Origin of the sequence: Actinomadura chokoriensis, assembly GCF_041463665.1 — a bacterium.
Lineage (GTDB): Bacteria > Actinomycetota > Actinomycetes > Streptosporangiales > Streptosporangiaceae > Spirillospora > Spirillospora chokoriensis_A.
On sequence record NZ_JAXCEJ010000026.1, the window covers coordinates 57,672 to 106,628 of the forward strand.

The following is a 48,957-nucleotide window of genomic DNA, read 5'->3' on the forward strand; positions in this document are numbered from 1 at the left end:
TGGGCAACGGTGTTGGCGTCCTGGCGGGCTTCGAGTTTCTGCTCGAAGTCGACGACAGCGCCGAAGAACACCACCACGACGAGGGTGAGGATGACGGCGAAGACGCTCACGCTGCCGGCATCGGTGAGAGGCTGTCGGCGGCGGACGATCCATGAGGCCAAGGCGGTCACCGAGTCCTTCCCCGGTAGGGATCGATAGGAGACCGGTGAGTCTTGGTGACGGTGCGTGTTCCGGGCATGCCCGGTAGCGCCACGTCGGCAAGCCGGATGACGCAGGTGACTCGCGCGGCCACCGTCCCGGTCCGGCCCACCGGACGGTGGAAGCCGGACAAGTCCAGTCGGACGCTCGGGCGGCAACGCAGCCCTCGGTCACTCAGCGTCGCCATCGCGCTGGATGTTGCGTCCGCGCGGGCTCGTGTGGCGGTTCGGGCGATGGAGGCGTGCCGGGCTGCGTCGGCGGCTGCCTGGGCGACGACGGCGCTGCCGTGCTGGACCCGCATCACCATCAGCAGCCCGGCCAGGAACGTGATGAACAGGGGCGCAAGGATCGCCACTTCCACGGCCGCGTTCCCGGCATCCCTTGTGCTTAACGGTGCGCTCTGCCTGAAACGGGCTTTCATGGCTGCTCGGTGGTGAAGCGTTCTCTTGCGCCCCGTGCCGTGCGGCTGATGGCGATGTCGACGCCGGGCAGGATCGAAGGAGCACTCCCGGACACTTGGACGCTGATGGTCGTGCCTCCGGACACGGTCACCTTCGGTGAACGCAGAACGGGTTCGGCGCGAGCGAAGGAGATGGCGGCGGAGCGACCGTCAGCGGCGGTGCCGTGACGGGCGCGAGCCGCGCGTAGTCCTTCTTCTGCGGACGACAGGGCCACGTCACGGGCGACCGAGACCATGACCGCCTGCAGCAGCGCCAAGAACAGCACACCGACGGCGGGGAAGACGATCGCGGCCGTGACGGTCGCCGATCCCGTCTCCCATCCGAGCCCCTTGATCGGGTTGCGCAGGGTCATGGGCCGCTGGAGCCGGGGATCTTGCTGATCCAGCTGTTCACCTTGCCGGCGACGGCGAGGTAGACGGTGAAGGCCAGGCCGGCGAACCCGGCAACGATGATGATCGTCTCCACCACGCCCGACCCCCGGTCGCGCCGGACGGCGAGTTCAGCGAGGCGGTCGAGAACGGCGATCGTCATGCGTGTCGCAGCAGTGTTGAGCGTGTTCATGGTCCCCCGAGTGGATGCGATGCGATGTCGGCGTTAGCCGGATGCCAGGAGCTTGGAGAAGAACGGGAAGCCGATCAGGATCACGAAACCGAGCATCAGCAGCGAGGTCGGCACCCACATCGCGGTGGTGCGGGCGTTGGCTTCGGCGCGTGCGGCAGCGGACGCCTCATGCCGCATCGACGTGATCTTGGCGATCAGGACGTCCTGCATCTTGGCGCCCTCGCTCCCGGCGATCTCCGCCGTGTGGGCCAGGTCGGTCAGATCCCGGATGTCGGTCTCGGCGCCGAGATCGGAGAGTGCGCGCCAGGGCTGTTGCTGGGCGTGCCGAGCCCGGGACAGCGCCTGATGGATGCGCCGGAACGGCCATCCATCGGTGATCTTCGCGGGATTCTCCAATGCGGCGTTCAGGGCGGCACCGGCTTGACGTTCCAGGACGACCAGTTGCAGGTAGGAGGTGAAGGCGTAGCGGAAATCCCTGCGGCGCTGCCGAGCCTGGGAACGCACGTTCCAGTCCGGGACCAGCGACAACACCGCGGCCAGTACCGACCCGGCCAGCACCGGAAAGGTCCACGGCAGCGACCCCCCGGTCAAGCTGACGAGGCCGGCCAACACCGACGGCACGGCGAGGCCGGTGAGGAACAGGGCCAGCTTGTCCAGCATGAACCGCTCGACCGGACGCCCCAGCAGCGCCAGGTCGGCGCGGGGGACGGCGAGCAGCCCTTGTGGACGGGTGGCCCGTTCGGCCAGCCATCGGCCGACCCTCTCCGGCATCGTCGCCCTGTCGTCCTGGACCGGGGTGGCCTTGAAGGGTCCCGCCTGGATACGGGCCAGAGCGGCGTCCAGGCGCGGCGGGGCAGGCCGCAGCTCACGGAGGAGCAGGATGAGGCCGGCGGCGGCCAGGCACCCGGCGAGGGCGGCGATCGTGGTCACTGGCCCGTCCCCTGTTCGGCGGTGGCCATCGGGCGGGCGGTGTGAAGGAACCGGGTGCCGGTCGACAGGACCGCAAGGCGGCGCATCCACCACAGCCCGGCCGCGTAGATGGCGGCCACGACGGCGAGCACGGTCTGTCCGAGCGGGGTGTCGTAAGGGTCGGCGAGGGTTTGTGAGGACGCGAACAACACGCTCAGCGCTCCGACGGAGGCGACGATCACGATCAGGGTCGTCCGTAGTCCGGCTCGTTCGGCTTCGACGTCGCGGCGGACGATCACCTCGTGCTCGACGGCGTCGGCCAGCAACCTCAGGGCGTCTCGGGTGCCTGGGCCGCGGCGGCGTGTGGCCAGAAGCAGAGCGCAGGCGATCAGGTCGGCGATGGGGTCGTCCAGTTGATCGGCGAACGCCCGTAGCGCCTGGTCGGTGTTGGCGTGGTTGTTCAGCCGTCCTGCCAGCAGTCCGACAGGCTCGCGGATCACGTCGGGAGCGACACGCGCGCTGTCGGCCAGTGCCTGCTCCAGACCACGGCTTGCCCCGATCATCTCCGCCAGCCGACGTGACCACTGCGCCAGGGCTTCCAGCCGCGCGATCCGGCGCCGCGGCGCGCGGCCCGACAGCATCGGCGGTAGCGCGTACGCCCCGGCTCCGACCGCCAGCGCCGCCACTGGCCATCTCGATAGCAGCAGGACCGCCAACCCGCCGCCGGTAGCGCCGAGAAGCCGGTTGCGAGGCCCTGGCCATGCCGACGACCGCAACATGATCTGGATCCGAGACGGTGGACGGTCGTCCCTCCCGCCGAACTCGACGCCCCGGACTGCACCCACGAGCACGAAGACGCCTCCAGCGGCGCACAGGCCCGCGAAAGCGGCCAGCAGCCCCGTCATGCCCAACTCCCATGTGCTGGCTGGGGTGTCAGGAGCTCGGGGTTGAAGCCGTTCTGGCAAAGCTCGTCCAGCAAGCTGGGACTGATGTGTCCGTCCGCTGGGGTGGCGCGTCCATCCAGGCCAGAGGTGAAAACGAAGTTGCGGGTGGGTTCGGCGGAGTCCGCAGGCGGCCCGATCTCCATCACCTGGGACACGTACCGGTCGTTGGTGGCTTGGTCGCGTTCCAGGTAGACGATGAGGGGTTCGGCCAGTCCGAACATCAGATGCACATCGGCGGCGCCCAAGCCGAGGTCGGCGCGGCGGCCAAGCTGGACGACGCGGCTGAAGACGTGCTCGGGGCGGTGGACGTGCAGCGTGCACATCGAGCCCCGCGCGCCCGAGTACATCACCTCCAGCATCGGAGCGAGTTCTCCGTGCCGGGCTTCACCGACGATGACACGGTCAGGGTTGAGGCGAAGGCACGCCGGCACGAGGTCCTGCAATCGCACCTCGCCCGCGCCTTCGGAGTTGGCTTGGCGCGCTTCGAGGGCTACTACGTCGTGATGCCGGTGCGCCAAGCGCGGGTCGTCCAGGAACAGCTCGAAGTCGCTTTCGAGGGTGATGATCCGCTCCTGCGGAGGGACCTCGCTGGCCAGAGCCCGCACCAGGGTGGTCTTGCCGGTGTTGACCTCTCCGCACACGATGATGTTGCGGCGCGCGGCGATCGCGGCTCGCAGGAACTGCTCCAGCGGCTCTGTGAGGGTGCCGAGTCCGGTGAGCTGTCGCAAGGAAATGTCGACGAGGCGGTGCACTCGGATCGCCAGGTGCGGCTGTCGGGAGACCCAGCCGACCACGGCGAGCCGGACCCCGTCGTTCAGCGCGACGTCCAACAGCGGTGATGCATGGGAGAACTCGCGGCCCGTGTTGCCGCGCCGCGCCAGCAGCTGCACCCACTCGATCAGGTCGTCGTCGGTTTCGGCGACCGGAGGACCCGGTTCCTTCGTGCCGTTGGTGTAGCTGATCCAGGTCTGGCGGCAGCCGTTGACCACGATGTTCTCTACGTCGGAACGTTCCAGGAACGGTTGCAGAGCCCCAAGCCCGAAGCGGCGGTCGAACACCAGCTGCGCAACGTGCCGCTGCTCGGACGCGGAGGTGACCCGCCCGGCGGCCATCTGCTCGTGCGCCCACGCCTGGACTTGCACATCGATCAACTGGCGCGCTCGAACCCGGTCGACCCCGTCGCCCAAGACGTCGACGAGCTGCGCCGACACCTCACGGACCGCTGCCCATACGTTCGCTTCGCCGCTTCGCTGCACAGGAACCGCGAACGGTGCTGGGGTGTGCATTCCGGTGGACTTCCAGCCTGGCGCGGTCACGTGCCGACCCCAGCTTCCGTTAGAAGCTCCGGCCGCGTTGCTGCTCCACGTGGAGAGGTGCCCGACGAGCCCGAGCCGATGATGGTGTGGAGTCGTCGTCCTAGTTTGTTCAGCGAACGCACGAGCAGCGAGGTCCTGAACGTCAGCCGAGGACGTGCACCATCCGACAGCACCCCTGCGTCGATCGGTGAGGACGGCAGCTCGGCCATTACCGCGACGTCCAGGGCGCGTTCGACTTCGGCCGCGCTGTAGGGCCCATCGACGACCAGACCCAACCCGAGCGTCACGTGCTCACCCACCAGCTCTTTGAGCGTGTCCCACCGTGGCCTGGCAGCATCGACCTGCGCCAGGGTCGGCTTGAGGATCATGACGACCGCGTCAGCCGCCTTCAGCAGTTCGGTGGGGGTGTCGGTGCCACCGACCCGGCCCAGGTCGGCGATCACATCGCCGTCCCAGGCCGCCAGCGCCTCGGCCAGCCGGGGCCATACCGGCGTCAGCCGTGTCCCGTGCCGAGGATCACGGACGCCGTGCAGCAGATCCACGTGCCCGTCGTCCGCGATCGGCACTACGTACTCCTTCAGCGGTACCGGCGCTTCTTGGTCGGCTTCGACCGCCATCGCCAGCCCGAGCAGCCCTGGGCCAGCCGATTCGCGCATCCGGTCCGTCATGAATCCCGGCAGGACCCGGCGCCCCATCGGGTCGCACTCGGCCAACAGCACCCGCCCTGGCCACAGCAACGACAAACCGAGAGCCGTGGTGGATACCCCGGGGGCTCCGCCAGGAGAGATCAGGCAGCACAAGCCCATCGCTTCAACCTCGCCTTTCGGTCACCACGAGAACGACTGATCCGGCCGCTGCCTGCCGCGCCACCGTGCTGCTGTCCGAATCGGCCACCAGTAGCGACACCGTCACCGCTCCTTCGGTGTCCGGGCTCTCCACCTGCTCGATCACGCCCGTGACGTCCCGCAGCACACCCGTCCCAGGGTGACTCTGCACAGAGCCGGCATCAGCACCCTGCTCGCCAGGGGTGAAGACCACACGGACGAGCCATCCAGGTGCCAGGCCCGGCGGCACCGCGCCGGCCTTCAACGGCACCGTCACCAATGCCTGCCCGCGCTGCGGACTTTGCTGGGCCGTCAACTGCGAGGCCGCCAGCAACGTCCCCTTCCGCAACCCCACCGCGGCCCGCTGCCCGATCACCTCCGGCAGCTGCCGCTGCGGAATCGTCGCCACGGCCGAATCGGTTGCCACCCGCACCACGTCCAGATCGGCCTGGACGAGCTCTTGTCCGACAGGGACATCGCGCGCCAGCCGCACCACCGGCATCCGCTCTCCAGCTGAACGGAACAGGTACACGTTCGCCACCATGGCGAACACCAGCAGCACCATCCCGGCCACGATCCACCTGGGCCGCCGCTGCCGCGCCAGCCGCCTCGACGACGCCGGCACCGGCCCGCCGGTCAGCTTTGGAACCGTCGGCTTGGGCAGCGTGCCGCCGCTGGATTTCATCGTGCTCCTCACCCGTACAGACCCTGCGCCTCGGCCACCCGCAACCGGAAACTCGTCGAACGTGTCAACGGCGGCAACGCTCCGCCGGACCCGTCCGACCCCCGCCACGTGCCGCCCCACGTCACGGTCACCCGCACCCGGTAGGCGCCACCCGGCTCATTCGCCGACGACCGCTGGAACGTGTACGAGCAATCGGTGCGCTGCGCCGATGCCGGGCGCGACTTGTCGTACGCCGTGCCTACTCCGGCGCATCGAACGGCGGGATGTCCATAGCCCGGATCGATCGTCAGGCTCTGCGGCCTGGCCGTGACCTCAACCCACACGTCCCGCGCCGTCACCCGGCCACTGATCGGCCGGGAGTTCGTCACCCAGAACCACTCCGGGAGACCCACCAGCCCGGCAGATCGGCGAGGTGGCGCCGTCCGCACCACTGGCGCGGGGATAGGCATCCGCGTCCATCTGCTCAATGCCAACTCCGCCGGGGACACCTGCGCAGCCTTGCGAACCGGTGTGCAGACCTCCACGTCATCGCTCAATCTCCGACAATCGTGCGGTCCGATGTCATGCGACTCGTCGACAGGAGCACTCGCCCCAGTCGGATGCGGGCCGGGTTGCCCTCCAGCCCTCCCAGGGCGCCCATCGTCCTGCGCTCCGAAGCCGTACCCGTTCAGATTGGCGTCGGGAGGCATCGGATCTCGTGGAGGAGGAGCCGAAATGGGCTGCAGCAGGAGGGCGCCACTGGTCAGCACGACAGAGGCAGCGGGAGCCATTTCAGCAGCCCTCACCCAGTACAACGTACTTGCTGACGCGCCATTCCCCGTCCGCAGCTTTGATCACGTACGCCTTGGTGTTGCCCTTCTGGACCCCGCGGTTGATCTTTTCGTGCGAGCCTATCTTCATGAGTCCAGCCTTGCTGGAGTCTTGGCAGTCGCGCAGAGTCGCATCGTTGCCGGTGACTTCCACACTCGTGATGTGAACGATCACCTTCCCGTACGAGGTGAGTTCCTTACTTCTGAGTTCCTCGGTTCGCTTGAGCACACGCGAAAGTTGAGGCTCGACCATCAACGTGGACAATTGCTGCTTCCGGGAACTCTCTGGAAGAGAGTCGGCGTGGTCGAGCATGGCGATGAAGGATGTGTAGGCGCGCTTGACCGCATCGTCATCCGGAACAGGAGAATGAAGCGGGATGGACGAGTCGCTCGGCGACGGCAGGGCAACGGCCTCGTTGTCACTCTTGCAACCAGATAGCGTCAGTACGACGCATGTGACGCCGAGCCAGCAGAGCCGACTCACCGCCTGGTGATCGATTCCGGTCAAGTCCACACCCCCATAACTTGATCGCCCACCGGTGCTGTCGCGATCTCCGTCGAGACAGCACCGGCAAGGCGACGTCGAGCGATCGTAGGCGCAAGCGAAGTGCTTTGACCTCCCGTCACGCCGCGATGAGGGAAAATCCCCTCACATGCGAGACCAAGAGACGTTGGCCGGCATGACCACCTGTCCCATATGGACGAAATGCGAACCGTGCTTCGATGAGCCGGCACCGGCGCGATTCCTCTTTGGGCTCACATTCCCATGGCATGAGCAGCGGACATCACCGAGATTCGGCCGTCCCGAATTGCGTCCACAAGGCGGACCTCGGCGACCTGCCGCTGCTTGTACAGCCGGCTCGCGGGCTCGCCCTTGTCCTTGGCCAGGCGCTGGACGGACAGGCCGTCCAGCCGCGTCGCGTTGATCAGCTCAGCGGCGGCCGAGGTGATGATCCCCTGTCGCGCGGCTTCCAACAGCAGGACGACCGGGTCGACGTCGGAGACGGGTGGGTGGTCGGGGAGCTCGCTCGGGTCGCACGGGACATGACGCGCGTCCCGTCCGCGAGCCCGCAGTGCTCCCTTCCGTGCCCACAGCATCAGCCGCGCGGCGATGTGCGGGCGCTCGATGTCGATGCGCGCCAGCTGCGCGACGAACTCCGTCAGCAGCTCCGAGACGATGTCGTCGACGAGCCGGCTCGGGCTGTAACGAATCACACGGGCGGCCGTGCTCTTCAGCCCAGGCATCGCCACACCGACGCAGCCCACCACCCAGGCGGGATCGCCGGACCGCGATCTGCGGACGAGCTCCCGCCACGCAGCGTCCTTGAGTTCGTCCGATGCGGACGTCTCGAGCAGCAGCGTGCGCAGTTCGCTCAGGTCGATGGCACGAGCGGGCAGGCCATGCCCCACCGTCCTTCCATCGAGCGCCAGTGGGTTCGGGCCGGTGGTCAGCAGCCGAAAGGAGCGCTCGGCGACGCTCAGTGCATTGTCGCCGTACTCGCCGCCTGTCGCGCGGTGCGGACGCTGGTCGTTGATCTGGTGGTTGCTCATGACGCCCCCGGAAGGTCGTGACGGATCGATGGCGTCAGGTATCCGTCACGCCATGAGCACTTCATGGGCACTTCGTAGGCACCCGAGCGTGCTTACGAAGTGCTCATGAAGTGCTCATAATCGCTCTGACCTGCGAAGACTCCGGATCGAGCGTCAGTCGCTGCCTCGGAGGTAAAGCCACCCTCCGTGCTCAAAAACCGCCTGACCTGGCCCTTCTCTCGACATCAGGTGCTCGTTATGGGCTTGGCAAAGCCGATTCGATAGGCTGGGGGAGGAGTGGACCGGCAAGCCGGTCGCGCAGGTTGCGCGGGATCTGGGGATCAGTCCCTACACGCTGCATAACTGGGTGAAGAACGACCGCGAGCAGGCCGGGCCCAGGACGGCGAGCTGGGTGAGTCCGAGCGTGCGGAACTGGTTCGGTTGCGGGCCGAGCGGGTGCAATGGGAGAAGGATCGCGCTGAGCTTGAGATGACGCGTGAACTGCTCAAGCGATCTGTGGTCCTGTGGGTGAAGGACTCGATGAGCCGTTGATCGTCGCGGAGTTCATCGCGTCCTGCAGGGCCAGGTTCGGTATCCCGCATGCGATCGCCTGCCGGGCCCTTGGGGTTTGGCAGGCCTGGTTCTACAAGTGGATCAACCGCGGGCCGACCCCTCGCGAGCAGCGGCGGGTGCGGTTGGATGAGAGATCAAGCGCCTGTTCACCGCCTCGGGCGGCACCTACGGGCTCGCCGCGGATTACTGATGATCTGCGGGAGGCGGGCTGGAAGGTCTCGGTCAACACGGTCGCAGCGCGGATGACCGAGTCGGGGGCAGGCCGGGTGTCCGGTGAAGACCCAGCGGTCGCTGACTCGGCCGGTAGGCGGCCGGCCGCGCCGGATCTGGTGCGCCGCAACTTCGCCGCCGTCGCCCCGAGGTGTTGTGGTGCGGGGAGGTGACGCATCGCGGTGGCGGGCGCTGCTGCCGGGCCGCCAAGCCCTGCTAGAGAGCTTCAATGGTTGGGGTTACTGATTGGCAGGTGGGTGTGGGTGAGGAGGCTGTTGAGCAGGGCGGGCCGGTGCTGGATGCGTTTCAGGCGGGTTTGATCAGGCGTATGAGCTGGTCGATGGTGTGTTTGGTGAGGTTGGCCAGGGAGCGTTTCAGGTGTGACCAGAGGCCCTCGACGGGGTTGAGTTCGGGGGCGTGGGGCGGCAGGTGGAAGACGGTGAGCCAGTCCCGGGTGGCCAGGTAGCGGCGCATCCGGGCTGAGCGGTGGGTGTTGAGGTTGTCCCACACGACGACGATGGGTGCGCCGAGTTGCTGGTGGGCGGCATCCAGCAGGCGGATGTAGTCGCCTTCGTCGAACCCCTTCTTCTCGTGCTTGCGGCCGCGGTAGGCGTGTGCACGGCAGAACATGCGGGGGCGCTCACCGGGCTTGACGGCCACGAGCGCGGCCAGCGAGACCCGGTGGGTGCCGCGGGAAGTGACGCGCACCACCGGTGTGCGTCCGCGTCGTCCCCAGGTGGTGGCTTTGGGCGGCCTCAGCCCCTGGCCGGCCTCGTCTTCGAAGCAGATCCAGGCGCTCAGGTCGCCCGCGGTGTTTCCACCGTCGGCCACACCTGCTCCCGCCACCGGTCGATCTTGTCCTCGTCGCGCTCGGCGGCGCGGCGGGACGGCATCTGCACGCTCCACCCGATCCGGTGCAGCAGCACATCCACACCGGCCGGGGTGTAGGAGGCCGCGAACAACTCCCAGATCACCTCGGCGATCCGCGTGAGCGTCCACCGCTGGTCTTGGGTCCAGCCGTGCGCGGCCGGGCCGAGCTCCAATGCCTGCTCCAGGAGGATCACCTGGTCATCGGCCAGTTTGCATTGTGCGCCGCCAGCTCCCTTGGACGCCAGAGCCGCCGTCCCGCCAGGCGCGCCGCCACCGGTTCACCGACATCCGCGTCACCCGGAACCGGCACCCGATCTGCGCATCCGACAGCAAGCCCTGCTCGAACAGCCGGGCCGCTTCCAGCCGCAGCGCCTCCCGCCGCGCCCGCTCCACAGCGGTCAACCCGCCACCCTCGCCATACCGCATCCACCAGAGGTAACCCACCCACACCCAGCAGACCAGTAACCAGCAAGACACAACCGGTAACTCTAACTATTGAAGCTCTCTAGCTTGATCAGCGAGTATTACCACGCAGCATAGCCACGGGTCAGACCAGGTTGACCCAACATTTGAGCGTCACAAGGCTGGAGCCACGTGACGTACGCAGCGGCCCCCGTCTCCGCGTGAACAGAGACGGGGGCTGGGGTACCACCGAGTGGACAGTCACCCCTTCTGTTCAGGACAGTTCTCAAGTTTCCAGAAGGGCCCACCTGGGAAGGCAAACACCGGCGAGTCTAGCCCTTCCTCCATGTATGCACAGCTCGGGATGACCCAATTCCGATCGCGATTTACATAGGATTGGACTTTTTCGAATCCAGTCGGGGGCTGACGATCAGTATTTAGCCCCATGCAGTCGCTATCTGGAGTTCCGGTACAGTCATTGCTCAACATGCTGACAGATGCTGACGCCGGTGAATTGCCGCTATTTCCGGGCGCCAACTCTACCAAGAGGTTGTACCACGTGTCTGCATGAAGATTGGCCGGGTAACCAACGCCGAGTTCCGCAGAATTCGCCTGACAACTGTCGAGTTGAATATTGCTGTCGGCATAGGGGGCGGCTTCTGGCGGGATGTTGGTTGTCCAGAGGTAGCCCGGCGAGGCATAATAGGTGCTGGACCAGAATTCGGTGTGTGCCCTCTCGCCATCTCCGCCGCAGAAGGGTCTGATCCTGTCAATTATGGAGTCATTAAACGTAGTGATCCCTAGCTCCATACCCCAATCGGACGGGAATATAGTTGGGTTGGCGCCGACGGCACTTTGGAAAATAAAGATATTGTCATAGCTCCGGAGATTCGCTCCCGCGTATACGTTAGGATAGGCATACCCTCGCCAAAGAGAGGGAAAGTGCTCAGGAATGTCTTGCGGCTCTCGTCGAATAGATGCTAAGTTCTTACTCGCAGTTGCGGGGATCGGGTCGCTCAATTTCACTGGCGAATTCGTCAACACGGGTCGTGGTGCGTGCGTCAATTTCTCGCGCAAAGCCCTGACCTTTGGCGCTGAAGTAGTGGGCGATACGACAATATTAGATACGATCGGCGTCCGATTGTATCGTTGTTTGATTGTGTTCTTGGCCCAGCCTAGATTGAACTCTAGAGTGCGATTAGGATCCGGTTTCATTCCTCCGACTACGCCATTCCCGTCGAAGTGATATTCGAGGACGTTCACCTCGGATTGACTGACGGCAGTCATGGCATCTTTTAGATCGACACCGTGCCCGATAGTCAACGTAGTCCGACCTGGTTCGCTGCTCAACGAAACGGATGTCGGTAGTTCCGTTTCCGCAGCTATCGCCGTCGACTGACTGCTCACGATGAGGGCGGGTGTCAGCATCATCGACATGAAAATCTTGAAACGCATGATTCCGCTCATTTTGTTTCACTCCTAATCGTGGAGGTAGATCTAATTAGGACTATCGTAAGCGTGATTGAAACGGCGAGTAGTATCAACGCAATGAGAGTTGGTTGCATTGATATCGAAAACGGAATGTTAGTCCCGTCGTGCCGATAGGCGCACTGTACTGATTGTGCGCCAGTGTTGGTGGAATACGTTTGGTCGAAACGATTTTCTAGATTGATGCAGCTGCGATACACCGCGAACCATTGAAAAAACAAGCAGATAATTGAAAATGCCTGAAGTCCAAGGATGGCATACAGTGCTGTTCGTGTGGTCGTAATAATTTTGTCCAAACGATTCTAAAATATATGGCCTCGTCTCCTTTAAGGGAGGATAGCTCGACATTGCCTTAATAGCAATCGATTAGTTGACCATAAGTTGCCACATCTTCCGACGGGCAAAGGGTTCTCAGTCTTGATCAACTATGATAGTGAGGTGATTCCATTCTCATCGGCGCTGGTAGCCGAGGGTAGGATCGCTTGGAGCACAGCGGTCATGCGGCTGGTTGAGCAGCGTTCCTTGCGCAGGATGCGCCATTGCTTGAGGCTGGCGGCGCCGCGTTCACCGACGGCGCGGACTTGGCGTGGTATCGGTTGACGCTTCTTGCGTCCCAGCCTGTGGCCCTTCTGTCGCTTGTAAGGAGTGCCGATGGCGCCGGCCCTTTGATACCCTTGTCGGCGTAGCCGGCGATTGCCCAGAAGGTCAGACCGTCGACGATGCCGTGCTCACGGGCCGCTGTCAGGTCATGCGCCGAGCCGGGCAGTCGGCGAGGCCCAGATCAACTCGTCATGCGGGTCGGTGAGGAACTGCACGTTCACGCCGTGGCGGCGATGCTTGCCCGAGTAGTACAGGCGGTCGCTTGCGCCCGACAGCCGATCGATCGGCGCGAGCGTGCCGTCCAGCACGACATACGCCTTGCGCCGCGCGATCCGCAGCCCTTGCCGCAGGCCCGGGCCAACTCGGCGAGCAGATCGATCACCTCGGTCACGCAGCGGTGCGCGGTCGCGACGCCGACACCGAACTCGGCCGCCAAACGCGCGAAGGTCTGGCTGTGGCGCAGGTACGCCAGCAGCGCCTGACGGCCAGAAGGCAACCGCCGCCACCGAGACCCCAGCCCCGCTCGATGCCCGTGAACCAGGTCGGCCACAAACTCGCGGGCCGAGAGGGACAGATCCAGCGCAGTACTTTGGAACAGCATCGGAGCTCCTGGTGGTCAAGGTGGTCACAAACCTTGACTTACCGGGAACTCTTTCGATTACCGACGCGCCGCGCGGCCCGCGATCAGCCTGTGACCAGCGGAGATCAAGATGGAAATCAGCTTATTGGATCAGATGCGGGTGCTGTTCGGGATGGACACCAACCATCGAAAGCCCGAAATCCCTGTGCTCACAAATTATTGTTCTCTTTCATATGCCAGCGGGTCCGGGTGTCGCCAACTCTTAGGCAACTGAGACGATGGCTTAGTTCTCGGCATGAGAAGGGGGCGCCGGGGGCGTTGCGGATGTGGATGCCGATGGCATAGGTGTCGCGGATCTGCATGAGGGTTTCGTAGCCGCTCCATTCGCGCAGGTCGTAGCCGTAGGCGGTGGCGAAGTCGTTCACGTCCGCAGGGGAGAGGCCGAAGCGGCGTTGGCCGTGGTAGCTGTGGACCAGGTCCCACTCGCGGGGGCCGAGGGCGACGCTGTCCCAGTCGCTCAGGAGCACGTGGCCGTCCTCGTGGCGAAGCAGGTTGTCTATCCACGCGTCGCCGTGCAGGAGTGTTGGTGGCTCGCGGAATGGCAGGGCATGCCAGGCGTCGGTGAGGTCGGCGATGCGATCGCGGAGCCAGCGTTGATCGTCGTGGTCGAGGACGCCGGGTTGGTGCTGGACGGTTGCGCGGATGCTCGCCAGCGGGTCTACCAGCGTCCGGAGCCGAAGGGGTGGCGTTGGCCCGGTGTGGAGTGCGTGGAGTAGCCGGCCGAGGTCGGCTGTGGTCGCGGGAGTTGAAGCGGTGGGGATGTAGTGCCAGAAGGTGATGGCGGCTCCGTCGACGTTCATGGGTTGCCCGGTGATGTCGTCGGCTGGGCGGATGGTCGGGAAGCCGCGGTCGGCGAGCCAGCGGGTGACCGCCAGGACGGCCGGGAGCCGCTCGACGGCAGTGGGGGCCGTGGCAATCCGCGCGATGATCGGGGCGCGAAGTTTGAACACCGCGTTGCTGCGCAGCCGGAGCAGTTCGGCGCCGGTCGGGTCGAGGCCGACCCGGTTGCACACCTCGTCGAGGATCTGGTGGGCGCGCTCGCGGAGATTTGTCGCGCCGGTCAGCCGGTTAGGCATCTCGGCGAGCATGGATTGTGCTGGAGTTCAAGGCCAGGACCTCTTCAAAGGTCTGCAGAGCCTTGTCGCGCCGGCGGCTGGCGGGGATCGCTGAACGGATGTCGCGGGCACGGACGAACATGATGGTCGTTCGTTGTGCGGACTGTAGTGCCAGGAGGGTCTGGGTTGCGAGTTCGCAAGCCTCGGCTTCCCTTGCGCTGCGGGCGAGTGTTGTTGCCCGGTCCAATTCGATCAGCGCCGGATCGATGCCCGGGCCGGTCGGTCGGCACAGGGCCGAGGCCGTGTCGTGGACTGCCTGAGCGCGCTGAAGGTCGGGTAGGTACGCGTGGGCACCGCTCATGTACAGGTAGAGGCGCTGCTCGGTGAAGTCGAAGGCCAGTGGCCCCGTGTTGCGGTCTTTGATCTGGGAGAAGAGCCGTTGGGCTCGGGCGAGCGCGCTGATGGACCCTTGCTGGTCGCCGATGCGGGCCAAGGCGCGGCCTTCGGCGGCTGCAGCGAGTGCTGTGGGTGACGAGGGCTTCGCGCGGCCGAGGGCTTGGGCTTCTCGCGCAAGGTTCACAGTTTCAGATGGATCGCCGTAGTAGTACGGCAGCATCGCCTCCTGCGCACGGACCAGGGCGCGGAGCTGGGGGTCGCCGGTGTCGTCGGCAGCCGTCTTCGCGGTCCCGTACCAGGCGCGAGCTTGGCGGATGTCGCCCAGCTTCATCAGGGCGTCCGCGCTGAGGATCGCAAGTGCGGCGGCAACCCGGGAGAGCCGGCACTGGATCGGTCCTGACTGCCGCCGGGAGGAGAGGCTGCGGACATCGCTGAACTCCAGCATGAGCTGGCACAGCATAGGCAAGGGCGGCGTGGTCAGGTAGTCGCGGCGACAGCGCAGGACTGTTTCCTCAAGACGGTCCATCTGGTCCTCGGTGACCGTGCCGGAGGCCAGGGTGCGGTCCATTTGCCGTCGAAGCGCTTCCACTTCGGCCAGCAAGCGGCCGCGTGAGGTTTGGGCGTTCCCGATGATGACGTCGTTGAACAGGGCTCGTCGGTCAGTCTCATCCTTGGCCTCGTACGACGGCCCGGGGTTGTGCAAGCCGCTCGGAGTGAGCACCGGCACGTGCGGGGTGGGAAGCGATGGTGGTGGCGTGCGCGGGGCGGGAATGACCGCAGCCTCGCTGGGGACGGCATCGTCTGAATAGTCGGCGGCTAAGCCGAGCCGGACGGGGTTGGCCCGGTACAGCCTGGATAGCCGGTCGAGGGTGTCAGGTCGCGGGCGGCCTCGGCCGTTCTCCCACACGTTCAGCAGATCGATGTTGGCGTGTGGCCCTCCGAGGTGCTCGCGTTCGCACAGCTCGGTCAGGTGGTCGATGGCGGCCTGTGCCGTCCAGCCTTGGGCGAGGCGGTGGGCCTTGAGAAGGCTCACCCCGCAGCAGTGGTGGATGGCCTGCACCAGGTTCCACATCCGCCAGTTCTCTGCTCGGGCTCGCTCGCGCCAGCGGCGTGCGCAGGACGGTGCATGCTCTCCTCGGGCCATTCGCTCTCCCCACCGTTCCGCCGAGGCCGGGTGCCAGTGGCCTTCAGCGTAGACGTCACCGATCGACCCGCACCCCCTCCTGACAAGCGCGTACGGCGGTCTGGTGGATCAGCCACGGGTTCGAAGTCGGTTTCCGTGTCTGTTCCACGGTTTCCGTGAATTCGTGGATTTCCCACGATTGGCGGCTTGCTGACTCTGCGTCACTGTTCTGACACTCAGACATGGTCACCGGGCTGCTAGGCAGCAAGAACCGTTCAGGAGGTGGGGTTGTGGCAGAGTCCTCCAGGCCCGAGCAGGAGGTGATGTCCGGACAGGCCGGCGGGCCCTTGATAGAAGGGAAGGAGTGTGCCGGGTTTCGGCTGGAAGCGCATGACCTTCCGGACGAACGGACCGCACGTCACGCCCGGGCCGCGGTCCGGGAAGTCCTGTGGAAGGCCGGCGCGAACGAGAGCGATGTGCATGACGCTGAGTTGGCCGTTGGCGAGCTTGCCGCCAACGCCGTCTCCTACGCCGCCGGGCCTTACGAGATCCGCTTCGTGATCGTCGCTGGGCGTCCGGCCTGGTGCGAGGTCGTCGACGGCGATGACGAGCTGTTCGGCATTCCGGAGATCTTCGAGAAGCTGCACCGGACCGAGACGTCGGACTGTGTTCCTCAGGAGGTACCACAGGACAACGGGCATGGCCTGGCCATCGTCCACCGGCTTTCGGGCGGCCGGTGCAAGGCATATCCCACGATCGTCTCCTCGACCGGACAGCCCGGCAAGGCCGTAGCGTTCGCGCTGCCGGGGCGTTGACCCCCGTGAGAAGGCATCACGTCCTCGGAGCCTGTGGCGAGCAGCTGCTCCTAGAGAATCAGTTCCCCCCGCGCGATCGATTCGACTTGGCGCGCGACCTGGTGGACAACCTCAGCGATGCGGGCCTGTGCGCCGTCAGCACATGGGAATGTTCACCGCCCACGGTCTCGGTGTCGGCCCGCCTCGTCGGTGCTGATCCGCGTGCCAACCAGACCGTCTGGTGTTTGCCGTGGCCCGGCAGGCACGCCCTGTACTGGCAGTGGAGGCGAAGGGCGTACCGCGATGGCGTCATCGTCGGGCACTGGTCAGAACCACTGTGCCCAGTCGCTGATACCCCGAGGGCCGCGGCCCACCTCATCGCGGCCGTCCGGCTTCTCCCCTACTCCGATCCGGCAACGGCCGCGATGAGACTTCCGGTGCGTTCACAAAATGCCGTCCGAAGCGATGGCCCGTCACCCATCTCTCACCGTAACTAATCCATCCGACTTTGGGTTTCGTGGCTTGAAGACCTCATCTTCCGCACTGCCCGCCCGCCTCTCGGGTGCTCCAGGACGGTTGAAAGATCCGTCCGCCCGGAGACTTGACGGTGGCCAGGGCGCGGACGAAGGTCGAGCAGGCGGTCGTCACCCTTGGTCACACTCGCGACGCTGGAGGCTGTCGTGCGACTAAGTTTCGTTGGTATCACGCCGGACACCCCGACCAATGAGTGCCCGGCCGTCTACGTCGATGAGGACACCGGCGACGTCTGGTTCCAGGGCGAGCAGGTCACCGACCCGCGAGCACTGGCCGAGGTCGACGGGCACAGCCCGATCGGCGAGCACGAGGTGGTAGTGAAACTGCCGCCGGTGATGAAGGACATCATCCTGGAGGCGATCAGTGGCACGTACGAGCGAGGGAGATGCGGGCCAGGCCGCCACGGCGAATGAGGAGACCGGGGCCCGCGTCCCCGAGTCGTTCACCTCTCTGCTGACGGGGTGCCGGTTCTCCGCCGTGCACTTGGAGCAGCGGGACGTCTACACCCCGGCCGATCCCGACTTCCTGCGGTGGCGGGACGGCGACCACTTCGACCCGATCGAGTGGGGACGCGACTGGATCGACCTCGTGAAGCCGTTGGTCGCCCGTGGCGTGTCAGTTCGCCGCGCCCGGATCGTCTCCGAGCCGGTCACCGACTACATCAGGTTCGAGTACGGGGTCACGCCGATGAACGTGGCCGCCGGTGAGCAGGTGCGGTGGCTGCCCCGCCGCCGAGCGCTCGATCTGGTCGTGCCACTGAACGACTACTGGGTGTTCGACGACCGGGTGGTGCAGTTCAACCATTTCGCCGGGGACGGCTCGTCGCTAAGGCAGCCTGACAACCGCGATGAGCCGGCCTTGGCGTCGCTGTGCGTGACGGCGTTCGAGTCGGTGTGGGAACGGGCGATCCCACACGAGGACTACAAGCCGGCCTGACCGAGACCACTGGACGTGCCACAGTGCCCCGCTCGCCCTCGTCGTCAGCCCAGGCTGCCCGGCAGGCGCTCGCCGATCAGCTGAGGGAGATCCGCAGCGAGGCGGGGCTGACCGCCAAGGCGCTCGCCGCCGGAGCCGGATGGGACCGGACGAAGGTCTCCCACATCGAGCACGCTCGCCGCTCCCCGTCCGCCGAGGACATCCGGACGTGGTGCCGCGTGTGCGGGGTCGACGACCAGGCCGGTGACCTGGTCGCGTTGTTGCGGACCGCCGAGGGCATGTGGGTCGAGTGGCGCCGAATGGAGCGCGCCGGGCTGAAGCGGGCGCAGGAGTCCGTCCTCCCATTGTTCGAGCGGACCCGCGTATTCCGGTCCTACTCGTCGTGGTTGCTGCCCGGCCTGCTCCAGACCGAGGACTACACCCGCGCCGTGCTGCGGGCGGTCCGGCGGCGCCGCGGGCTGATCGACGATGTCGAGGCGGCCATCGCCGTCCGCATGGAACGCAAGCAGCTCCTCCAACGGCCGGGACGCACGTTCGCGTTCCTGATCGAGGAGTCGGTGCTGCGCACGGGGGTCGGTGGCATGGACGTCATGCGGGATCAGCTCGTTCACCTTGCGGAAGCAGCCTCCCGGCCATCGGTGTCGCTGGGAATCGTCCCGATGAGGCCGGACCGCGAGATCCGCCCTGTCGAGGACTTCTGGATCTACGACGGCGAGCAGGTCAGCGTCGAGCTCGTCTCTGGCTACCTGACCATCATCAACCCGCGCGAGATAGCCATGTACGGGCAGGTCTTCGGTTCGCTGGCGGACAAGGCCGTCCATGGGGCGCGCGCCCGGCGGCTCCTTCAGAACGCCGTCGAATACCTGGATGACGAGAAGTGACCTGTCACATCTGGTCACACTCATCGCCTCGCCGATTCCACTGCTCATAACGTCGCACTGCACCGCCCCCTCGGTTCAGCGGTGGCTGGAGCAGCGACCAACGCTGAGCGCCAGTAGGGGGCGTTTGCCAACGAGCGCTCCAACGAACGGAAGGACCAGCAGATGAGCCACAGCACGATGGAGCCCCTCTCGTCCGCCGCGCAGACGGCGGACGAGGACCCGTTCGACCTGGACATCCGAGTCCTTGAGGTCGGCGACGCCGCTTCCCTGATCAACCTGACCGACGACGGATGCGGCAGCTCCTGCCCCAATGCCTGCGCCACCAACGTCGGCTGAAGCCGGCGAACGCCGCCGGGTGCTCGGGCCCTCGGTGGTACCTGGGCCCAGGCATTGACGTTCGGGGGGGAGGAAGAGGGGCACGATGGGTGGCCGGTTGTATCGATGCAGGAACTCGGCGTTCCTACGCGCCGCCGCGTTGGCGGACCTACCAGTGCCTGCGTGCCCTGACCTCTCTGGCGACACTCCGAAACACGTTGCCCAGTGGCTCATGTGGCTGCGGAATGTCTGGACTATCGACGCAGTCACCGACGCGATCGGCCATGCCAGCCCCGTGCTCGCGCGGGAAGTGCGAGCGATCTTCGCGGCGGAGGCTCCTGACGTCCGGCGGGTACGGCGGGCGGCGTCGTCTGTGTCTCGATACGTCCTGCGGATAACGGGCCGGGCCACCCCCTTCGGCCTGTTCGCCGGGGTGGCCCCGGCGTCGTTCGGCGAGAGGCTGATCTGGCGCTGGGGTGATCAGCACCGCGTGGTCGCACGCCCCAGCGGGGGCTGGCTGGCGGACGTGATCACGCAGTTGGAAGCGTGCCCGGAACTCTTCCTACGACTTCACGTGGTGACCAACGCCCTGTGTTCTCAACGCGGCGATCGATTGATCGTGCCGTATCCGCCTCGAAACCATGACCGGGACCGCTTGGCTACGGCCGAAATCTCGGTTCGACACACGACGGCGGTCCAGTTGGCCGTCGAAGCTGCCCGGTCGCCCATTCGCTGCGACGAGCTCGCCGCGAAGATCGTGGCCGGGTTCCCTTCATCGCCGTTGCCATCGATCGCCGGGATGCTCGCTGACCTGGCAAGACAGCACGTCCTGTTCACCAGCCTCCGCCCGCCGGCCACGGTTGCCGACGTGCTCGGGCATGTCATCGAGCAACTCGACGTCGCCGCGGTGGACGATATTCCGCAGGCAAGGGACCAGTTGGCTCGGCTGCGCCAAGTCCGGGGTGAACTCGCGCGACACAACGACACCGCCGAGCCTGCGATCAGGCGAGGTCGACGGACCGACGTCACGTACCGGATGAGGGAGATCAGTGCCGACCCCGCCCAGCCGATCGCCTTGGACCTGCATCTCGACAGCCACCTCGTTCTACCTCGCCACGTCGCACGCGAGGCCGAATCCGCGGCTTCAACGCTCGCCCAGCTGACCGCCCATCCGCTCGGAACACAGGCATGGCAGACCTACCACACCCGTTTCTTCGAGCGTTATGGCATCGGCACGCTCGTCCCCGTTCTGGAATTGGTGAATCCGGATGTTGGGCTCGGGCTCCCGGCTGGATACCTGGGTGCTGCGGCCCAGCCCCGTCCGCGAGTCTCCAAACGTGATGAGCGGATGATGGCGCTGGCCCAGGCCGCCGTCCTCGATGGGCATGACGAGGTCGTCCTGGACGAGAGGGCACTCGAACAGCTCACGCCGAACGAAGCGTCACAGTGGCCGGCTCACCTGGAGATGTACTTCCAGTTGCGGGCGGCATCGGTGACAGCGGCAAACGACGGTGACTTCTCCCTCGCCGTCACTGGAGTCTCCCGTGGCGCGGCCACCATGATCGGCCGGTTCATCGGCACGCTCAGCCGCGCCGATCAAGCACCTGTGAGAAGCGCGTTCGAGAAGCTTCCAACGCAGGAGGCCGATGCGCTCCCGGTCCAGCTCTCCTTCGCTCCGCTCGACGACAGCGCTGCGAATGTCAGCCGTGTCCCCGAGTTGCTGCCCTACGTCATCAGCCTGGGCGAGCACTCGGCGGGGGCCAGTACTCCGATTCCAGTGAACGACCTTGCGGTCGGCTGCGACGGCGAACGGCTCTACCTGACCTCCATGAGCCTAGGGCGGCTTGTCGAACCGGTGGTGCCGCACGCTCTCGACCTACGAGCACACACTCCGCCGATCGTCCGTTTCCTGGCGGAGATCAGCAGGGCACAGACCGCCGTCGTCACCAGGTTCGACTGGGGCTCGGCCGGTTGCCTGCCGTTCCTGCCACGGATTCGTTACCGACGCACGATCCTCTCGCCGGCACGCTGGATCCTTGATGCGGCAGATCTCCCCGCGGAAGAAGTTGCTTGGCCGCAGTGGGAAGCCGCCTTCCAACGGTGGAGCACCCGTCGACGGCTCCCTCACGCGGTTCTGCTGGTGCAAGGAGATCGTCGGCTGCCGTTGAACCTCGATGACCGAGGCCAACTCGCACTGCTCCGTGCCAACCTGCGGGCCGTGAGGAGGGTTCTCCTCGAAGAGGCAGCAGAATCCGATGCCCATGGATGGTGCGACGGACGCGTCCACGAGATCGTCGTTGAACTGAGGACCACCGGCGCCCCGAAGAAGCGCCAGCCCGTCGGCGTTCAGGTGGCCGGGCGTGGTGATGGGCATACGGCCGGAGCGTCGTCCTGGTTGTTCACCAAGTTGTACGTGTCTCCAGACTGCCAGTCCGAACTGATGGCTCGGCACGTCCCTGCACTGGTTGCTGCTTGGGATGAGCAGCCCGGCTGGTGGTTCGTCCGCTACCACGCCCCTGAGCCGCATGTTCGTCTCCGGATCGCCTTGTCCGACTCATCGGAGTTCGGGTCGGCTGCCGCCCGTGTCGGTAAGTGGGCGCAGCAACTTCGACGTCTGGGCCTTCTGCGTGACGTCGAGTTCGCCACCTACTACCCCGAGACCGGACGTTGGGGAGGCGGGCCCCTGATGGCCGCAGCAGAGGCCGTGTTCGGCGCCGACTCGCACGCCGTCACAACCCAACTCAGCGAACCCTCCGGAGCCCACCCTCAAGCGCTCACGGCAGCCCAGTTCCTGGCGATGGCCATCGCTTTCACGGGCAGTGCAGAACTCGGGGTGTCGTGGGTCGCCCGGCACGCGACGGCCAAGGCACCCATACCGATATCTCGCGACGTCCTGCAAGAAGCCGTGCGCCTGGCCGATCCGACGGACGATTGGGCTGGGGTGCGTGCACTCCCCGGCGGTCGAGCCATCGTGAGCTCATGGCGATCTCGTGACCGGGCACTGGCCGCCTACAGGACTCTTCTCCACGAGGCCGAGAGTGTCGATCCTGACATGGTCCTCGCTTCATTGCTGCACGCCCACCACATGCGAGCCGTTGGGCTCGACCCCGACGACGAACGCACCTCGCTCCGGCTTGCTCACGCCGCAGCCCGAGCGTGGACAGCTCGCCGCGCGAGGGGACGAAGATGACGCCGCTCAACAGTGAGGCGGCCCGAGCCGCAGCCGATGGCATCGCCGAGCGGCTCTCCTCACCATCTCTGGTGAGCGCGATGGGCCTGCGTGGCGGGTGGTGGCCTCAGTCCCTCGCCGTCGGTGCGGCTGGTGTCGCATTGCTGCACATCGAACGCGCCTGTGCGGGGCTGGGCTCGTGGCAGCGGGTGCATGAATGGCTCACGGCCGCGGTCGCCGATGGTGTCGGCGCGGGCGAAGGCTCCCATTTGCACTATGGAGCGCCGGCGGTCGCGTTCGCCCTGCATGCGGCCGGTGGCGAACGCGGCAGGTATGCCCGGGCCTTGGAGACCCTCGATCGTCACATCGCCGCTGAAACGCGCCACCGCTTGGTCGTCGCACACGCTCGCATGGATGTCGGCCGGCTTCCCGCTCTGGCCGAATTCGATGCCATCCGCGGTCTGACCGGTATCGGCGGGTACCTGCGGCAGCGCGATCCGGAGGGCCAACTGCTCAGCGAGATCCTGACCTACCTCGTTCGGCTCACGGAGCCCGTCAACGATCACAACGAGTTGCTGCCCGGCTGGTGGACCGCCCTCGCGCCCTCGGGACGTCTCTCTACCGAGTTCCCGGGCGGCCACGCGAACACCGGCATGGCGCACGGAATCACCGGCCCACTCGCGTTACTGGCGCTGACCATGAGAGATCGCACGGTCGTGGATGGACAGGCCGAAGCCATCATCCGTATCTGCGCCTGGCTCGACCGATGGCGCCAAGACGACCACTCCGGCTCCTGGTGGCCCTACTGGGTCACTCGTGCGCAGGTGAGTGGTGCCCAGCCGACTCCGTCGAGGCCATCGCGTCCATCCTGGTGCTACGGAACGGCGGGGGTAGCGCGGGCACAACAGTTGGCGGCCTTGGCCATCGGTGACCTCGCGCGGCAGGAGACAGCTGAACGCGCCATGGTCGGCGCGCTTACCCAACCACTGCAGCTTGCGGCCATAGCCGATGCGTCGCTGTGCCATGGCCATGCGGGCCTGTTCCACATAACGGACCGTTGCGCCGCCGACGCGATTACCCCCATGACGAGATTCCAGCCGTCGCTGCTGCAAGCGCTGATCGAAGACGGCACCGATGCGGAACAACTCGCCGCGGCACTCCTTCGGCCACCCGGTGGATGCTTCGGATTCCTCGAAGGCGCCGCAGGCGTCGCCCTCGCCCTCCACACCGCATCCTCGGGCTTGCCGCCAGTCTCCGGCTGGGACTCATGCCTACTGATCGCCTGAGCAGGGCCATCGAGGAAGGAAAGGCCATGGACACCGGCGACTGGCCGCAGGTCATCATCGACTTCCCCGACTGGCGCTCGGCCGAGTCCACTGTGGTAGACGTCCTGCGCCCTGCGCTGACCAGCGCAGAAGAGCACGGCCTGATCCGCTGCTGGTTCTTCATCCGCAAAGCGCCGTCCTGGCGAGTTCGCTATCTCCCCGCTGACGATTCCGTCCTGCCGTACCTCACCGACATCCTTAACCGCGCGACGTTGGAGGGGCGGCTCTCCGGCTGGAGCATGGGCATCTACGAGCCTGAATCCGTCGCGTTCGGCGGCGACGCAGGCATGCGAGTCGCCCACGAACTGTTCCATCACGACAGCCGCCATGTCCTCACGCACCTGGCTCGACCGTCGGCCGACCGGGCTTTGGGGTGTCGCGAACTGGGCGTTCTGCTGTGCAGCGTGCTGATGCGCGCCGCCGGACAAGACTGGTACGAGCAAGGAGACGTCTGGAGACGCGTCGTCTGGCAACGTCCCTACCAGCTCGACCGCTCCCCGCCCCCGCAAGTGAGGACGGCCGTGCACAAGCTCATGACCGTCGACGTCGGACAGGGCAGCGACCTCGTCAACGGCGGTCCTCTCGCCGACATCGCGCCCTGGATCGCGGTCTTCGAGCAGGCAGGGCAACGACTGGCCGAACTCGCCGGGTGTGGAGTACTCGAACGTGGGCTGCGGGCCGTCCTGACCCACCACGTGATCTTCCAGTGGAACCGCCTTGGCCTGCTCTACATCGATCAGCACACCCTGGCCATACTGACAAGCGAGGTAGTCATGGGAACCCTGCACGACGGCGCGTCAACACTGGGCACGGACGGCGACGACCCTAGTGTCCCCGAGGTGGACACCCAGACCGACCGAAGGCCGGACCTGACCGAGACCGCGACCCGCCTGCGGAACGTCCTGGTTGACGAACTGCGCGACGGCGGGACGGTGCGCAGCGAGCGGGTCGAGGCCGCCCTCCGCGCTGTACCCCGGCACGCGTTCGTTCCTGGCGTTCCGCTTGAGCAGGCATACGCCGACGATGCCGTCTACACCAAGTGGGATGCCTCCGGCGTCTCGATCAGCGCCGCGTCTCAGCCGACGGTTGTCGGGATGATGCTCGAACAGCTCCAGCTGGAACCCGGTCAGCGCGTCCTCGAACTGGGGACCGGTACGGGATACAACGCCGCCCTCCTCGCGCACCTGGTAGGGGACGAAGGTCACGTCACCACGATCGACGTTGACGACGACATCGTCACCGGCGCCCGGAACGCCCTCATCGCCGCCGGGACCAAGAACGTCCAGGTCCTCCTCGCCGACGGCGCGCTCGGCCACCCCGAAGGGGCACCCTATGAACGGATCATCGCCACGGTCGGAGCGGGGGACCTGCCCCTGCCGTGGATGGACCAGCTCGCACCCGGCGGTCGACTCGTCGTCCCGCTGCGGTTGCGCGGCGGCGTATCCCGTTCGATCGCCTTCGACCACGGCAGCGACGGCCGGTGGCTGAGCCGCAACAGCCTGCTGTGCGCGTTCATGCCTCTGCGAGGCATCGCCGATGACGCACGCCGCATCATCCCTCTGACCGCCGACGGAAAGGTGTGGCTTCACGCCAACCGGGAGCAGACCGTGGAGGAGTCGTTGCTGAACGGCGTCCTGGCGACCCCGAGCAGCGAGGTGTGGACGGGCGTGCTCTTCAGGATGGACGAATCATTCGAGTGGCTCGACCTCTGGCTCACGTGCGTCATGGACAACGCGTTGAGCCGGATGCCGGTCGAGCGGGCGGCCGTCGACGCAGGCATGGTCCGTCCCCAGTTCGGCTGGGGCGCTATGGCAGTGACCGACAGGGGTGACCTCGCCTATCTCACCCTCCGCCCCCACGGTCCGGACGACGTAAGCGGTAACCGCCGGATGTACGAGGTCGGAGTGATCGGTCACGGCCCGAGCGGAGGCGCCCTGGCAGGCCGTATCGCGGACGCCATCGGCACCTGGGATGCGGACTACCGATTCCGGCCCGTCGAGTTCGAGATCGAGCCGGCTGAAGCGACGCCACCCACGATCGAACCGATGCCTGGCAGGTTCATCTTCGAGCGTCCGAATACACGCCTCACCATCACCTGGCAATGACTCCCGCTCTGAGTCGGGGTGCACGGGCGTTCCCTCTCGTTGCCCGCCCAAGGCCAGCGTGCCGGCCGCTCGAGGAACGCGTTCGGGAGGTCACGGGCTTCGCGCGGACCGCAGTCGAAGCGGCCACCGCCACGGATCGGCTCGCGGCGGCTGCGGCAGCACAGAACCGGGCGGCCCTGATCGCCAGCGACTGCGGCATGCCCGAACTCGCCGGTTCCCTGTGCCGACAGCAGTTCGAGCTGTTCACGAGTGCTCAGCCGTTGACCGCGCGAACGGCGAGATACGCGCTGGAACCCCTTGTCAACCTCTCCAGGCTACTCATGCGTGCTGGAGATCCGGAAGCAGCCTGCAATCAGCTCGAAGAGCTGTATCGGGCCGTCCGGTCAAGGGAATCCGCAAGGATCGACGGTCGGGAGCTCCCGCTCGGCGAACTGATCGGCTCTGGGCGTGAGCATCGCGACCTGTGCCGGTGGTTATGGGCCGTCGTGCTCTCCGATGGCGTCCGCGCCCTGGTCACAGCGGGCAGATGGCGGCAAGCAACTGCATTCGCGCAGCAGTATCGGGGCGTCGGCCGCAGGCTCCTGGACGGACGGCAGGCCACGATCATCGCCCAAGCGCTTGCCGGGGACCCGGAGGAAGCCTTAGCGACCGTAGAACAAAGCACCGCTTCGGAGGCGTGAGAACGGGCCGTGGCCGGGTGCTTGGCCATGCTCTGCCTGCGCGCCGCCGGACAAGCGCCGAGAAATGCGGAAACGACTCCGGTCGAGGAGTACTTGGCTCTGAAGCCGAATCCGGAACTTGCGACCTTCCGTATCCGGGTTGCCCTTACCGCAGTCTGCTTCTCCGGTGTCGATGGTCCCGATGACGGTCACTCAATACTCAATCGGATCGTTAGCGAGGTTCTGGACGTCGAAGACGGCTACGTGGCGCGAGACCTCCTTCGAAATTCGGACCTCAGGGGAAGGCTCATCGCAGCCCAACAGGCGCATCTTGTGTCGACTGTGCAGTCTGCCGGCCTGGGAAAGGGGGTCATGCCAGAACCACTGAGCACTGAACTGCTCGCGGCGGCCGAAGAGAGTCGGTATGCTGCGGCAGAACTACTCCATAGGCTCCCAGTCGCCGAGCTTTCCTGAGTAGGCACCGCACCCTCTCGTTCACTGGAGCTGTCCCACGGAACCAGTTGCAGTAGTCGACACTTGACCCGGTGTAAGAGGTGCCCATTAATGGGTGCTGTCAATTGCGCCGTTCGGTTGCGCCATGGTCTTCGGCGCAACCGAAGAAGGGAAACGGGAAAGTGAAAAACGGAACCTGGGGCTTGTGCTCACCCGGTGAATGGCTGTGGGGTTCGGAGCCGATGCGGTGGCGTCGGGTCTATCCGGGCCGGGCGGATCAGGTGCCGGTGGCGCGGGTGTTCGCGGCGACGCTGTTCGAGGGGACCGGGCGTGAGGAGGATGTGGCGGTGGTGGTCGCGGAGCTGACGACCAACGCGGTCCGGCACTCGCGGTCGGGGGGCGAGCGGGGCTGGTTCGGCCTGGAGGTCACACTGGCCGATATCGCCTACATCGCGGTCACCGACCTGGGCGGGGGCTGCGTGCCCACGATCCGGTCGGAGGCGCCGGGGTGTGAGCCGCGTGTGGGCGGCTACGGCCTGCTCACGGTGTCCAAGCTGGCCTTGACGACGGGCGTGCACGGCAGTGCCGAGGACGGCTTCACCGTGTGGGCCGACATGGACCTGCGCCGCCACACCCGGAACAGCCCGGAGCAGCAGGTGACGCTGGTGTCGTAAGGAGGGCCCAGCCTGGGCTTAGCAGGCTGGCCCCTCAAAGGGCAGCGTAGAAGAAGACTGCCTGCGGCGGAAGGCTCCGTCCGCGGGCCCACACCATGGGTCTACGGACGGGGCCAACGCGCGTCTGTACCGGTTTGGTGCCTTTTATCTGGTAAGCGCTCGACGTTGGCGCCCATCGCCTTTCGGTCTTCTGTCCGGGGTTCTTGTCAGTCTTCTTTTCGGGGTTCTGTCTATGAACAGAAGGTGCTGCTTGCGGCGTCTGGGCAGGTCGCAGGGGGTGGTGCATATTCTGTTCGCGGAGCCGACTCGTCACCAGGACGACCCCTGGTAATAGCTCGTGATGTGGGTTCTGGTTTTCCTTTGACCTCTGCCCATATCCTCCGGCTGGTTAGCCCCTCCCTCCGCCATCGATACATCGCGTGCAGGCCGGCCTGCTGGCCGGCCTGCTCAGCGTGGAGCCGTTCATGCCGGTGGCGTGAGGTCGCGTCGCCCGGCGACTCGATGAGGCGCGAAACGCCTCATGCGAGACCCTGTCGTCCCGCGAATCGCGCCTTTGGTTGAACGGGCCTCCGGAAAAGGTGCACGCGCCGGACGAGGTGCCGTGTGTGAATTGGTGCAAATCTGCTTTGCCGTCGGGTGGGTTTAGTGGGTGCGGGCGGGATTGGTTAGGTTGTTCAGCGGTTGAGGTGACTAAAAATGTGGCCGAAGGTGCTTGCCTGGTGGTGCGGCATCGAGAAATGGTCGAGCTCCCGATGAACGGGAACGGCGCCGGAAATCCGGTCGCCGGTCACATCGAATGGGAGTCAAAATGGCCGCGAAGAAAATCGCCGGAAATAGTGCCGCCGGGAACGGCATCACGGGGGCCGAGAACGCCGGAAACGGCGCCGCCGCTGCCCGGGGTGGGGCGCGCCCGTCCGGGGCGGCTGGGGCCGTGTGGGACGCGCTGACGGGTAACCCGGGTGCGACCGTGACCGCGCTGGCCGAGGCGTCGGGTGTCAGCCGCGCCACTGTCACGCGGACGCTGACCACCCTGGAGGGCGATGGGCGCGCCGTGCGGACGCGCGGTGGGCGGGATGGCGGGAAGCGCCAGCCCGACACCTGGCACCCGGCCACGGCCACCGCCGACGACACCCCGGCCACCGACCACACGCCGGACGCGTCCGCCCCGGACGCGCCGACCGGTGACGCGGACGCCACCACCGGCGCGCTGACCGCCGACGGCATTGTCACCGGTGAGGACGTGCCGACCGGCACGGACACCGCCCCCACCGGTGACGCGGACGCCACCGAACCCACGGACGCGGGGGACGTGAGGGCGGGGATGGACGCGGCGGCGGTGGCCGAGGCGCGGGACGCGCTGACCGCCCTGCGCGACGCGATCGGGGCGGCGTTGACCGCGCTGGACGCCGGGGACGGTGCGGCGGCGCTGTCGGTGGCCGAGGAGGGCGTCTACACCGGTTCGGGGTTGGTGCGGCGGCTGGTGCGCGCCGCCGCCAACGGGCGCCCCCGCACCGCGTCGGGCGCGCCGCGTTCGGCGCCGGGTGAGATGCGCGCGAAGGTCGCCGCGCACCTGACCGCCCACCGGGGCGCGGCGTTCACCCCGCACGAGATCGCCAAGGTGATCGGGCACTCGGCGGGGGCTGTGTCCAACGCCCTGGACCGCCTGACCGATGCCGGTGACGCCGAACTGCTGTGCGACCGGCCCCGCCGGTTCACCGCCGCCACCGCCGCCGGTCCTGCCGAGCGCGCCGCACGCTGACCGCCCGCACCGACCGCCACCGGGGGCGGGGGCCACCCGCGCCACCCGCACCCGTCCCCGGTGTCCCGACCACCGCATACGCCAAGGAGCCATGCCATGACCACCGTTCCCACCACACCGACCACCACCCCGACCGCGACCGCGCCGACCTGCAGCGCCTCGGGCACGAGCCCGGCCGTCCCTGTGCCTGGTGGCACCGGTCGCCTAGGACAAGGGGAACTACGCCGCAGGGTCGCTGCGATCCTGGTTGACAGCCCGAGGGCAGCGTTCACGCCGGGTGAGATCGCCCGGAGCCTGGGTCGGTCGGCCGGTGCGGTCGGTAACGCGCTGACGGTGCTGGCCGACCGTGGGCAGGCCGAGCTGGTGGGCACTGGTCCGCGCCGGTACCGGGCCACCGCGACTACCGGCGACGCCCTCAACGGCGGTCCGCCCGCCGCCCGGACCGCGCGCCCCGCCACCGCCGCCGCGCCGAAGGCCGCGCCCGCGCTGACGCCGGGCGCGTCCGGTGCCTCGGGGACGTCCGGGAAGGGCACCGGGAAGGGTGGGAAGGCGCCGGTGGGGCCGGTGGTGCGGCCCAACGGTCAGACCTACCACCCGCGCCGGTTGGCGGACCTGCCGGACGTGGCGGCGTTGCGGCGGCTGCGGGAGGCGTCCATCCCGGCCCTGTTGTACGGGCCGCCGGGGACCGGGAAGACGTCCCTGGTCGAGGCGGCGTTCCCGGACCTGATCACCGTTGCCGGGGACGGTGACACCGCCGTCGCCGATTTCGTCGGTGAGTACACCCAGGCGCCCGGCGGCGGTTACGAGTTCGTGTACGGGCCGCTGATCACCGCGATGACCGAGGGCCGGACGCTGCTCATCGATGACGCCACCCTCATCTCGCCGAAGGTCCTGGCCGTGGTGTACCCGGCGATGGACGGGCGGCGGCAGATCACCGTCAAGGCGCACAAGGGCGAGACGATCAACGCTGCCGAGGGGTTCTATGTGGTCGCCGGGCACAACCCCGGCGTACACGGCGCCGTACTCACCGAGGCCCTGGCCTCACGGTTCGCCGCGCAAATCCGGGTGTCGACCGACTACGACCTGGCCCGCACGCTGAACATCGAACCGCGCGCCGTCCGCATCGCGCGCAACCTTGCCCGGCGTCTGGAAGCGGGCGAGATCGGGTGGGCGCCGCAACTGCGCGAACTGATCGCCTTCCAAAAGGTGTCCGGTGTTCTGGGCCCCGAGGCGGCGGTGGCCAACCTTCTCGGGATCGCGCCCGAAGAGGACCGCGACGTGGTCGCCGAGGTCGTGTCCTCCGTCTACGGGCGCGCCGTCGCGCCGCTGGCCCTCGGCCAGCAGATCTAACCCGCACCCGCACGCCCCGCACTCGCACATCGCCGCACCCGCGACCGCACGCACCCGTACGGAGGAACCCATGGCAACGCACGTCATCCCGACACCCGCCGCCCCGCCCGCCGCGCCGTCTGGTACCGGACCGGCCACCACCGCGCCCGCACCGGCACCGGTGGCTGGGCTGGGCGGGGAGTGGCTGCGGTTGTCGGCGGCGTTCACCGATGCCGTTACCGATCTCACCGACCGCGAAGACCTCACCGTGCGGTGCGCCCCCGGGCTGGGGCGGGGCGCGCCCGGTTGTTTCGTCCCGTCGCTGGCCACCATCGAACTGGACGGCGTCCACCTGCGGCAGGATCCGGCCATGTGTGACCCGTCCTGGCCCGCCGACCGGGACCGCTACCCGGCGATGTGGGGTGTGCTGACGCATGAGGCCGCGCACGCCACCCACACCCGCTGGGCGGTCCCGCACGGCGCGCCCGCCGCCGCAGCCGAAGCTGCGATGGCGCTGGAGGAGTCGCGGATCGAGGTCGCGCAGGTCCGCCGCCGCCCCGCCGACCGCCGCTGGATACGGGCGTGCGTTACTCACCTCGTCCTAGCTGACTTCACCACCCCGCCCACCACCGCATCCGCCCCGTCCGGCGCCCCGTCGGGTAGCGCACCAGCCGCCCCGCCGGTGACGACGCCGAACGCGGCGATGACGCCGTGGAACGCCGGACGCGCCGCCGCGCTGATCCTGGCCCGCACCGACGCCGGGATCCTTGAACCGGCCGAAACCAAGCCTCTGGCCGAGGCCGTTCTCGACGTCCTGGGCCCGACCCGGTTGAGTGCGTTGGCCGCGTTGTGGCACCTGGCGCACGCCACCGCAGACGACGACACCGAGGCGATGATGGACCTGGGGCGGCGCTGGTGCCGGATCCTGGGCGTCAACCCCGACCGGCCCGTCCCGCCCCCGCCGCCCGGAACGCCGGGCGCCTCGGGCGACCCGTCCCCGCTGGCCGACGCGCTCGGCGCCACCATGGCGGCCGTCCACGCGTCCGCCGCCCAACCCGCCACCGGCGCGCCCGGCCCAGACCCCGCGCAGCGCCGACGGGAGGAGAAGGACGCCCGAGACACCGCCGACCGAGCCGCACGCCGGGTGTTCGGTGCCAGCACCGCTCCGACCAGGGCACGCGGACGGACCGCGATCACCGGCACCCGCCCGCCCAACCCCGGCGAGCAGGCCGCCGCCCGCCGCCTGGCCCGCCGGTTGCGCGCCGCCGCGCACCGCGACCGCGTCACCACCACCCACACCTCACCCACCCCGCCCGGACGGCTGTCCATGCGCGGCGCGCTGGCCGCCGATGCCCAGCGCGCCGCCGGGACCGTCCCGACCGCCGAACCGTTCACCCGCGCCACCCGCCGCCACGTGCCCGCGCCGCCGCTGCGGGTCGGCATCGCCTGCGACGTGTCCGGATCCATGCTCACCCTGGCCGCGCCGGTGGCGTCAGCGGCGTGGATCCTGGCCCGCGCCGCCGGACACATCCCCGACGCCGCCTCGGCCACCGTCATCTTCGGCGCCAACGTCCGCCCGATCGTCCGCCCCGGGCACACCCCGAACACCGTGACCGAGTTCGCCGCACGCGACCCACGCGAAGACTTCGTCCAGGCCGTCGATGCCCTCGACTCCGCCCTCGACCTCGCCCGCCCCGGCGCCGCTCGCCTGCTCGTCATCGTCTCCGACGGCATCTTCAAAGACGACCAGCTCACCGACGGGCAAAAGCGCATCGACCGGCTCACCGCCGCCGGGTGCGGCGTGCTGTGGCTGTCGATGTCCACGAAAACCCGCGCCATGAAAGGCGCGCACCTGGTCACCCTGACCGACCCCGCCGCAGCCGCCGACGCCATCGGCGCCGCCGCCGCACGCGCCCTGAGCACCGCCTGACCATCCCGCCTGGTGCGCCCCCGCGAACGGGGCGCACCAGGCCGTTACCGGCCCTACCGGGCCCGCACGGCGGCGCCCGCCACCCGCTACCAGGCCGCTCCGCGACCATCCCGGCGGGTGGACCGCGCGGGGTGCCGCAAGCCCAAAGAAGTCCCCAACCCGGCAAGGAGAGACCGACCGTGAACCGCATGGAGTCCTACATTCGTGACCGCCACGACAACGCTCACCCGCGTTGCGAGGCAGAGGCGAAGACGCTCGCCGGCCTCGACGAAGGAGAACAGATCGCCACCGAGGTCGCCGCTGTCGCCGTCGCCCGCGCCACTCCATGCAGGTGGGACGAGCCGGTCACCGGCATCGACCACGAGGGCCTGGACCCCGCCGAGGCGCTGTGGCGCGCCCGTGACACCGCACCCCGCGCGCTGACCGACCACACCATCCCGCGCCCCGCCGACCCGTTCGCCCAAGGCTTCGCCGTCGCCTTCATCGAGGCCGCCCGCACCTTCTACCGCGACACCACCCGCCTGGACGTCCTCACCATCCACACCGAAAGGCCCAACTCATGAACCACCTTTCACCGACCGTGCCCCAGCCCGAGGTCACCGGCACCTGCCTGATCTTCGAGTTGTGCGCCCTCATCGACGCCACCGCCAAACTCGATGAGAAACCACGTGACCGGCTGCAGGCCATGCACGAGGTGGTCGCGGTCGCCTACCGCGTCGCCGAGGCGGCCGGGCCGATCCTGGACAGCGAGGCCGCACTGCTCACCGCCCTGCGGGACGCGGCCGCCGCCCGCCCACCGATCCCCGACTCGTGCCCCGGCTGCCAGAAGACGAACGGTGCCCGGTGCGGGCACCACGCCTGCGGCACCGGCGTCGCCGAGACCTACCACGAACTCGGCCACGCCCTCAGCGGCCCCATCTACACCGACCCCGCCAACAACCCGACGCCCCAGGCACCGGCAGCAGCCGACCGCCAACGCTGAAACAGCCCGGTGAAAGGAGTCTCGATGTATCGCACGATCCGTATCGACGATGAGGTCCGCGCCTTTCTAGAAGGCCACAGGAGGTATCGCGGTGAATCCCCCAACCAGGTCCTGCGCCGTATATACGGCCTCGACCCCGACCCTGGCCCGGGTCACACCGGTTCGGGTAGCACCGGCCCGACGCCGACGGTCACCCAGCGCGCCGTCCTGGACGCGCTGGCCATCGGTGCCGCGATGACCGCCGCCCAGATCACGGCCGCGGCCGTGATCAGCCCGGCCGCCACCGGCAAGGCGCTGCGGCACCTGGAACAGGCAGGCAAAGTCCACCGCGATCGCGTGTCCGGCAACGCCACCCGCCGCTGGTACGACCAATGGCGGATCACCTACGCCAACCGTGACCCGGACCAGACCCAACCGGCCACCAGCTGAGGACCACCAGCCCAGGACGGCCTCCACCCAAGAGGGTCGCCTCGCCCTGCCCCGTCCGAGCACGCGTTCAGGACGGGGCAGGGCCCCGGGGGGCGGTGATGATCTGTTTGACCTTGCGGCGGTCGATGCCGTACTTCTCGGCCAGATAGCGCTGGGAGACCGGACGGCCCGGCCCGTGCAGGCTCGCGCGGTACTCGGCCAAGACCGCCTGCTCGACAGGCTGCACCAGACTGGCGCAGTCCGCGCCGGGCTGCTCCAGCCCGGCTCCCCGGCCCCCGGGCGCCGTCGCCGAGCGGGTCGCCCCGCGACGGGTGAGGGTCATCAACAACTCGAACGAGCCGACCAAAGCCAGCGCGGGCCAGGCACTGACCAGCGCCCCGATGGGACCGTGCGCGGCGCCGTGCGCCACGTTGGCGCCGACCGTTGCGCAGACGCCCGCAGCCAGGCTCCACCCGGGCAACGCCGGAACCGGCCGGTCGCGGCGGGTGGCGTCCAGGATCACCATCGACGCCGCCCAGATCAGCCCGTCCACGGTGAACGGAACCAGCCGGGCCGTCGTGCCGGTCTCGCCGTGGGAACGGACCAAGTCGAGCATGTGCGCGTAGGAGATCAGCGCGGCGACGGTCGCGACCGCCACCACCGCGAGCGCGGTGGTGACTTTGATGACGAGCTCGGTCATCGGCCAGATCCTCTCGCCGTCGTCTCTTCTCCCCGGTGTGCGGTGGGTCGGGTGAAGCCAAGCAGGGTCGAGCGGCGGTAGGACTGGACCTGGACGACGGTGCCGGTGTGCGGCGCGGCGATCATCTTCCCGCCGCCGATGACCAAACCGACATGCCCGGGGTTGCGGGTGGTGGTGCCGGGACCGGAGTTGAAGAACACCAGGTCACCAGGCTGCTCCTGGCCGTTGGGGACACGCGGGCCGTGCCGCCATTGCGCGCCGGACACGCGCGGGATCCCGATCCCGGCGGCGCGGTAGGCGGCGTAGGTCAGGCCGGAGCAGTCGAAGGCGCGCGGCCCGGTCGCGCCCCACACGTACGGTTTGCCGAGTTGAGCGCGGGCGTAGGCGATCGCCTTGGCAGCGGACTGGCTGGGAGGCAACGCCGGAAAGCCGCTGGCGCATCCTGCCCCCGCCGTGGTGCTGGCCGCCTCTTGCTGGCCAGTCCCGCCTCGGGCGTAGGCGCGGGCTTGTTTGAGGACCTTGTCCACGTAGGCGCGCGAGTGGTTGTACTGGAACAGCGCGGCCCGGGTTCGCCGGGGCGCGCCACCGTGCCGGAGGTAGCGTGCGGCGGCGGGGATCGCATCAGCGGGGTCGTAGACGTCCCTGCGTCCGTCGTGGTCGCCGTCGACGCCGAACGCCTTCCAGGTCTCGGCGAGGAATTGCATGGGCCCGGCTGCCCCGGCATGGTTGCGGCCCGAGGAGATCCCGGCGCCGGGACCGCGCCCGTGATCGGACTCCAACTTCCCGACGGCGGCCAAGAGGTGCCAGCCGATCCCGTACTCCCTGCCGGCCTTGAGATAGAGGTTCAGGTAGGCGGGCGGGATGTCGCCGGTGGACGCGCCGGCAGCGGGCTGGCACGCCGCGGACCCGGTCCCGGGCCCGGGGGTGACCGCGCCGAGGACGGCGACGAGCACGGCGACCAGGCCGAGCAGTGCAGCGGCGGCCCCGATCACCAGCGGCATCAGCGGGCGTCCGACTCGTGCCGGGGGGCGGTGCCCCAGAAGTCGGCGAGGTCGGCGAGCCGGAACCTGCGGCCGGCGGTCGAGGCAGGCTGCCACACCGGGCCGGCCGGCCCGTCGGTTGAGGCGGCGGGGGTGTGGACAGCGGTGGCGACTGGGACCTCGGGTGTGCCGAGGAGACGGCGGAGGTTGGCCTCGCGTTTGGGTGAGGGGAGCCAGAACAGGACGGGTGTGGTGGTGCCGGTGGCTTCGGCGAGGTCGGCGTAGCCGCCGAGTTTGCCGGCGACGCGGGCGAGGGTTTCGGTGCCGGTGTCGTGTTCGAGGAAGAAGTCCAGTGTCCGCGGTATCGCGTCGGTGCGGGGTTCGGTCCAGCGGCCGAAGGCGTCCGGGCGGGCCAGGTCACCCCACAGGGCTGCGCAGCGCTGCTCTGACCACCACTGCACCAGTGCGGTGCCGTTGCCGCAGTGGCGGGCGTGCGCGTGCAGGTCCACGAAGAAGTCATTGACGCCGGTCTGGTGGGTGAGAAGGGGTGAGACGGCGATGGCGGTGGCGGTGTCCTGCCGGTACCCGAACCCGGTGACGGTCTGGCCGTGCTCGACGGCCAGGACGTGCGCGCCGGTGGGGCCGAGGACCCAGTGCCAGGGTTTGGAGCCGACGGGTGTCCAGGGTCGGAACCGCAGGAGAGCGTGGTGGTTGTACAGCTGGTTGAGGCGCTGCCGGGCCCTTTCTGGGGTGGGGAAGAACAGGCGGGTGAGTTGCCCGGTGGTCAGGACGCGGTGCTCCCAGACCAGGGCCAGTAGGTTCCGGTCGCGGACGGTCAGCCGGTAGGCCAGTTCCGCGACCGTCTCGGCGGACACACGTGGTGCGCGGATCTGGGTTCCGCGGAGCCGTGTACGGGTCGAGTGCGGCCTGGTCATCGCTGTTCTTCCTCTGCGGGCAGTACGCCATCGGCGTTCATGGCGGTTGGCCCATCCGGCCCTTCGGCGGATGTGGATGGTGTGCGCGGAGGGGTGTCCAGGTCCCGCAGTCCGATGCCGGGGATCGAACGTGGGGTGCGTTGGGGTGTGAAGCGCTCGCGTGATGCGCGACGGACGGCGCTGGCCCGTCCGGGGATGGGTTCGGGCAGCGGGCGGGTGCGGAAGGTGAAGGGCGGAGTGGGGGTGTTGCCGTCCATGAGGCGGGCGGCGGCTTGGTAGGCGCCCAGGTGGGACAGGTCGTGCGGCGCCAGCAGCGGTGCGGTGTGGCGGGACAGGTCGGTGGCGTCTTCGGGGGAGGCGGCGAAGTAGATCTTGTTGCGGGCGTCGGCGGAGACGGCTTCGCGCAGGTCTTTGGGGAGCTGGGACAGGTGCTGGTGGGCGAGGGTGAGGCTGAACCGGTAGGCGCGCGCTTCGGCGAGGATGTCGGAGATGGAGCCGGGCAGGTTGAGGAAGTTGTGGGCCTCGTCGATGTAGGCGGCCGTGTCCGGCCGTTCGTGCTCGGCCTGGGTGGCGCGCGGGGTGATGGCCTGCCACGTCTGCGCCAGCAGCAGCGATCCGAACAGGCGGACGGCGTCCTCGCCGAGCACGCCCTTGGGGAGGCGGGCCAGGATGAGGCCGCCGGAGGCGAGCGTTGAGGCGAGGTCGACGGTGGAGGCGCCTCCCGACAGGGTGTCGCGGATGAAGGGGCGCAGCAGGACGGCGCGGAGTTTGTTCATGACCGGGCTGATCACCGAGGCGCGTGCGGCGGGGGTGAGTTCGTCGTAGGAGGCCCAGAACCCTTGCAGGAGTTCGTCGGTGAGGCGTGCGGTGGCGCGGGCGCGGTAGGCGGTGTCGATGAGGAGTTTGGGGATGTCGCCGAGGGTGGCGCGGGTGCCGTTGACGCGGGTCAGGGTGAGGCAGGCCGAGCGGAGCAGGTCGTCCAGGCGCGGTCCCCAGGCGGAGGTGAAGCAGCGGCGGAAGGTGGTGACGATCGACTCGGCCGCGAACGCCGCGTCATGCCCGGCGAGCACGTTCAGGCACGGAGGTCGGCCCGGCGCGGCGGGGTCGAACACGACGGTCTGGCCGATGGCGCGATCGGGGAGGCGTTGCAGGACGTCGGCGATCAGGTCGCCTTTGGGGTCGATGACCAGCGCACCGCGCCCTGCGGCGGCGTCGGACAGGATGAGGTTGGCCAGGAAGGTGGACTTGCCGACTCCGGTCTGGCCGAGGACGTGCAGGTGCTGGCGGGCACCCGCCACCGTCAACCCGACAGGGCGCGGTGCACCGGCGTCGGAGTCACCGAGGAGCCGGATGCCGGGGCCGGAGACGGGGATGGCGGGTGAGGGCGCGACCGGTCGGGCGCCGGCGCGGGTGACGCCGGGCGCGGCCAGGTCGTGGGGCAGGTGCGCGATCGCAGCGAGTTCGGCGACCGACAGCAGGTAGCCGCGGTCCAGACGACGCTCGGCCAGCTGCGCGGCGGGGTGGTGGAGTCGGCGGCGGCGCAGGTACTGGTGGCCAGAGCTGAACAACGCGAACGTGGACGCGGTTTCGTGGGCGTGTGCGCGCAGCCACCCGGCTGCGGCTTGGTCGGGGTGGCGGGTGGCGACGCCGTAGCGGATCTGGACCTCGAAGCGGGGTTGGGCGGCTTTTCCGAGGACGGCGCGGACCTGTTCAGCGCGTTCGGGGTGCTGGCGGGTGAGTTCGCCCGGGTTGTGGTGCCCCGACATGCCGGGGGTGACCAGGTCGAACAGGAAGCTCTGGGGTGCGGTGGAGCGGCCCCCGCGCAGCGCCGATGCCGCCCGGTGGGCCTTGCCGAGGCGACGGCCGGTGGCGGGGCGGGCCAGGATCTGCACAGCCAGGTGTTCGCCTTCGGTCAACCCGGAGGCGGTACCCAGCAGCCCCCGCAGCGGGTCGGCGTCATGGTCGCTGGTGAGCGGGAAATGCTCGGGCCGGGCCAGCACCAGCCGTCCGCCCGCCGCCTTGTAGCCCTCGTCGAGGGGGAGCGGTGGCGCGGCGGGGTGGGTGGTGAGAGTCGCGCCGGGCCAGGACGCCCGGACGGTCTTCTCCACGATTCCAGGCGGGATGGTGCCGGGCACCCAGATGTGGAAGCGGACCCCGTTGTGATCGGCGCGGTACTCAAAGGCCAGGTGCGGCTGCCCGAAGACCAGCCGCTTCCAGCGCGGGTGGGTGAGGCCGATGAGGCGGGCCCACCAGGCGGCGGCGCTGGCCGGCTCCACCTTCGGTGGCACCGCTACCTCGATCAACCGGGCTCCTGGGGTGAGCCTGCTGTTGCGCCAGTCCCACAGCACCCAGCGGACACTGCTCCAGGCGGCGGCAGCACCGAGAACACTCAGCGCGGCGATGGGACCGTATTCGGTGGCGGTGTCGATGAGACGGTGCGGGGTGTGGCCGAGGTCGGAGAGGAGCCCGTAGAGGCCCGTGCCTTCGGCGGCGCTCTGGAGCAGAGTGGTGCGGGTCATCGGTGGTCGGCCTCCGTGTCTGTGGCTGCGGTGGCGTCGTCGCGCTGAGCGCGGTCGGCGAGTTCGGCGGGGTCGGTGGTGACGAGCTGGTGTTCGTGGCCGCTGGCGACGGCGGTGAACGCGGCCCGGTCGGATCCGGCGCCGGTTCCGCACAGCAGGCCGTGGCCGCGGTCGGCCGCGAGCAGGAAGGTCTTCTCGCCGTCGGTGAGGTCGAAGGCGTCGGCGATCTGGTCGATGGCCTGGGGTGCTTGGCGGAGCAGGATCTGGGTGGCGGAGTTGGCGATCACCGCCCGCCCCAGATCCGAACCGAGCAGGTCCCCGGCGTCCTGGGTGACGACGGCGAGGCCGGTCCAGTGCTTGCGGGCTGACTTGGCCAGCCGGTACAGGAACCGGGCGCCCTCGTCGTCGCGCATGAGCGTCCATGCCTCGTCGACCACGACCAGGCGGCGGCGCCGGTCGTCGGGGTTGGCGACGGTTCGCCAGATGGCGTCCAGGGCGAGGAGCATCCCGACTGGGCGGACCTCGTCGGGTAGGTCCCGCAGCGAGAACACCACCAGGTGCCCGGTCGGGCGGGTGGTGGTCGGCCCGGCGAACAGGCCCCGATACGAGCCTGCGGTGTACGGGGCGAGCCGCGCTGACAGATCAGCCGCCGTGCCCGCCTCCGGCGTCTGCGACGCGGCGATCGCGTCGAGCTGGGCGGTGAGGTCGGCCAGGACGGGGGCGGGACGGGCCCAGGTGCGGGGGTCGGAGCTGATGCCGCGGGCACGGTAGGTGGCCAGGATCGCGCGGTCCAGTACGGCCCGTGCCGCCGGTGTGAGCGGTTGGGTCAGCATCGCGCCAATGAGGGTCTGCAGGAACAGTGCCCGCCGGATGAGGGTGTCCTCGCCCTGCTCCTCGGGGAGGTCGAAGGGGTTGAAGCAGACGCCGGGCGCCCCGAGTGCGATGTGGGTGCCGGCGACGTGGTCGCACAGCTGCCGGTACTCGTCTTCGGGGTCGATGACGGCGACGTGCACGTCCTGGTACAGCAGCCGCAGGGTTTCGAGTTTGGTGAAGTAGGACTTGCCGGCCCCCGAGCGGGCGAGGGTGACGGAGTTGTAGTTGTCCTGGGCGAACCGGTCCCACACCACCACTCCCGAGGAGTAGGCGTTCAGCCCGTACAGCACCGGGGTGTCACCCAGCACCGGCTGCAGGTCCGGTGAGGTGAAGGGGAACGCGGCGGCGAGCGCGGCGGTGTCGAACACCCGCCGCGCCCGCACACTGTCGTGCGCGAGCGGGAGGGTGGAGGTCCAGCCCTGCAGGGCGCGGAAGGTGGTGGGCTGGGCGTCCAGCAGCAGCGAAGCGGCCAGCGCCCGCACCCGCTGCACCTCACCCTCCAGCACACCCGCGTCCGGGGCGTGCAGGGTCAGATACAACCCCACCCGGAACAGGCGCCCGTGGCCGCGGGCCAGCGAAGCGGCGAGTTCGGCGGCGTCATCGGCCGCGGCCTCGGCGGCGAAGTCGGCCAGCCGTCCCCGCTGCGCATCCGCGCGTGACGCCGACTCCAGGCGGGCGAGCTGGCGGCGGAGCCGCTGCGCGGCGATCAGCGGCGGGATCGGGTCGATGTGCAGGGACACGTCGAGGCGGCCGGGATAGGTGAGCAGCGGCTCCAGCCAACCAGCCCCGACCTCCCGCGGATACCCGGTCACCGCGAACGACGCACACACACCGCCGGGCAAGTCCAGCGACCGGGCGTTGACGCGCAGCGCCGACGGCCCCAACCCCAACTCGGCGAGACCACCTTCAGGACCGTCTTCTGCGAGCCCAGCGCCGGAAATGTCGGGCTCGAGGGTGAGGCCGAGCGTGCGTGAGAGCGCACCGAGCAACGGTCGCATCAGCCCTCCTGCCGGTGAGTGATCACGTCATCCGAAGAGGAGTTATCCACAAGCTGGAGTTCACCTGGGGATAGAGACTCGGCGATGACGACGGTGGCGTTCGCTGCGTCCAGGACCTCGGCCGGAACGGCGAGCGCGGCCAGGGACTGCACGGCCTCGGCGGCACGCCGCAACGCGACCGCAGCCGCCGTGTCGCGCCCTACCCGGTGGCGTTGGTGCTGCCGCCACGGCAGGACGTGCGCCGGGGCCGAGGAGGAAACGTGTCCGGTGATGACGACGAAAATCTGCCGGATGAGCAGGTCGTGCGCGGCGCCGAGATCGGTGAGGAACGCGGAGTGCGCCCTCGCGGCCTGCTCCAGCGCCGGGTCGGGCAGCGCGGCTGCGTGCTGGGTGATGTGGTCGGCCAGCCCGGTCAGGTCGACCGGGCGGGCCTGGACGAGGATCTGGACGGGTGCGTCGAGGGAGTTGAGCCAGCGGCCGAACACCGCCACCAGCCCGGCCTGCTCGCCCGGGGTACGCAGCCCGAAGGTGAGCGTGCCGGCGCGGACGATGACGGCGACACCGCCTCCTGCCAGCTCCAGCGCCCCGTCCTGGCGGACGGCACGGACGGGCAGCCGCAACGGCTCGGGGAGACGTCCGCGCATCCGGCACCAGGCCGGAGGCGGCTGCACCGGCTCCCCAGCCGTGAGGCGTTCCTTGGCTGAGCGCAGGTGGCGGAGGGCGGCGAGGGCGTAGCGGTCCAGGTTGATGCCGTCGTGGCGGGCGACCGCCAGCACGAACCCGGCCGCCACGACCGGCACCAGCACCGCGACCAGGACCGGCAGCGGTACCAGCGGCCCGAAGGTGAGGAAGAGCCACAAGCAGGTCGCGGCGGTACCGGCCAGGATCGCGAGTTGCCGAGTGGTGAGGCCGTAGAGGATCTTGTCGGGCTGATCGACGTCGGCGGGGATCTTCACACTCATCGGCGGCTGATCGTGCTGCTGGGTGCGGGTGCTCACCGGCGCCTCCTGGTCTTGGGCGGGTCGGTCCACAAGGTCAGCTGGCGGCGCGGCACGGGTTGCCTGGGCATGCCGGGCAGCATCAGCTGCCGCGACCGCACCCGCGCGTGCCCGCCCGCCGCCGCACCGCCGCCGGATGACGTCGTCCGGGGCACGCGCGTCACCGGAACCGGCAACGCCAGCTGCGTCGGCCGACGCGTGCCGGTCTTGCCGGTGGCGGGAATCGGCAGCGACATCTGCATCGGCGCCCGAACCGTTCGCCGGTCGTCGCCGGGCCGAGGAGTGGACGGTTGGCCTGGCGGCATCGGGATCGCTCCAGAAGGCATCGGGATCGCTCCGGCAGGCGACGCCGGCGGCGGATCAGACGGGCCCGGCAACTCCAGCGGCGGAGGCGCGCCACCAGATGCCAGAGCCAGACGAGACGCACCGGGCAGTCCCGGCGGCGGACGCAGCAACCTTCGGGGCGGAGCAGGCGGCGCGGGAGGTGGCGGAGGTGGTGATGGCGGCGGTGGCGGGGTCCAGAACTTGCGGGTGGGGACGCGGTGACGCATCAGGGCACCCAGACCGCGGTAGAGGATCAGGCTCTTGACCATCCCGTTCAGCGCGCTGGGCTGTGCGGCGCGCCAGATGGTGCGAGCGGCCCAGGACGGGACGCGGACCATGATCCACAGCAGGCACAGCGCCAGCAGCAGATCGATCCCGGTACCCGAGACAAGCCCCAGAAAATGGCCGCCCGACTCGCTGCGGGGATGGTCGACGTCGGAGAACAGCAGCCGGAACGCGGTCGCCAGGATCAGCGCCTGGCACACGCCGATGGCCAGGACCCCGGTGATGCTGCGCCACCACAACCGCGCCAGCCCGTCGGTGACCGGCAGAGCGTGGAACATCAGCGCCACGGGCGCGGCGGCGATCAGAACCATGGTGAGCGCGATCCGGATGATGTAGATGAACGCCACGCACAACGCCAGCACCACCACACCCAGCCCGATGAAGATCGTGTACGGCTGATTGGGCATCAGGCTCGCGACCAGGTATCCGGCGATCGCCTTGGCGACCCGTCCCGGGTCGATCGCCTCGGCCCCGGCCTTCAGGAACGCCCCCGACAGGCCGTTGGCGAAGGCGATCGCGTAACCGATCAGGATGAGGCTGAGGTTGGAGGCCGCGAACGCGCCCACCAGCCGCGCCACCAACTGCCCAGGCGTCAACTCACTGCCGGGCAGCGAATGCCCGGCGATCAGCAGCACACCACCGGCGGTGACCAGCAGCACGTAGCAGGTGTTGGCGATGGTCTGAGACACGCCCCACAAGTCCTTGGCGCGCGCCATGTCCGGCGAATCCAGGGACGGGGTGCCCAGCGCGGTCTGCGACAGCACCGCAAAGACCGGCTTGGCCGCGCCGGTGACCAGATCGGCGAACCATCCGTTCACCGCCTGCTTGGCCATGCACCCCACGTCCATGAACCCGCACCCCGCCCCCTCCTCACCGGCCGGGCCCTGCCCGCCTGGTGACCCCGGCGCCGGTGACTGCCCCGGTGTTGGAGAAGGTGCCGGGCCTGCGGGGACGGGCGCAGGCTGGGAGGGTGACTGCGGCGCCGGAGGTGCGGGCGCGGCAGGCGCCGGGATCGGCGGCGTGGTGGGTGCCGGTGCCTGCCGCCCTGGAGCCGCCGGTGCGTTCGGTGACGGATTCACCGACGGCTGCGGCACCGGATCTTCGGCTGCGCCCCACGCCGCGCCGGCACCCGCGCACACGACCGCACCGGCCACCAGCGAGACCAACAGAGCAAGCCACGCCCAGGACCGGTGTGCTCGGGCGGGCGGAATCGCGGTGGCGGTCACGACGGCTTGCCGACGATGCCCTGCAGGATCTTGACCAGCAGCGGCGCCAGTACCGCGACCGAGTACCCGACCGCGGCATACCGCAGCGTCTTCTTGGCCGCCTCCACCTCACCGGGATCGCCACCGGCCAGCATGTAGCGGACACCGCCGATCGTGGCGAACAACGTCGCCAACCCCACCAGCAACCCCACGATCACATTCCGCAGATTGGTGATCACCTCGTCCAGCGAGGCCGCTGCGGCCAGGCTCGTGCCGGCCTCGGCCACGCCGGGGACCAGCAGGGCGCTCGCCCCGCAGCCGGCCGTCCACAGCAGCGACGCGGCCACCAACCGGCCCCGGCCGGAACGGTGCTTCGCTGGAGATCGGGCGGCGGTCGGCCTCACGGTGGGCTGAGCCAAGCTCAGGGACTGCGGACGGTCATCGGGGCGAGGCGAGTGATTGCGGGTGTGCATGGCAGCGTCTCCGAAACTGAGGACGGTACGGGCTGCCAGCCGGACCGCCGATGACGGCGCGGTCGGGACTGCGGGTGTCCTCCTCGAAGAACACGAGTGACGGGTGCGATGCGGCGGGGACCGGGTTCAGGCCGTCCGCCCCGAGGCCGTACCGCCACCGGCGATCTCGACTGGCACCCCTGAAGCACCGCGACCGAGCCCCGAATTCACCCGCCAAGCGGCGATGATTACCAAGACTTGAACCACGCCATTCGTTGATCAACACCCACAGTCGGCTCTCTCGGCCTCTGTCATACGCAACGTCGCGACCCAAACGCCGTGATCGGAATCGTCCGCGGAGCAATAGCCGCTCAAGCTGATCAGGAGCACGTGGAAGCCGGAGCGGACCTATGGGCCCGTGAGCGCTGCCACCGCCTCCAGCGGGGGCTTCATGACGCGAGCGAGCCCGTCACTCCCCATCGGCGGTATAAGAGGGCGTTCGTTCCGTGCCGGAATTTCGGGTTCTGGAGACCAGCGTGACGCTGGGCTTCGACCTCGCCCGTTTCCAGACGAAGCCACCAGCCTGTCACCGGGCCTCCCGGCAGCTGGCCGGACCGGACTTCCACCGGCAAGCGATGACGAGCTTACGAACAAGATCCACCGCTCCGCCACGGCTTCACCTTCGGCTCTACTGGGCGCACGAAATAGGATCAGTGTGGCCAACATCGATACCTATGGTCGCTTCTCCAGGTACGGTCATTTCAGGCTGATCGGTCACGCCCCCAGGAGCACAGGTGCCGGATGAGTTTGAGCTGACCCCCCTCTGGCAGAAGGCGTTCACACCTCTCGCCGATGACCAGCACGCTGACCATCGATCTCGGCTCCGTCTCTCCTACTTCTCACTCCGCAAGACAGTGCAGCATCTCGCCGACTCGATCGCAATCGATCTTCCAATGTTTACCGATCACGGTCTCGCCCACGCGGACGCGCTCTGGGGCATGGCCTCAACGATCGGGGGCGACGTCTCATTGAATCCCGCCGAGGCGTTCGTCCTCGGTGGAGCCTTCCTCCTGCACGACCTAGGGATGGCACTCGCCGCTTATCCTGGTGGAGAGGCCGATCTTGAACGCGATCCGAAGTTTGCCGATCTCGTCGCCATCGAAGAGCAGAGGCTCAGCAGTACCGACCGGTCGGCATCAAGCGAGAGAGTGCGAACCGGTGCTCAGCAACATGCGATCGCCGAGCTCCTCCGCCGCAGGCATGCCGCGAAGGCGGAGGAACTGATCACGCAAGCCTTCTCGCTATCCAACGGCGACTCGGTATATCTCATTGAGGATCACCAACTTCGACTCTTCTTCGGACGCCAGATCGGCCAGATCGCACATAGTCATTGGTGGCCGGTCGCGGATCTGAAGGATAAGTTCGCGCCTCCACAAGGCTCTTGCCCGGCCTTCCCGTCAGACTGGGTAGTGGACAGGCTGAAGCTGGCGTGCTTGCTGAGAACAGCCGACGCCGCCCACATCGACCACCGGCGCGCGCCCAGCCTGCTGCACGCCTTCCGTAAACCGAGCGGCTTGTCACGCAGCCATTGGTACTTCCAGGAGCGCTTGCTGCGGCCAGTTGCACAAGGCGACCGCCTCCTCTATACCTCGACCGGCCCGTTCGTGGCCGATGAGGCGGAGGCTTGGTGGTTGGCATTCGAGACGATCCAGCTCATCAATGATGAGCTCCGCCAAGTTGATGCGCTGCTGGCTGACATGGGAAGAGAGCGCCTCGCGCTGCGATCGGTCGTCGGTGCGGGCTCTCCTGACCGTCTCTCCGAGGTCATACCGGTGGATGGGTGGAATCCCTTGGATGCGCGCCTTAAAGTTGGCAACACCGTCCAAGTTATCGCAAACATCGGGGGCCGCGACCTTTACGGCAACCGGCCGGATATTGCTCTCCGCGAACTAATCGCCAATGCCTCCGATGCGGTCAAGGCACGTGCGGCCTTCGAGGGCGCCTCCCCACGGCCTGTGTCGATCACGCTGGAGCTGGAGGGGGAAGACGGCTCTTGGTGGTTGGAGGTCGCGGACCAAGGAGTGGGGATGACGCCGGAGGTGATGATCGACGCTCTCACCGATTTTGGGCATTCGCACTGGCGATCGGACGCGATGGTCGAGGATTTTCCGGGATTGGCAGCCACAGGTTTTGAGCCCGTAGGCAAGTTCGGCATCGGTTTCTTTGCCGTGTTCCTTGCTGCCGACGAGATTTACGTCCATAGCCGCGGTTACAACGATGCTCCTCGTGATACCCATGTGCTGGTGTTCCAGAATGGTCTCGCTGGCCGTCCGTTGCTCCGGCGAGCGAACGATCTCAACGAGCAACTTAGGGATTCCGGGACCAAGGTCAGAATTAGGCTTCGCGACGACCCTCGTAGCGTGAAAGGCATTTTCCGTAGGGCCAGCAAACGACTGTCCCACACGCAGTTGCTGCACAGCATTGTCAGTCGCATGTGCGCCCTGTCCGAAGTGGATATCCTTGTCCAAGGGCCAGACGACCCGAGGCCGCGGATGGTCATCGAAGCAAACGACTGGATCGGCCTGCCAACAGGCGAGTTGTTTCGCCGACTCTATCAGCAGGGCGGGGAGAATATCGTCGAGCGGGAAGCCCTCGAGCGATGCGAAAAACTCTTCATCGACCGGGAGACACGCATCTGTGGTGCGGACGGTCGAGTCAACGGTCGGGCCGCCATCGTCACACAGATGGAGATGTGGACGGCTGGAGCGTTCGGTACCGACAAGATGGGGCAGCTCTACGTGGGTGGCCTTCAGTCGTCACCATTCCAGAACACGCTTGGCGCCTTTCGTGCTCAGCCTTTGAAGGCGGACCGGCTGAGCGCGTTTCCTCTCGGGCCGGTGGCGGCTGTCGCTGACTGGGCGAACTCTCAGGCTACGCGGATCAAGGACCTCGAGGGGTTCTCCGCCGACAGACTGTGGACGCTTGCTGATTACATCTGTGGTTTGGGGGGGAAGGCCGAGGAACTACCCTGCGTGCGTGTCATGGAAGGCGGACTCAATCAGACCCAGCTAGCGAGCTGGCTAAAGGATAGGCCCATGGTCCACCTGATATCGCGAAGCGGATTTCGCCACTATCCCGACGCCACCCCGTGGGGTTTTTACACCAGAGACGGTGAATCTGTTGCCCTTCCTGATCACGGCCTCCTGGTCGACTTTTTTCCATATTGGTTCATCCCCGAGGACATCTGCCCGAGGCCGAAAGATTCTCGCTTTGAGGGCGTTGTGGCGGATCTCGATGACGACGATCCGCAAGCGTGGTGGTATCAGTGGGCCAGCTTCGGTCCTGTAAGCCTCGCGGTGAGGACCGTTGCCGAAGTATGGGGGGTTGACGTCGTCGAGTTGGTGAAGGGTATGCGAGGGCATCACGCGACGGATGAGGAGGACGGGCGGCTGGAGATTCCGACGGTGCAGGGTGGCACGACCAAGGCCACCGCATACACCCTCGTGCGGGACGACTATGGACGGAGCGAGTAATGACAGCCCCCCATGTTCCCGCTCAGAACGCAAACACAGCACCGCCTGCCGGCGCCGATTTCGCTCTTGAGCGATACAAATATATTCTCCAGCAGATTCACGCGCTGAACGAGAATGTCTATCGCTTTCTAGCAATATTCCAGACACTCGCGACAGCCCTGGTCGCGGCAGCCCTGACGGTATTTGTCAGCTACAAGAAGTGGGGCATTGCTCCAGCGACAGCCAAGTCGGGGATCTTGGGGCTATTGATACTAGAGACCCTGATCGCCTGCTTCGCAATGTTACTGATCTTCATCGGCATCCTCAGTTGGCTTGACTACCGGAACGAGGAGTGCGAGCTGACCGACGAGTACGCATGCATCGGATTCCGGAAACCTCCCCGCACCGGTAGCTTCTTCCGCTGGTACGAGACCTACATCATCCTGTTCATTGCTGGCTCGACCATCTTCATGTGGACCACAGCCGCCCTGTTCCTGATGCCGTCGATCGTCTAAGCTGCGATCATGAAGGCGGGACGCGACTACGTCGGCGTCGGCGTTGGTGCGATGGTGTTCGATAATAGAGGGCGGATCTTCCTCGCTCGTCGCGGACCCGGCGCCCGAAACGAGGCCGGAACTTGGGAGTTCCCCGGAGGGGAGGTCAAGTTCGGTGAACTGATGGCGGACGCCATTCGTCGGGAATTCGCTGAGGAGTATGGAATGTTCATCGAGCCAGTTCGACTTCTCGGTGTCTTCGATCACCTACTGCCTGAGGAAGGTCAGCATTGGGTTTCGGTCGCCTTTGTCTCACGCTACGACGGAGGGGGCTCCGAGATAAGAGAGCCCAGCAAGTGCAGTGAGATTGGCTGGTTTGATCTAAACGAACTACCGCAGCCCCTCTCTCAGATCAGCGGCGCAAATCTTGAATTTTACCGAACACAACTTTCCGCTGGCTAGGATCGTCACCGCGTCATGTAGGGACATCCGCTCATCGGCAGATCCGTATGCACTGCGGCGTGGTCGGGCAGAGTCCTCAGCGGCATGAGGGTGGTCAGCACAGACGCTGAATGTGAGCACGACCGCAGCAAACGTGCGATTGCCGGCTTCGCACCGAAGAGGAAGCGGGAGACCAGTCTTGATCGAGAAGATTCGGCGTGCGCTAAAGGGTGCCGCCTCTGACGGTCCGAGCAGTCAGATGCTCTATCACTGACCCTTTTTCATCCTCGGGTGAGTTCGTAGTTCTGTAGGACGGCGATGGCCTTGACCAGGTGGCCGGCCTTGCTGGGGCTGCAGCGGAGCTTGCGGAGGATTCGCCATGATTTGAGCTGGG

General features: G+C 67.7%; 43 protein-coding genes and 3 pseudogenes (1 of these 46 cut by a window edge). 21 read left to right on the forward strand and 25 right to left on the reverse strand.

What is annotated here, in order from left to right:
- The 11 genes from SM418_RS31185 to SM418_RS31235 form a co-directional block, all read right to left on the reverse strand.
- Nucleotides 1-110 carry the 5' portion of a pilus assembly protein TadG-related protein gene (locus SM418_RS31185; protein WP_371944897.1) on the reverse strand. Its footprint begins 286 nt before the window's first position, so 110 of the gene's 396 nt are visible here — the first part of the coding sequence; its start codon is at nucleotides 108-110; its stop codon lies beyond the left edge, outside the window.
- Between the two features lie 56 nt (nucleotides 111-166).
- Entirely contained in the window at nucleotides 167-559 is a 393-nt protein-coding gene (locus tag SM418_RS31190; RefSeq protein ID WP_371944898.1) for a TadE/TadG family type IV pilus assembly protein, read from the reverse strand.
- Nucleotides 560-615: 56 nt separating this feature from the next.
- Complete coding sequence (locus SM418_RS31195) at nucleotides 616-1,011, reverse strand: pilus assembly protein (RefSeq protein ID WP_371944899.1); 396 nt, start codon at nucleotides 1,009-1,011, stop codon at nucleotides 616-618.
- On the reverse strand, nucleotides 1,008-1,190 hold the full coding sequence (locus SM418_RS31200; protein ID WP_371944900.1) for a hypothetical protein: 183 nt from the start codon (nucleotides 1,188-1,190) through the stop codon (nucleotides 1,008-1,010). The genes SM418_RS31195 and SM418_RS31200 overlap by 4 nt, the downstream gene beginning before the upstream one ends.
- A 63-nt stretch (nucleotides 1,191-1,253) precedes the next feature.
- The gene (locus SM418_RS31205; protein WP_371944901.1) at nucleotides 1,254-2,150 is read right to left on the reverse strand and encodes a type II secretion system F family protein; all 897 of its coding nucleotides are present in this window, start codon (nucleotides 2,148-2,150) and stop codon (nucleotides 1,254-1,256) included.
- Nucleotides 2,147-3,034, reverse strand: a complete 888-nt coding sequence (locus SM418_RS31210; RefSeq protein WP_371944903.1) for a type II secretion system F family protein — start codon at nucleotides 3,032-3,034, stop codon at nucleotides 2,147-2,149. The genes SM418_RS31205 and SM418_RS31210 overlap by 4 nt, the downstream gene beginning before the upstream one ends.
- Nucleotides 3,031-4,389 carry a TadA family conjugal transfer-associated ATPase gene (locus SM418_RS31215; RefSeq protein ID WP_371944904.1) on the reverse strand — a complete coding sequence of 453 codons (1,359 nt, stop codon included), beginning with the start codon at nucleotides 4,387-4,389 and terminating at the stop codon, nucleotides 3,031-3,033. Before SM418_RS31215 ends, SM418_RS31210 begins: the two co-directional genes overlap by 4 nt.
- A complete protein-coding gene (locus SM418_RS31220) occupies nucleotides 4,386-5,057 on the reverse strand; it encodes a hypothetical protein (protein WP_371944905.1) in 672 nt (223 codons plus the stop codon). Before SM418_RS31220 ends, SM418_RS31215 begins: the two co-directional genes overlap by 4 nt.
- Nucleotides 5,058-5,199: 142 nt before the next feature.
- The gene (locus tag SM418_RS31225) at nucleotides 5,200-5,898 is read right to left on the reverse strand and encodes an SAF domain-containing protein (protein WP_371944906.1); all 699 of its coding nucleotides are present in this window, start codon (nucleotides 5,896-5,898) and stop codon (nucleotides 5,200-5,202) included.
- Nucleotides 5,899-6,669: 771 nt separating this feature from the next.
- Complete coding sequence (locus SM418_RS31230) at nucleotides 6,670-7,215, reverse strand: hypothetical protein (protein ID WP_371944907.1); 546 nt, start codon at nucleotides 7,213-7,215, stop codon at nucleotides 6,670-6,672.
- A gap of 248 nt (nucleotides 7,216-7,463) precedes the next feature.
- Nucleotides 7,464-8,258 carry a hypothetical protein gene (locus SM418_RS31235; protein ID WP_371944908.1) on the reverse strand — a complete coding sequence of 265 codons (795 nt, stop codon included), beginning with the start codon at nucleotides 8,256-8,258 and terminating at the stop codon, nucleotides 7,464-7,466.
- Between the two features lie 265 nt (nucleotides 8,259-8,523).
- Between SM418_RS31235 and SM418_RS31240 the strand changes: the two genes are divergently transcribed.
- The gene (locus SM418_RS31240; RefSeq protein ID WP_371944951.1) at nucleotides 8,524-8,730 is read left to right on the forward strand and encodes a transposase; all 207 of its coding nucleotides are present in this window, start codon (nucleotides 8,524-8,526) and stop codon (nucleotides 8,728-8,730) included.
- A gap of 516 nt (nucleotides 8,731-9,246) precedes the next feature.
- Here SM418_RS31240 and SM418_RS38005 read toward each other — a convergent pair.
- From SM418_RS38005 to SM418_RS31275, 5 genes and pseudogenes are all read right to left on the reverse strand, one after another.
- Nucleotides 9,247-10,316: pseudogene (locus SM418_RS38005) on the reverse strand (IS630 family transposase).
- A gap of 237 nt (nucleotides 10,317-10,553) precedes the next feature.
- A complete protein-coding gene (locus tag SM418_RS31260; RefSeq protein ID WP_371944911.1) occupies nucleotides 10,554-11,759 on the reverse strand; it encodes a hypothetical protein in 1,206 nt (401 codons plus the stop codon).
- A gap of 446 nt (nucleotides 11,760-12,205) precedes the next feature.
- A pseudogene (locus SM418_RS31265) lies at nucleotides 12,206-12,981 on the reverse strand (transposase family protein).
- Between the two features lie 188 nt (nucleotides 12,982-13,169).
- Entirely contained in the window at nucleotides 13,170-14,108 is a 939-nt protein-coding gene (locus tag SM418_RS31270; RefSeq protein WP_371944913.1) for a phosphotransferase, read from the reverse strand.
- Nucleotides 14,089-15,543: an NsdA family TPR-like regulatory protein gene (locus SM418_RS31275; protein ID WP_371944914.1), complete on the reverse strand. Its 1,455-nt coding sequence runs from the start codon at nucleotides 15,541-15,543 to the stop codon at nucleotides 14,089-14,091. The genes SM418_RS31270 and SM418_RS31275 overlap by 20 nt, the downstream gene beginning before the upstream one ends.
- A 341-nt stretch (nucleotides 15,544-15,884) precedes the next feature.
- On the opposite strand from SM418_RS31275, the gene SM418_RS31280 reads away from it, so the two are divergent.
- The 17 genes from SM418_RS31280 to SM418_RS31360 all read left to right on the forward strand — a co-directional run bounded on the left by SM418_RS31280 (nucleotide 15,885) and on the right by SM418_RS31360 (nucleotide 33,868).
- Nucleotides 15,885-16,409, forward strand: coding sequence for an ATP-binding protein (locus SM418_RS31280; RefSeq protein WP_371944915.1), 525 nt, complete (start codon nucleotides 15,885-15,887; stop codon nucleotides 16,407-16,409).
- Nucleotides 16,410-17,068: 659 nt separating this feature from the next.
- Entirely contained in the window at nucleotides 17,069-17,335 is a 267-nt protein-coding gene (locus SM418_RS31285) for a hypothetical protein (RefSeq protein ID WP_371944916.1), read from the forward strand.
- A complete protein-coding gene (locus SM418_RS31290) occupies nucleotides 17,286-17,858 on the forward strand; it encodes a DUF6879 family protein (RefSeq protein ID WP_371944917.1) in 573 nt (190 codons plus the stop codon). The genes SM418_RS31285 and SM418_RS31290 overlap by 50 nt, the downstream gene beginning before the upstream one ends.
- A 23-nt stretch (nucleotides 17,859-17,881) precedes the next feature.
- Nucleotides 17,882-18,739 (forward strand): helix-turn-helix domain-containing protein, encoded by an 858-nt coding sequence (locus SM418_RS31295; RefSeq protein WP_371944919.1) that lies wholly within the window; start codon nucleotides 17,882-17,884, stop codon nucleotides 18,737-18,739.
- Between the two features lie 162 nt (nucleotides 18,740-18,901).
- Nucleotides 18,902-19,075 (forward strand): FxLD family lanthipeptide, encoded by a 174-nt coding sequence (locus SM418_RS31300; RefSeq protein ID WP_371944920.1) that lies wholly within the window; start codon nucleotides 18,902-18,904, stop codon nucleotides 19,073-19,075.
- Between the two features lie 211 nt (nucleotides 19,076-19,286).
- The gene (locus SM418_RS31305) at nucleotides 19,287-22,244 is read left to right on the forward strand and encodes a lantibiotic dehydratase (protein ID WP_371944921.1); all 2,958 of its coding nucleotides are present in this window, start codon (nucleotides 19,287-19,289) and stop codon (nucleotides 22,242-22,244) included.
- Nucleotides 22,241-23,509 carry a lanthionine synthetase C family protein gene (locus tag SM418_RS31310; RefSeq protein ID WP_371944922.1) on the forward strand — a complete coding sequence of 423 codons (1,269 nt, stop codon included), beginning with the start codon at nucleotides 22,241-22,243 and terminating at the stop codon, nucleotides 23,507-23,509. Before SM418_RS31305 ends, SM418_RS31310 begins: the two co-directional genes overlap by 4 nt.
- A gap of 26 nt (nucleotides 23,510-23,535) precedes the next feature.
- Complete coding sequence (gene fxlM / locus SM418_RS31315) at nucleotides 23,536-25,653, forward strand: methyltransferase, FxLD system (RefSeq protein ID WP_371944923.1); 2,118 nt, start codon at nucleotides 23,536-23,538, stop codon at nucleotides 25,651-25,653.
- A gap of 197 nt (nucleotides 25,654-25,850) precedes the next feature.
- Complete coding sequence (locus tag SM418_RS31320) at nucleotides 25,851-26,333, forward strand: hypothetical protein (protein WP_371944924.1); 483 nt, start codon at nucleotides 25,851-25,853, stop codon at nucleotides 26,331-26,333.
- 27 nt (nucleotides 26,334-26,360) lie between these two features.
- Nucleotides 26,361-26,786 carry a hypothetical protein gene (locus SM418_RS31325; RefSeq protein WP_371944925.1) on the forward strand — a complete coding sequence of 142 codons (426 nt, stop codon included), beginning with the start codon at nucleotides 26,361-26,363 and terminating at the stop codon, nucleotides 26,784-26,786.
- Nucleotides 26,787-27,007: 221 nt separating this feature from the next.
- Complete coding sequence (locus SM418_RS31330) at nucleotides 27,008-27,439, forward strand: ATP-binding protein (protein ID WP_371944926.1); 432 nt, start codon at nucleotides 27,008-27,010, stop codon at nucleotides 27,437-27,439.
- A gap of 808 nt (nucleotides 27,440-28,247) precedes the next feature.
- Nucleotides 28,248-29,198 carry a MarR family transcriptional regulator gene (locus SM418_RS31335; protein ID WP_371944927.1) on the forward strand — a complete coding sequence of 317 codons (951 nt, stop codon included), beginning with the start codon at nucleotides 28,248-28,250 and terminating at the stop codon, nucleotides 29,196-29,198.
- A 333-nt stretch (nucleotides 29,199-29,531) separates the two neighbouring features.
- Nucleotides 29,532-30,548, forward strand: coding sequence for an AAA family ATPase (locus SM418_RS31340; RefSeq protein WP_371944928.1), 1,017 nt, complete (start codon nucleotides 29,532-29,534; stop codon nucleotides 30,546-30,548).
- Between the two features lie 70 nt (nucleotides 30,549-30,618).
- Nucleotides 30,619-32,457 (forward strand): vWA domain-containing protein, encoded by a 1,839-nt coding sequence (locus SM418_RS31345; protein ID WP_371944929.1) that lies wholly within the window; start codon nucleotides 30,619-30,621, stop codon nucleotides 32,455-32,457.
- Between the two features lie 188 nt (nucleotides 32,458-32,645).
- Nucleotides 32,646-33,020, forward strand: a complete 375-nt coding sequence (locus tag SM418_RS31350; RefSeq protein ID WP_371944930.1) for a hypothetical protein — start codon at nucleotides 32,646-32,648, stop codon at nucleotides 33,018-33,020.
- Entirely contained in the window at nucleotides 33,017-33,439 is a 423-nt protein-coding gene (locus SM418_RS31355) for a hypothetical protein (RefSeq protein ID WP_371944931.1), read from the forward strand. Before SM418_RS31350 ends, SM418_RS31355 begins: the two co-directional genes overlap by 4 nt.
- Nucleotides 33,440-33,463: 24 nt before the next feature.
- A complete protein-coding gene (locus SM418_RS31360; protein WP_371944932.1) occupies nucleotides 33,464-33,868 on the forward strand; it encodes a hypothetical protein in 405 nt (134 codons plus the stop codon).
- Nucleotides 33,869-33,935: 67 nt separating this feature from the next.
- Here the strand turns inward: SM418_RS31360 and SM418_RS31365 are convergent, their stop codons facing one another.
- The 8 genes from SM418_RS31365 to SM418_RS31400 all read right to left on the reverse strand — a co-directional run bounded on the left by SM418_RS31365 (nucleotide 33,936) and on the right by SM418_RS31400 (nucleotide 44,011).
- The gene (locus SM418_RS31365; protein WP_371944934.1) at nucleotides 33,936-34,547 is read right to left on the reverse strand and encodes a DUF2637 domain-containing protein; all 612 of its coding nucleotides are present in this window, start codon (nucleotides 34,545-34,547) and stop codon (nucleotides 33,936-33,938) included.
- Complete coding sequence (locus SM418_RS31370) at nucleotides 34,544-35,548, reverse strand: C40 family peptidase (protein ID WP_371944936.1); 1,005 nt, start codon at nucleotides 35,546-35,548, stop codon at nucleotides 34,544-34,546. Before SM418_RS31370 ends, SM418_RS31365 begins: the two co-directional genes overlap by 4 nt.
- Entirely contained in the window at nucleotides 35,548-36,462 is a 915-nt protein-coding gene (locus tag SM418_RS31375; RefSeq protein ID WP_371944938.1) for a replication-relaxation family protein, read from the reverse strand. Before SM418_RS31375 ends, SM418_RS31370 begins: the two co-directional genes overlap by 1 nt.
- Complete coding sequence (locus SM418_RS31380; protein ID WP_371944939.1) at nucleotides 36,459-38,981, reverse strand: DUF8128 domain-containing protein; 2,523 nt, start codon at nucleotides 38,979-38,981, stop codon at nucleotides 36,459-36,461. The genes SM418_RS31375 and SM418_RS31380 overlap by 4 nt, the downstream gene beginning before the upstream one ends.
- A complete protein-coding gene (locus tag SM418_RS31385; RefSeq protein WP_371944941.1) occupies nucleotides 38,978-40,744 on the reverse strand; it encodes a VirB4 family type IV secretion system protein in 1,767 nt (588 codons plus the stop codon). The genes SM418_RS31380 and SM418_RS31385 overlap by 4 nt, the downstream gene beginning before the upstream one ends.
- Before the next feature lie 107 nt (nucleotides 40,745-40,851).
- Nucleotides 40,852-41,850: a PrgI family protein gene (locus SM418_RS31390; RefSeq protein WP_371944943.1), complete on the reverse strand. Its 999-nt coding sequence runs from the start codon at nucleotides 41,848-41,850 to the stop codon at nucleotides 40,852-40,854.
- The gene (locus SM418_RS31395) at nucleotides 41,847-43,292 is read right to left on the reverse strand and encodes a TrbL/VirB6 family protein (RefSeq protein ID WP_371944945.1); all 1,446 of its coding nucleotides are present in this window, start codon (nucleotides 43,290-43,292) and stop codon (nucleotides 41,847-41,849) included. Before SM418_RS31395 ends, SM418_RS31390 begins: the two co-directional genes overlap by 4 nt.
- Nucleotides 43,293-43,681: 389 nt before the next feature.
- A complete protein-coding gene (locus SM418_RS31400; RefSeq protein ID WP_371944946.1) occupies nucleotides 43,682-44,011 on the reverse strand; it encodes a pilin in 330 nt (109 codons plus the stop codon).
- An 899-nt stretch (nucleotides 44,012-44,910) separates the two neighbouring features.
- Between SM418_RS31400 and SM418_RS31405 the strand changes: the two genes are divergently transcribed.
- Genes SM418_RS31405 through SM418_RS31415 form a run of 3 tightly spaced genes read left to right on the forward strand, consistent with a single transcriptional unit; the run spans nucleotide 44,911 to nucleotide 48,584 of the window.
- Complete coding sequence (locus tag SM418_RS31405; protein ID WP_371944947.1) at nucleotides 44,911-47,649, forward strand: HD domain-containing protein; 2,739 nt, start codon at nucleotides 44,911-44,913, stop codon at nucleotides 47,647-47,649.
- On the forward strand, nucleotides 47,649-48,143 hold the full coding sequence (locus SM418_RS31410; RefSeq protein WP_371944948.1) for a hypothetical protein: 495 nt from the start codon (nucleotides 47,649-47,651) through the stop codon (nucleotides 48,141-48,143). Before SM418_RS31405 ends, SM418_RS31410 begins: the two co-directional genes overlap by 1 nt.
- 9 nt (nucleotides 48,144-48,152) lie before the next feature.
- The gene (locus SM418_RS31415; RefSeq protein ID WP_371944950.1) at nucleotides 48,153-48,584 is read left to right on the forward strand and encodes an NUDIX domain-containing protein; all 432 of its coding nucleotides are present in this window, start codon (nucleotides 48,153-48,155) and stop codon (nucleotides 48,582-48,584) included.
- A 260-nt stretch (nucleotides 48,585-48,844) separates the two neighbouring features.
- Here SM418_RS31415 and SM418_RS31420 read toward each other — a convergent pair.
- Nucleotides 48,845-48,957, reverse strand: a pseudogene (locus SM418_RS31420) (IS5/IS1182 family transposase); the annotation flags it as partial.

What these genes read in the sequence shown, in the direction of transcription:
- SM418_RS31195 (WP_371944899.1), bottom strand. Translation starts at nt 1,011, where the DNA reads ATGACCCTGCGCAACCCGATCAAGGGGCTCGGATGGGAGACGGGATCG.
- SM418_RS31200 (WP_371944900.1), bottom strand. Translation starts at nt 1,190, where the DNA reads ATGACGATCGCCGTTCTCGACCGCCTCGCTGAACTCGCCGTCCGGCGC.
- SM418_RS31210 (WP_371944903.1), bottom strand. Translation starts at nt 3,034, where the DNA reads ATGACGGGGCTGCTGGCCGCTTTCGCGGGCCTGTGCGCCGCTGGAGGC.
- SM418_RS31220 (WP_371944905.1), bottom strand. Translation starts at nt 5,057, where the DNA reads ATGACGGACCGGATGCGCGAATCGGCTGGCCCAGGGCTGCTCGGGCTG.
- SM418_RS31225 (WP_371944906.1), bottom strand. Translation starts at nt 5,898, where the DNA reads ATGAAATCCAGCGGCGGCACGCTGCCCAAGCCGACGGTTCCAAAGCTG.
- SM418_RS31235 (WP_371944908.1), bottom strand. Translation starts at nt 8,258, where the DNA reads ATGAGCAACCACCAGATCAACGACCAGCGTCCGCACCGCGCGACAGGC.
- SM418_RS31260 (WP_371944911.1), bottom strand. Translation starts at nt 11,759, where the DNA reads ATGAGCGGAATCATGCGTTTCAAGATTTTCATGTCGATGATGCTGACA.
- SM418_RS31270 (WP_371944913.1), bottom strand. Translation starts at nt 14,108, where the DNA reads ATGCTCGCCGAGATGCCTAACCGGCTGACCGGCGCGACAAATCTCCGC.
- SM418_RS31275 (WP_371944914.1), bottom strand. Translation starts at nt 15,543, where the DNA reads ATGTGGAACCTGGTGCAGGCCATCCACCACTGCTGCGGGGTGAGCCTT.
- SM418_RS31300 (WP_371944920.1), top strand. Translation starts at nt 18,902, where the DNA reads ATGAGCCACAGCACGATGGAGCCCCTCTCGTCCGCCGCGCAGACGGCG.
- SM418_RS31305 (WP_371944921.1), top strand. Translation starts at nt 19,287, where the DNA reads ATGTGGCTGCGGAATGTCTGGACTATCGACGCAGTCACCGACGCGATC.
- SM418_RS31310 (WP_371944922.1), top strand. Translation starts at nt 22,241, where the DNA reads ATGACGCCGCTCAACAGTGAGGCGGCCCGAGCCGCAGCCGATGGCATC.
- fxlM (WP_371944923.1), top strand. Translation starts at nt 23,536, where the DNA reads ATGGACACCGGCGACTGGCCGCAGGTCATCATCGACTTCCCCGACTGG.
- SM418_RS31320 (WP_371944924.1), top strand. Translation starts at nt 25,851, where the DNA reads ATGCCCGAACTCGCCGGTTCCCTGTGCCGACAGCAGTTCGAGCTGTTC.
- SM418_RS31325 (WP_371944925.1), top strand. Translation starts at nt 26,361, where the DNA reads ATGCTCTGCCTGCGCGCCGCCGGACAAGCGCCGAGAAATGCGGAAACG.
- SM418_RS31330 (WP_371944926.1), top strand. Translation starts at nt 27,008, where the DNA reads ATGCGGTGGCGTCGGGTCTATCCGGGCCGGGCGGATCAGGTGCCGGTG.
- SM418_RS31335 (WP_371944927.1), top strand. Translation starts at nt 28,248, where the DNA reads ATGGCCGCGAAGAAAATCGCCGGAAATAGTGCCGCCGGGAACGGCATC.
- SM418_RS31345 (WP_371944929.1), top strand. Translation starts at nt 30,619, where the DNA reads ATGGCAACGCACGTCATCCCGACACCCGCCGCCCCGCCCGCCGCGCCG.
- SM418_RS31350 (WP_371944930.1), top strand. Translation starts at nt 32,646, where the DNA reads ATGGAGTCCTACATTCGTGACCGCCACGACAACGCTCACCCGCGTTGC.
- SM418_RS31355 (WP_371944931.1), top strand. Translation starts at nt 33,017, where the DNA reads ATGAACCACCTTTCACCGACCGTGCCCCAGCCCGAGGTCACCGGCACC.
- SM418_RS31360 (WP_371944932.1), top strand. Translation starts at nt 33,464, where the DNA reads ATGTATCGCACGATCCGTATCGACGATGAGGTCCGCGCCTTTCTAGAA.
- SM418_RS31365 (WP_371944934.1), bottom strand. Translation starts at nt 34,547, where the DNA reads ATGACCGAGCTCGTCATCAAAGTCACCACCGCGCTCGCGGTGGTGGCG.
- SM418_RS31370 (WP_371944936.1), bottom strand. Translation starts at nt 35,548, where the DNA reads ATGCCGCTGGTGATCGGGGCCGCCGCTGCACTGCTCGGCCTGGTCGCC.
- SM418_RS31375 (WP_371944938.1), bottom strand. Translation starts at nt 36,462, where the DNA reads ATGACCAGGCCGCACTCGACCCGTACACGGCTCCGCGGAACCCAGATC.
- SM418_RS31380 (WP_371944939.1), bottom strand. Translation starts at nt 38,981, where the DNA reads ATGACCCGCACCACTCTGCTCCAGAGCGCCGCCGAAGGCACGGGCCTC.
- SM418_RS31395 (WP_371944945.1), bottom strand. Translation starts at nt 43,292, where the DNA reads ATGGCCAAGCAGGCGGTGAACGGATGGTTCGCCGATCTGGTCACCGGC.
- SM418_RS31410 (WP_371944948.1), top strand. Translation starts at nt 47,649, where the DNA reads ATGACAGCCCCCCATGTTCCCGCTCAGAACGCAAACACAGCACCGCCT.
- SM418_RS31415 (WP_371944950.1), top strand. Translation starts at nt 48,153, where the DNA reads ATGAAGGCGGGACGCGACTACGTCGGCGTCGGCGTTGGTGCGATGGTG.